This window comes from Streptomyces sp. OZ13 (genome assembly GCF_052068155.1).
GTDB lineage: Bacteria > Actinomycetota > Actinomycetes > Streptomycetales > Streptomycetaceae > Streptomyces.
Genome location: NZ_JBQHCZ010000019.1, coordinates 109,417 through 155,497, shown reverse-complemented (window position 1 = coordinate 155,497; position 46,081 = coordinate 109,417). Strand labels below are relative to the sequence as shown.

Here is a 46,081-nt window from a genome sequence, read left to right as displayed (position 1 = left end):
GGAGAGTAGGACGCCGCCGAACAATCATTGTGGGAAAGCCCCGCACCTCTGGTGCGGGGCTTTCCTGCGTTCAAGGGCAATTCCCGTTCAGGGGCACCGCCCTGGATCTTCAGGACGGGTTCACCAGCCTGGTGTCGTACGCCAGGATGACCGCCTGGACGCGGTCCCTCGCGCCGGTCTTCGACAGGATGCGGCTCACATGGGTCTTCACCGTTGACTCGGCCAGGTGGAACCGGCTCGCGATCTCCGTGTTCGTCCAGCCCTGGCCGATCACCGTAAGAATCTCGCGCTCCCGTTCCGTCAGCCGTGCCAGACGCGCGTCCGGTACCGGCTCGCCGGTACCGACGGCCGTGGTCTCCGGCAGGTGCTGCACGTACGTGTCCAGGAGCCGGCGGGTGAGGCTCGGAGCGACCACCGCGTCTCCGGCGGCCACGGCACGAATGCCGGAGAGGAGCTCCTCCGGCATCGCGTCCTTGATGAGGAAGCCGCTCGCGCCCGCGCGCAGGCCCTTGTAGGCGTACTCGTCCAGGTCGAACGTCGTGACGATGAGGACCCGAGTGCGGGCGCCCGAGGCGACGATGCGCCGCGTCGCCTCGATCCCGTCGAGACCCGGCATGCGGATGTCCATCAGGACGACGTCGGGGTGGAGTTCCGCGGCCTGACGTACTGCATCGGCGCCGTTTCCGGCCTCGCCCACCACCGTCATGTCGTCCTGGCTCTCCAGCAGCATCCGGAAGCCGAAACGCTGCATGGGCTGGTCGTCGACGATGAGCACTGTCGTCACTGATCGGGTTCCTTCGGAAGGTGGAGACGTACGCGCCAGCCCCCCGGGGGCCGGTGCAGCGGACCGGCCTCAAGTGTGCCGTCGTACAGGGCTGTTCGCTCCCGCATACCGGCCAGCCCGCGGCCCGTGCTCCCGGGTGTGGCACCGCCGCCGACCCCGGTGTCCGTGACCGTGACGGTGACTGCGTCCGCCGCGTACCGCACGGCGACGGTGGCTGTCGCCTTGGGGCCACCGTGCTTCAGGGAGTTGGTGAGGGCCTCCTGCACGACCCGGTAGACCGTCAGCTGGCGCCCCGCGGGCAGTGGGCCCGGGTCGCCGTCGACCGTGAGGTCCACCGACAGACCCGCTGCCCGTACGCCGTCGACCAGCCGTTCCAGGTCGGCCAGGGCGGGCTGTGGGGTGAGGTCCGCGGGGGGTGGGGCATCCGGGTCCTCGCGCAGGACGTCCAGAAGCCGCCGCAGCTCCGTCAGGGCCTGGCGGCTGGTGGTGCCGATGGCCTGGAGGGCCTGGGCCGCGCGCTCAGGGGAACCCGCGGCGGCGTAGGCGCCGCCGTCCGCGAGACCGGTGATGACCGACAGGTTGTGGCCGATGATGTCATGCATCTCCCGGGCGATTCGGGTGCGTTCCGCGGCTGCCGCGAGCTGCGCCTGCTGGTCGCGCTCCACCTCGAGCTGCCTGGCGCGCTCCACCAGGGAGGCCGTGAACTCCTGCCGCGAACGGACGGCGAGTCCCAACAGGGCGACGAGCGCGAAGCTGTAGAACATCGGCACGAACTGCTGGTCCCAACTGCCCACCGGGTAGGCCGTGGCACCGACCGCCAGTGGGACGAGCACGGTGCCGAACGACCACACCAGGGTGCGCAACGGCAGTCGCAGCGCGATGTTGCAGACGGCGATCATCTGAAGGAACGACGCCTGAAGATGCGCGCCGCTCGCCGCGTTGGCCAGGGAGAACGGCAGCATCACCAGGAGCACGGCGAGCGGATGGCCGCGCCTCCACAGCAGCGGCACGGAGAAGCCCAGGCTCATGGTGAGCACCAGCCACGACGGCACATCGTCGTTGAAGGCGACGTTGCGCCAGCCGCCCGCCGCGTCCACCAGCGCGGCGAACACGAACACCGCGGTGAGGTGGAGGTCCCAGACCAGCGGGCGGCGGCGGTCGAAGGCGCGCAGTCGTTCGGTGAGGCGCTGGAGCCGGCGGGTGAGCGGCTGGGCGCCGGTCGACCAGCCCTGTGGAGCGGGGGCGGCCTGCGGGGGGCGCTTCTGCTGGGCCATGCGCATGCTCACATCCTCGTACACCGGCCGGCCCGGCCTCAGACGTCCCGGCGCTTGATCAGGACGGCGGCCGCCGCGAGGGTCGCGGCCGCCCACAGGGTCAGGGCCAGCAGTGCGCCGCCCGGTGAGGCCGCTCCTGGGATCGCCTCCGACGAGAGGAGGGACTCGAAGGCCTTCGTGGGGAAGTACTCCACGGCATCGGCCACGACGTCGTACGGGAGCATGGAGATCACCTCGGGCAGCACCATCATGCCGCCGATGAACGCGCCGATCGCTCCGGGCACCGACCGCACGAGCGCACCCAGTCCGAGGGCGATCAGCCCCAGCAGGGTGAGTCCGGCCGAGCTGCCCACGAGGGCGCGCACGACTCCCGGGTCCCCGAGCGAGGCCTCCTGGTCGGTGCCGGCGAAGAAGAGCTGCGCCGTCGGGAAGGTGACGAACGCGGTGGTGAGCGTGACGGCGAAGGTGACGGCGGCGAAGACGGCCGCCTTGGACCAGAGCACCGGGAGCCTGCGGGGCACCGTGGTCATCGAGGCACGGATCATGCCGGTCGAGTACTCGCCCGCGGTGACGAGGATGCCGAGGACGGCGAACGCGATCTGTGCGAACTGGACGCCGATGAGGGTGAGTACGACCACGTCCACGTCACCGTCGCCACCGCCCGTCTCGTAGGTGGCGCCCATGAGGAGGCCGATGCCGAACGTCAGCAGCCCGGCCGACATCAGGGTGATCCAGGTCGAGCGCAGCGTCCACAGCTTGTGCCACTCGGAGCGCAGCACACGGGTGGGGGTCAGTTCGTACGTGCTCATGCTGCTGCTCCTTCGAGCGGGACGGCCTGGTACTCGACCGCCTCGTGCGTGAGGTCCATGAAGGCCTGTTCCAGCGATGCGGTGACAGGGGTCAGTTCGAACAGGGGGATCCCGTGGGCGGCGGCGGTACGGCCGATGCTCCTGTTGTCCGTGCCGCGTACGAGCAGCTCGTCGGGGCCTGCCCGTTCCACGTCGATGCCCGGTCCGCCGAGGACGCCGGCGAGGGAGGACGCTTCCGGTGAGACCACCTTCACGGCGGACGCGCCGGCGTCCCGCACGAACGCTTCCACCGTCGTGTCGGCGAGCAGCCTGCCGCGGCCGATGATGACGAGGTGGTCGGCGGTGAGGGCCATCTCGCTCATCAGGTGCGAGGAGACGAGGACCGTACGGCCCTCCGCGGCGAGGGACTTCAGGAGTGTTCTGATCCAGAGGACGCCGTCGGGGTCGAGTCCGTTGACGGGTTCGTCGAGGATCAGGGTGGCCGGGTCGCCGAGGAGGGCTGCGGCGATCCCGAGACGCTGGCCCATGCCGAGGCTGAAGCCCTTGACCCGCCGCCCTGCGACATCGGTCAGGCCGGTCATGCCGATGACCTCTTCGACGCGGGAGGTCGGGATGCCGTGGGTGTGGGCGAGCGCGAGAAGGTGGTTCCTGGCGGTGCGCCCGGGGTGGATGGAGCGGGCCTCCAGCAGGGCTCCGACCTGGGTGAGGGGCGCCGGGTGGGTCGCGTAGGGGCGACCGCCGACGGTTGAGTGCCCGCGGGTGGGGGCGTCGAGGCCGAGGAGGAGGCGCATGGTGGTGGACTTGCCGGCGCCGTTCGGTCCGAGGAAGCCGGTGACGGAGCCCGGCCTGACGCTGAAGGTGAGGTCCTGGACGACGGTCTTGTCGCCGTAGCGTTTGGTGAGTCCGACGGCTTCGATGCCGTGTGATTCGGTCATGTCACCGACGCTATGGAGCGGGAGAGGGCCGGTCGTCCGACCGCGGGCGGGAGCCCGGGGAGCGGCGTAGTACCTGGGTACGACCGGGAAACGGCATTGCTCAGGGGCGCAGGGCAGGGCCAGTATCGGGGGATGGAACATGTGATCCGGCGCGTGCGCGCCGAGGAGTGGGCGCAGGCCCGCGACCTGCGGCTGGCCGCCCTTCAGGACCCTCTTGCCCCGATAGCGTTCTACGAGTCGTACGAGCAGGCCATCGGACAGCCCGACTCGTTCTGGCAGGAGCGCACTTCGTCGGCCGCCGCCGGGTTGGACGTCGTCCAGTTCGTGGCCGAGGCGCCGGACGGCCGGTGGGACGGCACGGTGTCCGTGCTGGTGGAATCCAAGGGCAGCGCGCGTATCGGCAAGCCGGCGCCGGTCGACCAGACCCATGTGGTGGGGGTGTTCGTACGGGCGGAGGCGCGCGGCAGCGGGCTCGCGGCGGAGTTGTTCCGTGCCGCGCTGGACTGGTCGTGGGCGCTGGACTCGCCGCGGGTGGACCGGGTGCGGCTGCTGTTCCACGAGGACAACGAGCGGGCCGCGGCCCTGTACCGCAAGGTCGGGTTCGTGCCGAGCGACGACCTTGCGCCCGTGCCCGAGGACCCGCCGGCCCGGGAGTACGAGATCCGGCGATAGCGGGGGCGGAGGTCAGAGTGCGGGGAGCGCGTCCTGCCAGCGTGCGCGGGCCTGTTCGGGGGAGCGGAGCAGGGCGAGCGTCGGCAGTCCCTGGTCCTGGCCGGTGGCCAGAAGTTCTGGGAGGCGGGGGAGCGGGGCGACGGCCGCAACGTCGTCGAGCACGAGCGTCATTGGTGGGTCGAGCCGACCGTCGGATGACCGTGCGGCCATGCGGCGGCCGTGCTCGACCACGTCTGCGGCGAGCGCCGTCAACAGAGGCATCGCGCCAGGGTGGGTGCGAGGATCCTCGATCGGTTCACCCACCACATAGAGCGTGCCCGCTTCGTTCACGAATGATTCCAGGGCGAGCGAATCCGTTCGATTCGGTGTGCACGCCTCACGGATGTGGACGGAGGACAGCGCGGACAGTGCACGAATGGCCAACTGCTGTGCCACTTCGCGCCGTTCCGGGTGGGCGGTGAGCGCCGACTCGAGGAGCCCGGCGAGTCCCGCCGTCGCTTTGGGGTGGGTGCGGAGGATGCGTACCGGCTCGTGGGCGCCGGTGCCCTGGGCCCAGCGGTGGACCTGGCGGAACGGGCGGCCGTCCACGGCGGCGGCGTGGAGCCAGCAACGCAGGAGCGTCTCTGCCGTGTCCGCCATGGTGGCGTCGATGAGTGCCCGGGGGCGTACGGGCGCCAGCACGGCGGTCGCGCGGGCCGCCGCTGTCCTGTCGTCCTCGCAGTGCGTCGTGGGGGACCAGTGCAGCCGGTCGGGGGTGTCGCACAGGTGCCCGGGGTCGTAGACCAGTACGGGGCCGAGCTTGGCCCGCGCGTCCTTGGTGTCGGCCCACACCGTGGGGTCGGAGGTGACGACGAGCGCCGGGCCCTCGGCGTCGAGGAGGGCCTGCACGGCGGCGGGGCGGCGGACGGTGCGGTCGCCGTACAGCACGCGTGGTGTACGGGCGCGCGGGGCCGGGACGGTGGGGATCGGGACCGCCGCGGGCGCTTCCACGGGCGCGACGGGAGCGGCCTCGGCAGCGGGCGCCGCTTCAGCCATGACCTGTGCGTGTATGGGGGCCTCCTGGTGCGGCCGCTGCTCCCGCGAGGGCTGCTCCCGGAGCCGGCTGCGCTCCTCGCGTGCCGCCGCCCGGACGGTGCGCCAGCGTGCGACGGTGCCGAGTGTGAACACCGTGAGCACGATCAGCACCATCAACTGGCCGATGAGCAGGCCCCAGAAAAGTCCGTAGCCCGAGAGCTGCGCCGGTGGCGTGGTGGGCCAGGCGCCGGCCAGGTCGTGCGGGGCGGCGGCGAGTTCCCGCATGGCGGTGGGCGTGTTGCCGAACGTGACGCCCGCCGGCCAGGCGCCGTGGGCGAACAGACCGGCGAGTCCCGTCGCCGACCAGACGAGCAGCGTCAGGCCGAGAAGGAAGGCCAGCAGCCCGACCAACAGGCCGTCCGGGACGCCCCCTTGGCGCTCTCCTGGCCGGCCGCCGCCCTGTCCCTGACGCCCCTCGTGCATCTCATGCCACCGTCGACTCGGACGACTCGTCCAACCGTTGCTGTTCGATGAGCCGCGCGCGCTGCTCCGCCTCCCATTCCGCGGCCTGGACATGCTCCGGCACGGAAGGGGCCGAGGACTCCGTCATGGCCCGGTCGGTGAAGACGAGGGGCCTCTCCGCCTCCGTCACGAGGTGTTTGACCACTTGGACGTTGCCGTTGACGTCCCACACGGCGATACCCGGAGTCAGTGTCGGGATGATCTCGACGGCCCAACGTGGCAGGCCGAGTACCCGCCCGGTGGCCCGCGCCTCGTCGGCCTTCTGGGCGTAGATCGTCCGGGTGGACGCCATCTTGAGGATCGCGGCGGCCTCCTTGGCCGCCGCGCCGTCCACGACGTCGCTCAGATGGTGGACCACCGCGACGAACGACAGACCGAGCCGGCGCCCGAACTTCAGCAGCCGCTGGAAGAGCTGCGCGACGAACGGGCTGTTGATGATGTGCCACGCCTCCTCCACCAGGAAGATGCGCTTCTTGCGGTCGGGCCGGATCCAGGTGTGCTCCAGCCACACACCGACGATCGCCATCAAGATGGGCATGGCGATGGAGTTGCGGTCGATGTGCGACAGGTCGAAGACGATCAGCGGGGCGTCGAGGTCGATGCCGACGGTGGTCGGTCCGTCGAACATGCCGCGCAGGTCGCCGTCGACGAGCCGGTCCAGGACCAGTGCCACGTCGAGGCCCCAGGCGCGTACGTCGTCTATGTCGACGTTCATCGCCTCCGCGGACTCCGGTTCGGGATGCCGAAGCTGCTCCACGATGTCGGTGAGGACCGGCTGCCGGTCGGTGATGCTGGCGTTGACATACGCGTGGGCGACCTTGAGCGCGAAGCCTGCGCGCTCGTCGAGGCCGTGCCCCATCGCGACCTCGATGATGGTGCGCAACAGCGCCAGCTGGCCGGTCGTGGTGATCGACGGGTCGAGCGGATTGAGGCGGATACCGCCGTCGAGCGCCGTCATCGGGTCGAGCCGGATGGGGGTTATCCCCAGCTCCTGCGCGATGAGGTTCCACTCGCCGACGCCGTCCTCGCCCTGCGCGTCGAGCACGACCACCTGCCGGTCGCGGAAACGCAACTGCCGTAGTACGTACGTCTTCTCGAGCGCCGACTTGCCGTTGCCGGACTCGCCGAGCACCAGCCAGTGCGGGGCGGGCAGCTGCTGCCCGTACAGCTGGAACGGGTCGTAGATGTAGCCCTTGCCGCTGTAGACCTCGCGGCCGATGATCACACCCGAGTCGCCGAGGCCCGGCGCGGCGGTGGGCAGGTAGACGGCCTGTGCCTGGCCCGTCGAGGTACGGACGGGAAGACGGGTGGTCTCCACCTTCCCGAAGAGGAAGGAGGTGAAGGAATCCGTGAGGACGGACAGCGGATCTCGCATGGCGGACTGCCCTCTCGGTCAGCGTCGGATGCCGGTCGCGAACGGCAGGGTGTTCACAAAGGCCCTGTGATGCTCGCGGTCGCACCACTCCAGCTTCAGGTACGACTTGCCGGCGGAGGCCCGGATCGTGCGCTTGTCCCTGGCCAGGGCCTCGGGCGAACGCGACGACACAGTGATGTACCCGACGAGGTTGACCCCCGCCGCACCGCTCGCGAGATCTTCACCCCGCTGGTCGAGCCGGCCGTGCGCGGCGATGTCGCGCGGGTCGACGGTCCGGTTCATCTTGGCGGCCCGGCTGGCGTCCGCCTCGTCGTTGGTCTTCTCGGTGAGCATCCGCTCGATGGCGACCTCGGTGGGCTCCAGGTCCATGGTGACCGCGACCGTACGGATCACGTCGGGGGTGTGGACGAGCAGCGGGGCAAGGAAGTTGACGCCGACAGGGGTCATCGGCCACTCCTTCACCCACGCGGTGGAGTGGCACCACGGGGCGCGGGTCGACGATTCGCGGGTCTTCGCCTGGAGGTAGGTGGGCTCGACTGCGTCCAGCTCGGCCGGCCAGGCGTTCCGTTTCGTCATTGCCTGGATGTGGTCGATGGGGTGGTCCGGGTCGTACATGGAGTGCACGAGCGAGGCGAGCCGGGACTGTCCCAGGGGCTGCCGTACGCGGATGTCGGCCTCGGCGAGCCGGGCGCAGATGTCGGTGAGTTCACGCGCCATGACGACGGCCAGACCGGCGTCCTTGTCGAGCCGCTTCGCGCCCGAGGCATGGCGAACGGCACGGGCCATGGCGTGCGCCTCCGCGGCAAGGTCGCGGGAGTAGTGCATGCACGCCACCAGATAGGCGCGGTGCTGCTCACTGGACGTCGACACCATCGACTGAAGCTGCTCGTACGACTGCTGGAGCCAGCCGGGCGCCGCCGCGTTGCCGCGCTGGGCGACGTCCTTGGCGTGCGCGTCCGGGTCGGCGGGGAGGGTACGGGCGAGCATCTGAAGCCGGGTCACGAAGCCGTCGCCGTTGGCGACATGCTTCAGCAGCGTGCCGAAGCGGTCGACGAGGGCCTCCTGGTCCTCGCTGTCCCGCAGGCCGACGCCCGGGCCCTCGATCTCGATCGCGGCCGTGACGGTGCGGCGGTCGGCGTGCAGCAGCACGGCGATCTCGTCGGGGCCGAAGGGTGCGGCCAGCCAGTTGATCCGCCCGATGCCGGGCGGCGGGCCCACCTCGACCTCCCGCCCGTCGAGCCGGGTGCCGGCCTCGACGGCGCCGGACCGGTAGAGAGTGCCGCCGCTGCGCAGGGAACGCTTGTAGCTGCGGTTGATCTCGAACCATTTGTAGAAGGTGCGCTGCTTGTAGGGCACGTAGACGGCGGCGAGCGCCAGCATCGGGAAGCCCATCAGCAGGACGATGCGCAGGGACAGGACCGGGACCAGCAGCCCGCTCATCATGCCGAGGAACGCGCCGGCGATGATCAGCGCGATCTCGCCGGTCTCGCGGTTCTTGCCGATGACCGCGTTCGGCCGGGCACGGCCGATGAGGTACGTGCGGCGGGGCGTGATCGGTTGGGACTGGGTCGTCAACGCCGGCCACCTCCTGTGCTGTTGCGATTGCTGTGCGGGGTACCGCCGGTCGGGCTGTTACGGGGCGCGGGCGCGGCGCTGCCGCCGGCCGCGGGAGTACGGCTGCCGTGGGCCGCCATGCCGCCGGAAGCGGGATTGGCGGGACGGGGGGTGCTGCCGCCGCTGTCGCCACCGGTGTTGCCACGGGAACTGTGGGTCTTGATGCCCTGGGAGACGAGGGCGGCAGGCGAGCTGATGACGGCCGCCGCCTTGCCCTCGGCGCCGTTCTGGATGCGATTGTTGCGGGAGGCGGCGATCTCGTCGCCGAACCCGGGGACGAAACGGTAGATCATCGCGGAGGCGAAGATGGCGAGCAGGATGATCGCCAGCCCGGACACGACGGCGGAGAACGAGTCCGGCCCGTCGTCGGCGGAGAGCGCGCCCGCGAGGCCCAGCACGATCACGATCACCGGCTTGACCAGGATGATCGCGATCATGATCCCGGCCCAGCGGCGGACGTGGCCCCACATGTTCTTGTCGACGAGGCCCGCGTAGACGACGACGCCGAGGAGCGCGCCGACGTAGAGCAGCACGGCCCGGATGAACAGCTCCAGGTAGAGCACCCCGGCTGCGAGGATCGTGACGAGCGAGACGACGATCAGCATGATCGGTCCGCCGCCGATGTCGTCGCCCTTGGCGAGGGCCTTGGAGAAGTTCCCGAAGAACATCTCCGTCTGCCCGGACGTGCTGCCTGAGACGACCTCGGTGACGCTGTCGGTGACCGAGACGAGTGTGTAGAGGATCAGCGGCGTGAACGCGGACGCGAGGACCGTCAGCCACAGGAACCCGATCGCCTCGGAGACGGCCGTCATGAACGGCACGCCCCGGATGGCCCGCTTGGCGACGGCCAGCAGCCACAGGAGGAGCGTGAGGATCGAGGCGGCGGCGAAGACGATGGCGTAGTGGGCGAGGAAGGTCAGGTTCGTGAAGTCGACGGTGGCCGTCGACTCGACGGCCTGCGACAGCTTCCCGATCGTCCACGACGCGGCGTCGGCGCAGCCGCGGGCGAGCGACGACAACGGATCGAGCGCGGCGGTGGGGTCGTCGACGGACGACCGACCGGGGGTGGCGGGGGCTTCGCCGTTCTCGCAGTAGTCGCGGGCGGGGCCGACGATAAGGTCGCACTTGCCCTGGTCGGAAGGCGAGGGCGTGGGAGCCGCAGTGGCCTCCGTCGCGGTCAGGACGGCCGCTGCCTGCACGGTGGCGAACGCCGTTGCCACCGTGAGTGCTGCGCGTCGCGGGCTACCGGGCATAGGTGAACCCTCCGTACTGCTCGACTGCCTTGGCGATTTCGTCGGCGCTGGAGGCTGTGCGATCCGCGTTCACCGGTGCTGGGCCGTCCTTCTGAGAGAAGTTCTCGACCTTCCAGTCCGCATCCGTCCACCGGAGCTGCAGCGTCATGGTGAACCAGTCGTTCGTCACCGGGTTGGTGGAGCTGACTCCAGCGGTTCCGAACACACCTGTGCACCAGACCTCGACGGTCGCGCTGGTGTCGTTGTACTTGGTGACCTTGGTCCCGACAGGCGCTGTGCGGGACACATATGTCATGCCCGGTGCGGCGTTGCCGTTCGCATCGAGACCGAGCTTGTCCAGAAAGGTCTCGTCGTAGGCTTGGTCGAGCTTTGACTCCAGCTCAGGGACCTTGGCGGCGACGAACAGTTGACGCACGATGGCGCGCCGCGGGTCGGGCTTGAGGATCTCGGCCGACACGAGCGCCACCGCGTAATTCGCCGCCGCGCTCTGCGCCCCCTGCTCGTCCTGCGCGTACCCCGTCGGGATGCCGCCCGCGTTGCCCTTCACCGGGCGGACGCCCGACGGGGCCGTCGGCTGGGCCTTGGGGGCCTTGCCGGCGGCCTCCGGCGGGGAGTCCGCGCTGCCGCCCTGGTTGGCGAAGGCGATCGCCGCGATCAGCAGCACCACCACACCCACCACCGTGATGAGCGACCGTGAGCTGCTGCGCCCCGTGCGCCGTGCGCCGCCGTAGACGTCCGTGTCGGTGCTGCCCGGGAGGCGGGTACGGGTCTGGCCCGAGCCGCCGAAGCCGTCGCTCGTACGGCCCGGCTCGCCGCCGTAGCCGTGATCGTCGCCGAGGCTCATCTGGCCCAGGCCCCCTCAACCAGTGGTGGACGAACTGCTTGCCGCGTCGGCGCGGTGTGGTGACTCGACATCAGGGAGACGCAACCTCGAACGGTGGGCCCGGGCGTGCCCGGAGAGGACTGACGGGTGCTAGACAGCCATCCCGTAGACGATGGTGAACAAGGTCCCCAGTGACCCGATGATGAAGACGCCGGTCAGACCGGCGACGATCAGGCCCTTGCCCTGTTCGGCGCTGAACGTGTCGCGCAGTGCCGTCGCGCCGATGCGTTGTTTGGCCGCTCCCCAGATCGCGATGCCGAGGCAGAGCAGGATGGCAATGGCCATCACGACCTCGATCATCACTCGAGCCTCGTTGCCCAGGCTCCCGAACGGCCCCCAGTTCGGGGCGATTCCGCCGATGATGGTGGTGATATCGCCCTTTTCGGCTGCCAGGATCATGTAACTCACCGCCCCAGATGGGTTGTTGGCCGCCCACGCCGGCTCGGCACAGGCTCAGGCTCTATCTTCGCTGATGAAACCGCCCGCGTATGCCGACTTGGAGGGTCTCTTTACCCGATCTCCGCACGTATGACCGAGCCGGCCCCCCTGACCTGCGGTGGCGCGGTTCGGATCGGTGCGAGTGGATGCATGGTTACTCTGTGTATCACGGAGGGTGACTTCGAGCAATGACTGTCGTTGTTCCACCTTTGGGGTGGTTCGTGCGGGCTACGACGACGGCGGCGCGGATCCCCGTCGGGATCCGCGCCGCCGCAGTGCTCACCGGGCCTCGGCCCCGGTTCAGCGGATGGCCACCATGTAGCCGAGCACGCCCAGTGCGATGGCGAGGAGTGCGATGAAGGTCACCGTCGCCACCGTGCCGCCCGCGTCACTGCTTCGGCGTTCTGTTCTTCCCCCGCGGGCGTCCTGTGTGGCGGGTGCGTCCGTCACGCTCGCAGCGTTCTTCACGTGTTGCTCCTGTGGTGCTGTGTTACCGGTCCCCGCCGTGGTCGCCGGAGGGGGGTCTGACCTCAGCCTTCTGGGCTGCGTCACACAGAGTAGCCGCAACTGGTCCAGACCAGTTTCGCGGGGTCCGGGGTGCCCTCGCGACGGCATCTGTGCCGGTTTCTACTCAACCCTGTTGCTCACAGGCCGAGTTGCCTACGCTTCGCCGGGTGACCGAAAACGCGCCCATGGCCGCTCGTATAGACACCACGCGCCCGCACACGGCGCGGATCTGGAACTACTGGACCGGTGGCAAGGACAATTATCCGGTCGACAGGGAGGTCGGCGACCAGATCCGGACCCTGCATCCGGGCATCGGGGACTACGCCCTGGCCGATCGAAAGTTCCTCGGTCGCGCCGTGCGGCATCTCGCCGGAACGGCTGGAATCCGTCAGTTCCTGGACATCGGGACGGGTCTGCCGAGCGCCGACAACACCCACCAGGTGGCCCAGAGCGTCGCCCCCGACGCGCGCATCGTCTACGTGGACAACGACCCGCTCGTCCTCGTACACGCCCGCGCCCTGCTGACCGGCACCTCGGAAGGCAGCACCGACTATCTCGACGCCGACCTGCGGGACATCGACACGATCCTGGAGCAGGCGGCCAAGACGCTCGACTTCTCCGAGCCCGTCGCGCTGATGCTGCTCGGCGTAGTGATCTTCATCGAGGACGACGAGGAGTCGTACGGGGTGGTGCGCCGGCTCATGGACGCACTGCCGTCCGGGAGCCACCTCGCGCTGTCGCACACGATCACCAGCCCGTCGATGCCGGACGTGGACGCGGCGGTCGCCTTCTGGAACGAGCACGGCACCCCGCGTCTCACCCAGCGCACGCCGGAGCAGGTGGAGCGCTACTTCGACGGCCTGGAGCTGCTTCCTCCCGGCGTGGTCTCCTGCAACCGCTGGCGCCCGGATCCCGCCGAGCCGCTCAGCCCGGAAGAGGTCGCGATGTACGGGGGCGTGGGGCGCAAGCCGTAGCCGGGGCCGCCGGGGCGGGCATGCCGCCCCGGCCCGGCCGGCTCCGGGCACGCGATGGTCACGGGCCGGCCGCCGCATCGTCGCAGTCCACGCTCGCTGTGTTTCTCGTCGAGCCCGAGGGAAACGAGACGGTACGGATCCTTGGCGATCTCTCGCACGGCTGCCGCGTCCTCGGAGAGTGTGGTCTCGAAGTTCGTGTCGGCCGCGCCCTGCCGGAGATGCATGCCTCCCGCGGCGCTCGTCGAAGACGGCGGACAGGGTGAGCCGGTGCGCCCGGGTGAGCGCCTCCACGGGAGGCGGGTGGACGCCTAGACTGACGCCGATGCGGACTACCGGGCGCTGAGGGGTGTTTGACGGTGCGTAAGGCGTGGCTGGTCGCCGGGCTCTCGATCGGGTTCTGCCTGTGCTTCGTCGCGCTGCTCGTCGTCGGCACGTACTCGGCGGCCTCCGGGCTCCTCGGTGGCTCCAAGAACGGGGCGGTGGGGCTGGCGAAGGGGGCCGTGCCGGCGAAGTACCAGTCGCTGGTGCAGCAGTGGGGGAACCTCTGCCCGGCCATCAACCCCGCGTTGCTCGCCGCCCAGCTCTACCAGGAGAGCGGCTGGAACCCGAGGGCGCAGAGCCACGCCGCCGCGCAGGGCATCGCCCAGTTCATCCCGGGCACGTGGGCCACCCATGGGATCGACGGGGACAAGGACGGGGACCGCGATGTGTGGGACCCGGAGGACGCGATCCCGTCGGCGGCCTCGTACGACTGCGAACTGGCCGGATATGTTCGCAAGGCGCCGGGTGATCCGACCGACAACATGCTCGCCGCGTACAACGCGGGCGCATACGCGGTGATCAAGTACGGCGGTGTGCCTCCGTACCGTGAGACGCAGAACTACGTGAAGGTCATCCGGACGCTCGAGCAGAGCTTCGCCAAGCCCGTCGGCCGGGTGGAGCCGTCGAAGCAGGCGGCCGGGGCCATCTACTTCGCGCAACAGAAGCTGGGCACCAAGTACCTGTGGGGCGGCAACGGAACGCCGGAGCAGGGTGGGCGTTTCGACTGCTCGGGCCTGACGCAGGCGGCCTACCGCACGGTGGGGATCGAGTTGCCGCGGGTGGCGAACGACCAGTACAACGCCGGGCCGCACCCCTCGCGGGACGAGTTGCTGCCGGGCGATCTGGTCTTCTTCTCGGACGACCTGACCAACTCGAGGGCGATCCGGCACGTGGGGCTGTACGTCGGCGGCGGGTACATGATCAACGCCCCGTACACCGGTGCGGTGATCCGGTTCGACAAGATCGACACCCCGGACTACTTCGGCGCGACACGCGTCACCGAGGACGGCGCGCGCGCCCTGCCCACGGATCTGCCGAAGGCTCCTGAGGCATGAGCGGAAGCGTCCGAGTGGCTGGAACACGACGGTGGTGCCAGGGCTCTGAGCTGCGACGACGTGTCACTCTTCGATAACGTCATGGTGATCGTTCGGTGGAGAGTGGAACGCGACCGCCGATCACGTCGTTCCCTGGGCAGGGAAGGCCGCACTGACCATGCAGCAGACACCGCACTGACCACGGGGGTTGATCCAGGACGGCGCACAGGCAGGTGCGCCGGCAGGCACAAGGCAAGGGGCCGCAGCAGATGGCTGGACTCGCAGCAGACGGTGTGAACCCGGATGTCGGCCTGCTCTACGACATCAACGGCCTCGCCAAGGACGCGCCCACCTGGCTCGACCGCACCATGGAGTTCGTCGGCGAGTACGGGATCATGCTCGCCCTCGTGCTGGTCGGCCTCTGGTGCTGGTGGAGCGTGCGCCGGCGCGGCAGCGCGGAGGACTCGGTCTCGGCGGTCGCCGGGCTGATCTGGGCACCGCTCGCCGCCGGTATCGCCCTCCTCGTCAACATCCCCATCCGGGGCTTCGTGGAACGGCCCCGGCCGTTCCTTTCGCACGAGGGTCTCGAGGTCCTCGTCGCAGGGAAGACCGACTACTCGTTCGTGAGCGACCACGCCACGATGGCGATGGCGATCGCCGCCGGGCTGTTCGTGGCGAACCGCAGGTTCGGTGTCGCCGCGCTGGGGCTGGCCTTCGCCGAGGGCTTCTGCCGTGTCTACATGGGCGTGCACTACCCGACCGACGTCATCGGCGGATTCGCCCTCGGTACGGCGGTGGCGCTGCTGCTCGCCCCGCCGGCGCTCGCGCTGCTCACGCCGCTGGTGTCGGCCATCGCGGGCTCACGCCACTTCGGGTGGCTCGTGCGGTCCAAGAGGGCCTCGGCGGGCGGTTCACTGCGGCCCGAGTCGCTGGACATCCCGGAGCCGAGGGCCGAGGGCAAGGGCGAGAACGGCCTCGCGGCCTGAACCTCCGGCGTCGCCCTCCGGGCCGGAGGCCGCTGAGTCGCTGACTGCGGAGCCGGCCGACCGCGTGGTGGGGCGTGCGGGCCGGCGCCCCGGCCTCTCCCGGGCGTGCGGGCCGTCGTCCCTCGGGGCGCAGCCCGCCTGCCGGATGCTTCCGCGCCTCTGGCAGGCCGGGTGGCCTCGTGCGAAGTGCGCGACGGTGTGATCGCCCAGGTGCGGGTGGTCGCGAACCCGGTCTAACTTGTTTTCGCGGGGCGGCAGTTCGCCGCCATGGCCCCCGGCGTGTGACCCGCTGGTGAGCGCGGTCCCAAGGGGCTGTCACATTTTCGGGTGCTCGTCGGTTCTCAACGGATGACGGGCGTTCCACCAGGGAGCGCGCGCCCGGCGAAGGGATGAGAACTGCGATGACGACGATCCTGGTGACCGGCGGCACCGGAACGCTCGGCCGGCTCGTCACCGAGCGGCTGCGTGCGGACGGTGCCGAGGTGCAGGTGCTGAGCAGGCACTCCCGGCCGTACGCCGTGGACCTGCGCGAGGGCACAGGGCTGGCTGCGGCCGTGGCGGGAGTGGACACCGTCGTGCACTGCGCGAGCTCGCCGCGCGGCGGCGACGAGCAGGCGGCACGTCATCTGATCGAGGCGGCACGCGGGGCCGGGGTGCGGCATCTGGTGTACATCTCGATCGTCGGCGTCGACCGCGTGCCGCTCGGCTACTACCGGACCAAGCTCGCCGTGGAGAAGCTGGTCGAGGAGTCGGGGCTCGGCTGGACCGTGCTGCGCACGACACAGTTCCACGACTTGGTGCTGCGGCTCCTCCAGGGCTTGGCGAAGCTGCCGGTCATGGTGCTCCCGGCGGGGGTCGCCGACCAGCCGATCGAGGTGGCGGAGGTCGCCGCCCGGCTGGCCGAGCTCGCAGGCGGGGAGCCCGCGGGGCGCGTGCCGGACATGGGCGGCCCCCAGGTCCGTCCGTTTCCCGAGCTGGCCCGGGCCTACCTGCGCGCGAGCGGACGGCGCCGTCCGCTGCTGAACGTGCGTCTGGCCGGCAAGGCCTATCAAGGGTTCCGGGCGGGCGGGCATCTGACGCCGGAGCAGGCCCTGGGCAAGGTGACGTTCGAGGAGTTCCTGGCGAGGCGTTCTCCTGCGCGCCGCTGACGTCCGGGTGGGGCGCGTACCCGGCCGGCCCGGGAGCGTGGCCCCCACGAGTCCGGCAGCCTCCGCTTCGGGCCGCGGGCCGGTCCGGTGGAACCGCCGGCACGCAGGTCCGGGTCAGAGCGCCTGCGGGTAGTCGAACAGGCGGTCCGGGTCGTACCGCTTCTTCAGCCGGGTGAGCCGGTCGAGGGCGGGTCCGTAGTAGGCCCGGCGCCAGTCGGACAGGGTCGGATCGGCGTAGTTCTGGTACGCCGCTCCCGACGCGTAGCGCCGCATCGACGCATGGGTGTCCCGCAGCCAGGACTGCTGCGTGGCGCCGCCGGTGCCGGGCCGCCAGGCGGCGATGTACTGGGCCAGCATCCGTGACCGGCGGTGCACGAAAGACGTCGCCAGCGGATCCACCCGGTTCACCGCGCCGCCGAGGGCGGTGAGGGCGATCGAACCGCCGCCGCCCGCGTCGGCCGGGAGACGGGTGAAGGCCTCCGCCGCCCCGATCAGCGCGCGCAGACCGCCGGCCGCGATGTCCCGGTCGTAGAAGTCGGAGGCCGAGGCGTACGTCTCGCGGGGCAGCGCGCCCTGCCGGTCACGGCCCGGGGTGCTGCCCGGCAGCCGGCACTGTTCCTCGCTGAGGGAGAGGCAGTTCGCGTAGCCGAGCATGGCGTCCCGGTAGCTGCGGGGGCGCAGTGCGACGGAGGAGGGTGCCGAGCCGGCCGCGCCGGCGAGCCGGTCGACCGCGTTCTGCAGATCGCTCTCCGCTCCGAGTGTGAAGGCGACGACGGACAGGGTGGGCCTGGAGCCGCCCGGGCCCGCGGACAGATGGAGCGAGGACCAGATCTCGTCGGGCTGGTCGGGGCCCCAGCGCTGCCAGGCGGCGAGCACCCGTTCCGCTTTCGGCCATGGCCAGTTGAGGTACGCCGTGACGGTGTCAGGGGTGGGGCTGGTGCGGAAACGCAGCCGTGTCACCACCCCGAAGTTGCCGCTCCCGGCGCCGCGCAGTGCCCAGAAGAGGTCCTTGTTCTCGTCGGCGTTCGCGGTCAGCGTTCTGCCGTCGGCGGTGACGACCGTCGCCTCGGTGAGGCTGTCGCAGGTCAGCCCGTAGGCGCGGGAGGTGACACCGTGGCCGCCGCCGAGTGCGAGACCGGAGACGCCGACTGTGGGGCAGGAACCGGCGGGGACGGTGCGGCCGTGCCGGGCCAGTGTGTTGTAGACGTCGATGAGTTTGGCGCCGGCGCCCATCGAGCCGTCGGCCTCGACCCGGTCCAGCGACGACACGTCGATGACGAGGCGTCCGGTGCCCGAGGACCAGCCGCCGTAGGAATGGCCGCCGTTGCGGATGGACACCGGTGTGCCGTGCGCCCGCGCGTAGGCGAGGCACTCCTTCACGTCCTCCTCGCCCGCCACATAGGCGACGGCCGCCGGCTTCAGCGAGTCGAAGCGCGTGTTGTACAGCTGCCGGGCGCTCGCGTAGGCCGCGTCCCCGGGACGGATCAGCTGCCCGTCGAGGCCGCGGGCGAGGGCGGCCCAGTCCGCGGCGGCGGTCCTGGTGGCCGACGACGAGGGGGCGGGCGGGGTGGGTCCGGAGGAGGTGGTGCCCGGCGCGGTGCGGGCCTCCTTTTCCGTGCAGCCCGTAGCGGCGGCCGCGGTGAGGGCGACAGCGGTGGTCAGCAGCGCACGCCGGTCCATGGAACCTCCTGGGGAACGAGACGGCTCCCGGCGCCGGCAGGTTCCCGGGCCGACGGCCCGGTCAGGACGTGGGGGTCAGTACGTGGGACCGGGCGTCGGTACGGGCCCGGTCCCGGGACCGTCTGGCCGGTCCCGACCAGCCGCAGGTGCAGCGCGCCACGGCGAAGGAGCCGCGCTCGACGGTGGTGGTCGTATGCGTCGCCGGGTCGCCGGCCGAGGGGTCCTGCTGGGGCACGGGTCAACGGTACTGCGGCCCCGGCGCCGCAAAGCCTCCGGGACCGGCGTGACGACGTGCCGGGGCGGTCGTTATGCGAATGGGTCGTTCCCCGGCCCCTCGGGCGGAGGGCAAGGGGGACCCGTACAAGCAGCGGTCCGGTGTTGGGGGTTGGCAGGCAATGGTGGTGCAGCACAAGCGCAGGGGCGGAGCGGTCGCCGTCCTGGCAGCCATGGCCGTGGCGGCGGCCGGGGGGTGCTCGGACCCAGGCGCTGCCGCGGAGGACGGCAACGGAGCTGCCCCGGGCAGGTCCGGCGGCACGGCGGACGAGGTGCGCAGAGCCGCTGACGCGCTGACAGGGGCCGGGAGCTCCAAGGCGCGTACGTCGATGGAGATGGCTTCGGGCGGCACCCGGGTCACCATCCGGGGCGAGGGCGTATACGACTTCGTCCGGGGCATGGGCAGGCTGAAGGTCGTACTGCCGCCGGACGCCGCCGGCGAGGACGAGCACAAGCCCATCACCGAACTGCTGACGTCCGGCGCCCTGTACATGAAGAACCGGGGCGCGGGTGTGCCCGCGGACAAATGGGTCAGGGTGGACACGACCACCCTGGACGACGGGAATCTGGTCACGGGCGGAGCGACCGACCCGCTCACCGCTGCCGAACTGCTCCGTGGCGCGGACCGGGTGACATACGTCGGCGATGCGGAGATCGCCGGCCAGAAGGTACGGCACTTCAAGGGCGTCACCGACATCGAGCGGGCGGCGCGGGTCGCGGAACCTCATGCGAAAGCGTCACTGACCGCAGCGGCGAAAGGGTTCGCCAGGGACGTGGTGCCGTTCGATGCCTACCTCGACGAGGCGGGCAGGCTCCGGAAGGTGCGGCACCGCTTCGCGTTCGTCAATGAGGGCCGTACGGTCGACGTCACGTCGACCACGGTCCTCTTCGACTTCGGGGCGCGGGTGGTCGTCCAGCTCCCGGACGAGAAGGACATCTACTCCGGAAAGGTCGAGGCCTGAGCGTGCCGGACGGGCCCGTCCGCGCGGAGGAGGCCAGGGGTGCCTGGGCCGGGAGAGTCAGAACCTAAATGGTCCGGACGTGCCATGCGCAGCGCGTGCACCGCTCCCTACGCTAGGAAACCGACATCGGCCGGAAGAGGTGATTGCACGTGGCCCCGCCCAGTACGACCACCGTCCAGGACGACCACGTGGCCCTCGCCGAGATCGAGCTGTGCGGCGAGCTGATGATCGCCGCGTCGGCCGCCGCGGAGGAGCGACTCAGCGCGGACCGTATCGACGAGGTCCTGATGGTGGCGGCCGAGCGGGCCGCCTGCCGGTGAGAGAGCGCCCCGGCGCTGATCCGACCGGCACCGGCACCGGCACCGGCCGGTCCGACCGGTGCCGCACGCGGCGGGGACCGCAAAGATCAAGCCACGCGCGGCCGTCCGGTCAGGTCCGCAGCAGACGGGCGATGGCCTTCGTCGCTTCCTCCACCTTGGCGTCCACCTCGGCGCCGCCCTTCACCGCCGCGTCCGCGACACAGTGCCGCAGGTGCTCCTCGAGCAGCTGAAGCGCGAAGGACTGCAGTGCCTTGGTCGAAGCCGAGACCTGAGTGAGTATGTCGATGCAGTACACGTCCTCGTCGACCATCCGCTGCAGCCCGCGGATCTGGCCCTCGATACGGCGCAGCCGCTTCAGGTGTTCGTCCTTCTGCTTGTGGTACCCGTGCACGCCGCGGTCGTGGTCGGTCTCCTGCTCCGTGACCGGAAGGCCGGCCGCCTCGGTGGTCGTCATCGTGTCCTCCCGTTGTCCCGAAAGGGGGCGTATACCCCTCGTGGGTATATGGTAACGAATCGCGTGGAATCCGGTGGGGGTCCGTGCAGATCGCCTTGTTCTGATGGGCGACACTGGGATACTGCCGGTTAGCCGTGGCCGGATGATGCGCCTAGCATCAGCCTGACCGAATCCAAGCACCCCGAGGACCCCACGTGCGATTTCGTCTGACCCCCAGGGAGACGAGCTTCTACGACATGTTCTCCGCCTCCGCGGACAACATCGTCACGGGCTCGAAGCTCCTGATGGAACTGCTCGGGGCGGAATCCTCCGCCAGGGCCGAGATCGCGGAACGGATGCGGGCCGCCGAGCATGCCGGGGACGACGCCACCCACGCGATTTTCCACCAGCTGAACTCCTCGTTCATCACGCCCTTCGACCGCGAGGACATCTACAACCTCGCGTCGTCCCTCGACGACATCATGGACTTCATGGAGGAGGCCGTCGACCTGGTCGTCCTCTACAACGTCGAAGAGCTGCCCAAGGGCGTCGAGCAGCAGATCGAGGTCCTGGCACGGGCGGCGGAGCTGACGGCCGAGGCCATGCCGCACCTGCGCACGATGGAGAACCTCACCGAGTACTGGATCGAGGTCAACCGGCTGGAGAACCAGGCGGACCAGATCCACCGCAAGCTGCTCGCCCACCTCTTCAACGGCAAGTACGACGCCATCGAGGTCCTCAAGCTCAAGCAGATCGTCGACGTGCTCGAAGAGGCCGCGGACGCGTTCGAGCACGTGGCGAACACGGTGGAGACCATCGCGGTCAAGGAGTCCTGAACCACGTGGACACCTTTGCCCTGGTCGTGACCATCGGGGTCGCGCTCTTCTTCACGTACACCAACGGCTTCCACGACTCCGCGAACGCGATCGCGACATCGGTCTCCACGAGGGCACTGACGCCGCGCGTGGCACTGGCGATGGCCGCGGTGATGAACCTCGCGGGCGCCTTCCTCGGACAGGGCGTCGCCAAGACCGTCAGCGAAGGACTCATCGAGACGCCCGTCGGCTCACGCGGCATGGGCATCCTGTTCGCGGCGCTGGTCGGCGCGATCGTCTGGAACCTGATCACCTGGTACTTCGGCCTGCCCTCCTCCTCGTCGCACGCGCTGTTCGGCGGCATGGTCGGCGCGGCGCTCGCCGGCGGGACCGAGGTGATCTGGACCGGGGTGCTCGAGAAGGTCGTCATCCCGATGTTCGTCTCGCCGATCGTCGGTATGGCCGTCGGCTACCTGGTGATGGTCGGCATCATGTGGATGTTCCGCAGCGCCAACCCGCACAAGGCCAAGCGCGGCTTCCGGATCGCGCAGACGGTGTCCGCGGCGGGCATGGCGCTCGGCCACGGCCTTCAGGACGCGCAGAAGACGATGGGCATCGTCGTGATGGCCCTCGTCATCGCCGACGTCGAGAACCAGGGCGACCCGATCCCAGCCTGGGTCAAGATCGCCTGTGCGGTGATGCTGTCGCTCGGTACGTACGCCGGTGGCTGGCGCATCATGCGGACGCTCGGCCGCAAGATCATCGAGCTGGACCCGCCGCAGGGTTTCGCGGCGGAGACCACGGGCGCGTCGATCATGTTCGGCTCGGCGTTCCTGTTCCACGCGCCGATCTCGACGACGCATGTGATCACGTCGGCGATCATGGGCGTCGGCGCGACGAAGCGGGTGAACGCGGTGCGGTGGGGTGTCGCGAAGAACATCATCCTGGGGTGGTTCATCACGATGCCGGCGGCGGCGATGGTGGCGGCGGCCAGCTATGGCGTGGTGTACCTGATCTTCGGCTGACGGTGCGTGGGTGCGGGCGTGAGCCTGTCCCCTACCCGCCCCTTCCCGAACCCGGGGCTCCGCCCCGGACCCCGCGCCTTCCCCGGACCGGGCTCCGTGCGGGACCACGCGCCTTCCCCGGACCGGGCTCCGCGCCTTTCCGAACCGGGCTCCGCCCGGGGCCGGCACCGCGCTTCGCGCGGTGTCTCGGGGGCTCCGCCCCCGCACCCCCGCGCCTCAAACGCCGGCGGGGCTGGAGTCGCCCCGGGCCGGCACTTCCCAGGAAGGCCGGAGCGTCTTCGCCGACGGGCTGAGGTGCCGCGCAGCGGCATTTTCAGCCCGTCCGGCGTTTGAGGACACCGCGCGGAGCGCGCTACGGGTCCGGGCGGAGCCCGGTTTCGGGAAGGGGCGGGTAGGGGACAAGCCCGCCGCAGGCGCCGCCGCACCACGCGCCCTCGACCCAGCAGTGCGGTCCGGACCGGCACCCGAATCGGTCCGGCCCCAAGCCCGAACCCGCACCCGCCCGGTCTGGACGCCCCTCCCCCTCTCCGGACCGGACCGGCCCCGCACCCCCCGGCCGGGTCCGGCCCCGCACCCCCCCCCGCACGTTCCGGCCCGGCACCGGGTCCGGAGACGGCCCCCCGCGCGGTCCGGACCTGTACCCGGACCGGCCTCGCACCCGGGCTCGGCGTGGCCCGGACCGCTCCCGGCCCCCGCCCGGTCCGGACCCGCACCCCCCGCCCGGTCCGGCCCCGCACCGGGTCCGGAGCCTGACGCCCCGCACGTTCCCGCCCCGGGCGCGGTGGTGGTGGAGGAAGTGGTGGGGCCCGCCCCCTGGGAGAGGGGCGGGCCCTTCGTCTTGGGGTGGCACCGCCATGCAGCACCCCAGGACGTCTGCTCCCCGGTGGTCCGGGGCGTCTGTCAGCCGAAGCGGCCGGAGATGTAGTCCTCGGTCGCCTGGACGGACGGGTTGGCGAAGATCCGCTCGGTGTCGTCGATCTCGATCAGCTTGCCGGGCTGGCCGACCGCCGAGAGGTTGAAGAACGCCGTGCGGTCCGAGACGCGAGCCGCCTGCTGCATGTTGTGCGTCACGATGACGATCGTGAAGCGCTCCTTCAGCTCGCCGATCAGGTCCTCGATCGCGAGCGTCGAGATCGGGTCGAGCGCCGAGCAGGGCTCGTCCATCAGCAGCACGTCCGGCTCGACCGCGATCGCGCGGGCGATGCACAGGCGCTGCTGCTGGCCGCCGGAGAGGCCGGAGCCGGGCTTGTTGAGCCGGTCCTTGACCTCGTTCCAGAGGTTCGCGCCCCGCAGGGAGCGCTCGACGATGTCCGCCAGCTGGTTCTTCTTGTAGGTGCCGTTCAGCCGCAGGCCCGCCGCGACGTTGTCGAAGATCGACATCGTGGGGAACGGGTTGGGCCGCTGGAAGACCATGCCGACCGTGCGGCGCACGGCGACCGGGTCGACGTCCTTGGCGTACAGGTTCTCGTCGTCCAGCAGCACCTTGCCCTCGACGCGGCCACCGGGGGTGACCTCGTGCATGCGGTTCAGGGTGCGCAGGAAGGTTGACTTTCCGCAGCCGGACGGGCCGATGAAGGCGGTCACGGAGCGGGGCTCCACGGTCATGGAGATGTCGTCGATCGCCTTGTGGGAGCCGTAGTAGGCGGTCAGGCCCGATACGTCGATTCGCTTGGCCATGGTGGTTCTACTTTCCGGTCTTCGGGGCCTTCCAGCGGGCGATGCCGCGGGCCACCAGGTTGAGGATCATGACGAAGGCGATCAGAACCAGGGCGGCGCCCCAGGCGCGCGCGATCGAGGCGTCGGTGCCGACGGCGTACTGCTCGTACACGTACAGCGGCAGGGAGGACTGGGCGCCTTCGAAGGGGTTCGGGTTGATCAGCTTCGTGCCGAACACGAGGAGCAGTACCGGGGCGGTCTCACCGGTGACACGCGCGACGGCGAGCATCACGCCGGTGGTGATGCCACCGATGGCGGTGGGCAGGACCACCTTCAGGATGGTCCGCCACTTCGGTACGCCCAGGGCGAGTGAGGCTTCGCGCAGCTCGTTCGGGACCAGCTTCAGCATTTCCTCGGTGGAGCGGACGACCACCGGCATCATCAGGATGGCGAGGGCGAGACCGCCGGCGAAGCCGGAGGGGCCGAAGCCGAGCATCAGGTTCCAGGTGGCGAGGACGAACAGGCCCGCGACGATGGAGGGGATGCCGGTCATGACGTCGACGAAGAAGGTGACGGCCTTGGCCAGCTTCCCGCGCCCGTACTCGACGAGGTAGATCGCGGTGAGCAGGCCGATCGGGGCGGCGATGACCGCGGCGATGAGGACCTGCTCGACGGTGCCGAGCAGGGCGTGGTAGATGCCGCCGCCGGGCTCGGCGTCGAGGACGCCGTTCATGGAGTGGCCGAGGAAGTAGCCGTCGACCACCTCCAGGCCCTTGGTGATCGTGACCCAGGCCAGCGAGAACAGCGGTACGACGGCGAGCACGAAGCACACCCAGACGAGGCTGGTGGCGACGCGGTCCTTGGCCTGGCGGGAGTTCTCGACCTTCGTGGTGATCACGTAGGTGGCGAGGACGAAGACGAGGGCGGCGAGCATGCCCCACTGGACGCGGCTGTGCCAGCCGGCCGCCAGGCCGATGCCGCAGCCCGCGGCGATCGAGCCGGCCGCGATGGCCGCCGGGGCCCAGCGCGGGAGGCGGGCGTGGGAGAGCGGACCGGTGCGTACGGTGGCCACCGGACGCTTGTCCTGGACGAGCTGGCTCATGCGTTGGCCCCCGAGTACTCCTTGCGGCGGGCGATGATCGCGCGGGCCGCTCCGTTGACCACCAGGGTGATCACGAACAGGACGAGGCCGGAGGCGATCAGGGCGTCGCGGCCGAATTCGTCCGCCTCGTTGAACTTGGCGGCGATGTTCTGGGCGAAGGTGCCGCCGCCCGGGTCGAGCAGGTGCCCGGAGATGATGAAGCTCGGCGACAGGACGACGGCGACGGCCATCGTCTCGCCGAGGGCACGTCCGAGGCCCAGCATGGAGGCGCTGATGATGCCGGAGCGGCCGAAGGGCAGCACCGACATCCGGATGACCTCCCAGCGGGTGGCGCCGAGCGCCAGGGCGGCCTCTTCGTGCATCTTCGGCACCTGGAGGAAGACCTCGCGGGTGACGTTGGTGATGATCGGCAGGATCATGATCGCGAGCAGGATGCCCACGGTGAACAGGTTGCGGGCGACGCCTTCGCCGGTCTTCTCGAAGATGTACGTCCAGCCGAAATACTCGTTGAGCCAGCTGTTCAGGCCGTCGAGGTAGGGGACCAGGAAGATGGCGCCCCAGAGGCCGTAGATGATGCTGGGCACCGCGGCGAGCAGGTCGACGACGTACGCGAGGGGCGTGGCGATCTTCCGCGGCGCGTAGTGCGAGATGAACAGCGCGATGCCGATGGCGACCGGCACGGCTATGACCATCGCGATGACCGAGCTGACGACGGTGCCGAAGGCCAGTACGGCGATGCCGAAGACCGGCGGGTCACCGGCCGGGTTCCACTCGGACGTGGTCAGGAAGTTGGCGTCGTCCTTCGAGATGGCGATGCCCGCGCGGTACGCGAGGAATCCCGCGATCGCGGCCATGATGACCAGGAGGGAGATGCCTGCTCCCCGGGACAGGCCCAGGAATATGCGGTCACCGGGACGGGGCTTGCCGCGGGTGGTGCCCGTTTGCTGCGGGGCACGGGGCGGTGGGGCTGATGTGGTGGTTGCTGTATCCATCGGGGTCTCCGGTCTGCGGAGCGGTGAGGCTCCAGGCGGCGGTGCACCGGAAGCCGGGGCCGGTCCGTCTCGGCGGACCGGCCCCGGCCGGACATCAGGACAGGGTGGGGACGATCTCGCGGACCTTGGTCGCGATCTCGGCGGGCAGCGGCGCGTAGCCGGCGTCCGTGAGGACCTTCTGGCCCTCGTCGCTCGCGGTGTAGTTCAGGAACGCCTTCAGGGTCGGCAGGGTCTCCGCCTTGTTGCCCTTGTCGCAGGCGATCTCGTACGTCACGAGGATGATCGGGTAGGCGCCCTCGGCCTTGGTCTTGTAGTCGAGGGAGAGGGCCAGGTCCTTGCCGGTGCCCTTGACCTTGGCGGCGGCGATGGCCTTGGAGGCGTTCTCGCTCGTGGCCTCGACCGGGGCGGCGGCACCGGTGTCCAGCTTGACGGTGGAGATCGACTGCGAGGTCGCGTACGACAGCTCGAAGTAGCCGATCGAGCCCTGCGTCTGCTTCACCTGGGCGGCGACACCGGAGGAGCCGTTGGCGGCCTGGCCACCGGGGGCCAGCCACGACTTCGACTTGGGGTCGTGCTTCCAGTCGGCCGGGGCGGCCTCGCTGAGGTACTTGTGCAGGTTCTGCGTGGTGCCCGACTCGTCGGAGCGGTGGAAGGCCTGGATGGAGGAGCTCGGCAGCTTCGCGTCGGGGTTGAGCTTGGCGATGGCCGGGTCGTTCCACTTGGTGATCTTCGAGTCGAAGATCTTCGCGATGGTCGCGGAGTCGAGGACGAGGTTGTCCACGCCCTCCAGGTTGTAGCCGATCGCGACGGGGCCGCCGACCATCGGGAGGTTGATCCCCTGGCCGCCCTTGCAGACCTTCTTCGACTCCTCGACCTCTTCCGGCTTCAGCGCGGAGTCGGAGCCGGCGAAGGCGACCTGGCCCTGGGTGAACTTGGTGATTCCGCCACCGGAGCCGATGGGCTGGTAGTTGACCTCGACACCGGAACAGGCGGCCTGGAAGTTCTTCACCCACAGGTCCATGGCGTTCTTCTGCGCGCTCGAGCCGGCCGCGAGGATCTGGCCCTTGGCGTCTTCGCACTTGATGTTCGACGCGGCGTTGGTCTTGTCGCCGCCGTCAGGGCCGGTGGCCGTGTTGTTGTCCGAGCCACACGCCGTGAGGACCAGGGCGCCGGAGATCGCGAGGGCGCCGAGCGCGGTGGCGCGAAGCCCGTTCTTGCGCTGAAGCTTCACTTTCTGGTGTTCCTTCCAGTTGCCGCCGTCCGTGGCGGCGTGCGTCGGGGTGGGGGGACCGGCGCCGTGCCGGTCACCGTCTGAGGCCGAAATTAGGCAGATGAGATGAAGCAACCGACTGGCGAGAGTGAACGCAAGGTGAACCGTGCCCGGCGACCCGGTGCCCGTTCGAATGCTCACTCGTCTGCGTGTCTGGTGCATACACGGTGCTCCCGGGTGCTCACGCTGTGTGCAGCGTCTGGAGGAGCGCGTCGACCAGTGAGCGGTCGCGGGGCTGGGTGAGCCGGGTCTGCGCGGCGGCGGGCGGCAGCCACACGATGCGGTCGACCTCGTCGCCGGCGGCGAAGGAACCGCTGGTCGCCTCGGCGGCCCAGTAGGAGACCTGCTTGGGCCGGCCGTTCGCGAGGTAGCGGACGGTGGGGAGGCGGGCGCCGGGGACGCAGCGGTGGCCGGTCTCCTCCAGGACCTCGCGCAGGGCCGCGGCGAGGGTGTCCTCGCCGTGCTTGAGCTTGCCCTTCGGGTGGGACCAGTCGTCGTACTTGGGCCGGTGGACAAGGCAGATCTCGATGCCGCCGTCCCGGTGCGGGGAGCGGCGCCAGAGCACGCACCCCGCGGCGAGCACGGTGGCCCCGCCGTTCATGGTGCCGTGACCGCCGTGGTGGCGTGCCGCCATTCCTGCTGGAAGGCGAACCTGGCCGCCTCGACCTCGTGCCGCTGGTCGGCGTGGAGCACGCCGAGGGCGTACGCGGTGGCCGGGGCGATGCGCGGGGTGCGGGCCGCGGCGGCCGCCGCCGAGGCCGCTTCCGCCGCGTCGCGGTGCCGGTCGAGCAGGATGCCCGCATGGCACAGGGCGGGGTCGGTGCCGGGGTGCAGCACCTCCTGCGCGTAGCGGTGCAGCCGCAGCAGTCTGCGGACCTCGTGCCAGGGGGCGTCCTGCGCCTCACCGGCGGAGGCCGCGGCGAGGCCGCTGAAGAGTGCCTCCGCGTTGTACGGGTGGGCCGCCCTGCGCAGCGGCAGCTCGGCGACCGCAGCCAGCAGGCGTCGCTCGGCGGCCTCCGCGGGCAGCGCCAGGGTCTCGGCGGCCGGACCGGCGGCCGCGGGGCCGAGCGGGAGCTCGGAGGCCAGTAAAGCGACGGCGTCGGCGACCGCGTGGAAGCGTGCGGAGCCGAGCGCCTGGAGTGCGCCGGAGTGGGCGCGGGTCCGTGCGAGGGTGAGCTGCCGCTCCAGCAGCGCCGCGGCCCGGGCGGCCCCCACGGCGAGCGCGCCGTTGCCGGAGGGGGAGCCGGCCGTACGTCCGGCGCGGTCCGTTGCCGCTGTGGTCACCGTGGCCCGGACGCCTCGGGAGGCCGGACCTTCACCCGCTGCCGGCGGCGCGGCGTGGCCGTCCGCGAGCGGGACCGGTGCCGTTTCGTCCGTGCCGTCCCCGTCGGCGGGGGCGCCCGATGCCCCGTTGGCCGCGTCGTCGGCGTGCGCGGTGCCCGTCGGGGCCTCCGCGGCGGCAGGGCCGGAGCCGGCCGGTCCGTGGGGACGGGACTCGGCCCCGCCCGAACCGTTGTGTGCGGCGGAGCCGTGCAGCGGCAGGCTCTCGCCGCGGGCCGGCGGCAGCGGGGCCGTGCCCGAAAGGCGGGACAGGGCGTCCAGCAGGCGGGACAGGCGTGAGGTGCACGCGTGCTCCTGGGCCAGGGTCGTGGACAGCCACGCCAGCTCCGTGCGCAGGCCGTCCGCCCAGGCCGGGTCGAGCAGCGGACGGAAGGTGTGGAGCGTCCCGCTGATGCGGCGGGACGCGGCCCGGAGCGAGCGGGCCGCGTCCGCGACGGCCGCCGTCTCCGCGCCGCTCTCACCGTGCCGACGCAGACTGCGCAGGAAGTCGGCGGCCTGGGCGTGGAGGTAGTGGGCCACCGCCTCGCCCGCCGTGCCCGCGACGACGGTGTCCGGCCGGGAAAGTTCAGGGCTGTGCACGCCGGCGCCTCCGGGCGTCTATGAGCATCTCCTGTACGTGCCGCAGCGGCTGGCCGTCGGAGTCCGTCCCATGCCGGGTCCACGCGCCGTCCGGGCCGAGGTGCCAGGAGGCGGTGGTGTCCGACATGCCGGTCTCGAAGAGCCTGGTGAGGGCCGCGCGGTGGGCCGGGTCGGTGACCCGTACCAGCGCCTCGATGCGGCGATCGAGGTTCCTGTGCATCATGTCGGCGCTGCCGAACCACACTTCGGGCTCGCCGCCGTTGCCGAAGGCGAAGACCCGGGAGTGCTCCAGGAAGCGGCCGAGGATCGAGCGGACCCGGATGTTCTCCGAGAGGCCTGTCACGCCGGGGCGTATCGCGCAGATGCCGCGCACCCAGATGTCCACCGGCACGCCTGCCATCGCCGCCCGGTAGCAGGCGTCGATGATCGCCTCGTCCACCATCGAGTTGACCTTGATGCGGACGTAGGCGGGGCGTCCCGCGCGGTGGTGGACGATCTCCTTGTTGATCCGTGAGATCAGGCCGTCGCGCAGCGACTTCGGCGCGACCAGCAGCCTGCGGTACGTCTCGCGGCGCGAGTAGCCGGACAGCCGGTTGAACAGGTCGGAGAGGTCCGCGCCGACCTGCGGGTCGGCGGTCAGCAGCCCCAGGTCCTCGTAGAGCCGGGCCGTCTTCGGGTGGTAGTTGCCGGTGCCGACGTGCGAGTAGCGCCGCAGCGTCTCGCCCTCCTGCCGGACCACGAGCGACAGCTTGCAGTGGGTCTTCAGGCCGACGAGCCCGTAGACGACGTGGCAGCCGGACTCCTCGAGCTTGCGCGCCCACTTGATGTTGGCCTGCTCGTCGAAGCGGGCCTTGATCTCGACGAGGACGAGGACCTGCTTGCCGGATTCGGCGGCGTCGATCAGCGCGTCCACTATCGGGGAGTCGCCGGACGTGCGGTACAGCGTCTGCTTGATCGCGAGGACGTCGGGGTCGCCCGCGGCCTGCTCCAGGAAGGCCTGGACGGACGTCGAGAAGGAGTCGTACGGATGGTGCAGCAGCACGTCCCGTTCGCGCAGCGCCATGAAGATGTCGGGCGCGGACGCCGACTCGACCTCGGCCAGGTCGCGGTGGGTGCCCGCGATGAACTTGGGGAACTTCAGTTCCGGCCGGTCCAGCGCAGAGATGCCGAAGAGTCCCGTGAGGTCCAGCGGTCCGGGCAGCGGGTACACCTCGGCGTCGGACACCTTCAGCTCGCGCACCAGCAGGTCGAGCACGTACGGGTCGATCGACTCCTCGACCTCGAGGCGCACCGGCGGACCGAAGCGGCGCCGCATGAGCTCCTTCTCCAGCGCCTGAAGGAGGTTCTCCGCGTCGTCCTCCTCGACCTCCAGGTCCTCGTTCCGGGTGACCCGGAACATGTGGTGGGCGAGGACCTCCATCCCCGGGAACAGCTCCTCGAGGTGCGCCGCGATGACGTCCTCCAGGGGCACGTACCGCTGGGGCGAGGCCTCCAGGAAGCGGGACAGCAGCGGCGGGACCTTGACCCGGGCGAAGTGGCGGTGCCCGCTGACGGGGTTGCGCACCACGACGGCGAGGTTGAGGGAGAGGCCCGAGATGTACGGGAAGGGGTGCGCGGGGTCCACGGCCAGCGGGGTCAGGACGGGGAAGATCTGCTGCCGGAAGAGCGTGAAGAGGCGGGCCTGCTCCTTCTCCGTCAGGTCGGGCCAGCGGATCAGGTGGATGCCCTCGTCGGCCAGGGCGGGGGCGACGTCCTGCTGGTAGCAGGCGGCGTGCCGGGCCATGAGTTCGCGCGAGCGGGTCCAGATCAGGTCGAGGACCTCGCGGGGCTGGAGGCCCGAGGCCGAACGCGTGGCGACGCCCGTCGCGATCCGGCGCTTCAGGCCGGCGACGCGGACCATGAAGAACTCGTCCAGGTTGGACGCGAAGATCGCGAGGAAGTTGGCGCGTTCCAGCAGCGGTGTGGCCGGGTCCTCCGCGAGCTCGAGGACCCGCTCGTTGAACGCGAGCCAGCTGCGCTCGCGGTCGAGGAACCGCCCCTGGGGCAGCTCCGTGCCGAGCGTCGACTCCGGGTCCTCCTGGTACGAATCGAGGTCGGCGTCGAGGTCGGGCTCGAGATCGGAGACCGTGGCGGCGACGGTGTGCGGCCGGTGCGCGGCTATGGACGCGACGGACGGCTGGGGGTGCTGGACCGGGACCTCGGCGGGCTGCTGGCTCATGGGCCCATTGTTCCGCGCGAGAGGCGTCGACGGCGCGTCGGAGAGGGCCGGGGCGAGACGTTTTCTCCCGTTGGGGGAGGCGGGCACAGCGGGCTGCATTGGGTGAGGGTCGCAAGGGCGTCTGAATGCCCGGTAACAAGGACATGACGTGAGGGAAAGCGCAGTACGGCCCCCGGGGGTCGCTCCCCGGGGGCCGTACTGCCCGGCGGGCGGGTCAGGCGTGGCGGCGGCGGAAGACCCGGAAGGCCGCGTAGGCCGCCGCGGCGGCAAGGGCGAGGACGATGCCGGTCTCGACGAGCTGGAGCGGCCACAGGTGCGACGCCGGATGATAGTCCCACCAGCGGCCGACGATGTCGTGCTCGGCGAAGCAGCGTGCGGGGTCGGGGACGTAGCAGATGTCGTCGTGGAGGCGTTCGCCGGACGCGGTCAGCGGTCCGGTGTCGGTCACGAGCCAACCCTCCCGCGAGGAGAACATGCCGGGGCCGCTTCTCAGGGCGCTGCTGGTCGGCCACAGTGCGCCCCACTGGGACGACATGGCGAGCATGACCGTTCCGGTCGTGATGCCCGCGACGGACATCGCGATCAGGGTGCGGCGCACCAGCAGGCCGGCGAGGGCGCCGACGGCGACCGCGAGGAGCCCGTAGGCGAGCAGGGCCGGCCCGAGGACGAGGAAGACCTGCCGGTCGTGCCAGGCCAGCCGGTGGTCCCAGGCGACGGGGCCGGACAGGATCCGGAAGAGGACGGTCAGGCCCACGGTGGTGACCGCGACGGCCGCCGCGGGTACCGCGACTTTCGCGGCGAGCCAGCGGACGGGGGGCACCGACTGTGCCCAGACCAGCTTGTGGGTCCCGCTCTCCAGCTCCCGGCCGATCATCGGTCCCGCCACGAGGGCGGCGACGAGCAGCGGCAGCAGCAGGGCGGCGTTCGTGAGGAAGTCGGCAACGGCGGAGAGCCCGCCCTGGTAGGCGAAGCGTGTGAAGAGGCCGCCGCCGGTGTCGTCGTACGAGCTCGTCCCGTACGCGATCCGCAGCCCGGCCGTGACGGCCGCCGCGGCAGCCAGCAGCGCGGCCGCGGTGCTCAGGATGCGGCGGTGCTGGTGGACGACGACCCAGGTGATGCCCCGCAGCCGTGGGCGGGACGTGGTGAGCGCGCTCATGCGGCCGCCACCTCCGCGCTCGGGGTCAGCAGCGCCGGGGCGTCGGGGCTGCGCAGATGTGCCATGAGCAGTTCCTCCAGGGACGGCCTCGCGGCCTGCCAGCCGCCGCCGACCGCGCGGGACCCCCGTACCAGCGCGGTCAGCTGACGGCCCGTCGTCCGTGATTCGACGACGGTGTGGTCGGGCAGGTCGGCGACCGGCCCGGTGAGCAGGGTGTGGGCGGCGATCAGGTCCTCCGTCTCGCCGGCGAGGCGCACCCGGCCGCCGTCGACGAGGAGCACGTAGTCGCAGGTGGTCTCCAGCTCGGACAGGATGTGCGAGGAGATCACGATGGTGGTGCCGTGGTCGGCGGCCTCCGTCATCAGGGCGGCCATCAGCCGGTGCCGTGCCAGCGGGTCGAGGTCGGCCATCGGCTCGTCCAACAGCATCAGTTCGGGGCGCTTGCCCAGCGCGAGGGCGAGGGCGACGCGGGTGCGCTGTCCGCCGGAGAGGCCCCGGATCCGGGCGCGGGGGTCGAGACCGCCCTCCTCGACGATCCTTTCCGCGACGGTCGCGTCCCACCGGCCCGGGTTGAGCTCCCGTCCCAGCCGCAGTGTCTCGCGGACCGTCAACTGCGGGTACAGCGGCTTGTCCTGGGCGACGTAGGCGAGGCGTGCGCGTACGTCGGAGGGTGTGCCGCCGAGGACCCGAAGCGCCCCGTCGCCCGGCCGGAGCAGACCCGCCGCGAGGGCGAGCAGCGTGGACTTGCCGGCTCCGTTGGGTCCGGCGAGGGCGCACACGCGGCCGACCGGTATGCGGAACGAGCAGTCGTGCAGGGCCCGGCGGCCCCGCTTCCCGTAGGCCAGGCCGAGGCCCGTTGCCTCGATCGCGGTCGCCGTCATGCGCCGTCCCCCTTGTGGTCGTCCTGTGTGCGCTCCTCCAGCACGGAGGTGATCAGCGCCGTGATGTCGTCCGGCTCGAGCCCGGCGTCGCGCGCCCGGTCGACCCAGTCGGCGAGTTCGGCCCGCAGCGGGGTGTCGGCGGCCTGGCCGCCGAGGGTGCGGGTGATGAACGTGCCGAGGCCCCGGCGGGCCTCGACGAGCCCTTCGCGCTCCAGTTCGCGGTAGGCCTTGAGCACGGTGTTCGGGTTGATCGCGGTGGCCTCGACGACCTCGCGGGCCGTCGGCAGCCGGTCGCCGGGTTCCAGCAGGCCGAGCCGCAGGGCCTGTTTGGTCTGCTGGACGATCTGGAGGTAGGTGGCGACCCCGCTGTGCCGGTCGATCCGGAACTCGACCATGTCGCTGCACCACCCTTTCACTAGTTGAGTAGTGGAATAGTGATGCAGGAAAGGGGCGGTGTCAACGGACACCGCCCCTTGTCCGCCCGAGTGCCGCCCGGAAGGCCGCCCCGAGCCGCTGTCAGGACTCCGTGCGGTACATCAGGTCGACCTCGTGGGTGGCGAAGCCGAGCTGCTCGTACACGCGCAGCGCCGCGGGGTTGTCGGCGTCGACGTAGAGCATCGCGGTCGGCATGCCCTGCGCGGCGAGGTGCCGCAGGCCGGTGGCGGTGAGGGCCTTGCCCAGGCCGCCGCCCTGGGCGTCGGGGCGGATGCCGACCACGTACACCTCGCCGAGCTGCTCCTCGGCGTGGATCTTCGTCCAGTGGAAGCCGACGATCTCTCCGTCCCGCTCGGCCAGGAAGAAGCCCTTCGGGTCGAACCACGGCTCGGCCTTGCGGTCGTCGAGGTCCCGCTGGGTCAGGGAGCCCTGCTCCGGGTGGTGGGCGAAGGCGGCGGCGTTCACGGCCAGCCACGCGGCGTCGTCCTCGCCGGGCCGGAAGGTCCGCACGGTGACGCCGGCCGGGTAGACCGGTTCGGGGATGTCCCGCAGGTCCAACGGGCGGCGGAGTTGGCGCAGTTCGCGGAAGAGGGCGAGGCCGAGCACCTGGGCGAGGTGCCGTGCGGCCGACTTGCCGCCGTGCGCCCACATCCGCAGCCGCCGGCCGGAGGCGTCCAGGAGCGTCGTGCCCAGCGCCCGTCCGTGCCCGCGGCCCCGGTGGCCGGGGTGGACGACGAGTTCGGCCGCCGGGGCCTCGACGGGGTCGGTGTCCTCCAGCTGGGCGTAGCCGACGAGCTGGTCGCCGACGGTGAGCAGGAAGTGGCGTACGCCTTCCCGCCGCCCGCCGCGCAGCTGCAGCCGGCCCTGCTCGGAGACGGCCTGCATCCCGTCGTTCCGCGCGGCCGCTGTGAGCAGGCCCAGCACGGCCTCCGCCTGCTCGGAGGTGAGCTCGTCGAGGGACTGGATCTGCCGGCCGGGCTCCGGAATCACTGCGTCGATCGTCATGCTTCGAGGGTACGGCGGAGGGGGCGCCGGTCGGCGGCTCGAGAGGCCGGGGGCCGAAGTGGCTGCCACGTGTGCGGAGATATATCCGTCATGCGGGTGATGGTGCGGTAATCACCCGTTGACGAAAGACGGCAACCAGGTCGTAACCCACATCCCCCTGTCGCGCTACGCGCGTTGACTCTAGGCTGCCGCTCGCACCCTCACACCACGCTGGACTGACAAGGGGACAGATGTCAGCGACACCTCCCAACCATCGCGCGGCCAAGCGGAACCGCCGCGTGCTCGCGGCCGCCGCCGGTCTCGCGACCGTCGGCGCGCTCATCGCCGCCATGCCGGCCGGCGCCGCCTCCGGCGAGCGTGCCGACCACCGGCCGCACCATGGCCGCACCGTCGATGTGCAGCTGCTCTCCTTCAACGACCTGCACGGCAACCTGGAGCCGCCGGCCGGCTCCGCCGGCAACGTCTCCGAGATCCAGCACGACGGCACGGTCAAGTCCATCCCGGCCGGCGGCGTCGAGTACCTGGCGACGTCGCTGCGCACGGCGCGCCAGGGCAACCCGTACTCCGTCACCGCCGCCGCCGGTGACCTGGTGGGCGCGAGCCCGCTGCTGTCCGGTCTCTTCCACGACGAGCCGACGGTCGAGGCGCTCAACAAGCTCGACCTCGATGTGACGGGCGTGGGCAACCACGAGTTCGACGAAGGCGCCGTCGAGCTCGCCCGCCTGCAGAACGGCGGCTGCCACCCGACGGACGGCTGCTACGAGGAGGGCAAGGAGTTCGAGGGCGCGGACTTCCCCTACCTGGCGGCCAACGTCACCAAGGAGTCCACGGGCAGGCCGATCCTCAAGCCGTACACGGTCTGGGAGAAGGACGGCGTCAAGATCGGTTTCATCGGGGTGACGCTGGAAGGCACGCCGGACATCGTCAGCGCCAACGGCATCAAGGGCCTGGCGTTTCACGACGAGGTCGAGACGATCAACAAGTACGCCCGTGAGCTCGACCGCAAGGGCGTGAAGTCGATCGTCGCGCTCATCCACGAGGGCGGCTCTCCGGCGTCGACGTCGTACAACTACGACTGCGACTCGCCGGGTGCGGGCGACGGCATCTCCGGCCCGATCGCGGACATCGCCAAGAACATCACCCCCCGGGTCGACGCGCTGGTCACCGGCCACACCCACCAGGCGTACGTGTGCACGATCCCGGACCCGTCCGGCAAGCCGCGCATGGTCACGTCGGCGTCCTCGTACGGCAAGCTCTACACGGACACGACGCTCACCTACGACCGTCGCACCAAGGACATCGTGCGGACGTCCGTGCAGTCGGCGAACCACGTGGTCAGCCGTGACCAGGCCAAGGCCCAGGACATGACCGACCTGATCACCCGCTGGAACAAGCTGGCCGCGCCGATCGCGAGCCGGCCGCAAGGCTTCATCTCCGCCGACATCAACGGCCGTGGCGCCACCACCCCGGAGAAGCCGCTCGGCGACCTCATCGCGGACGCGCAGCTCGCGGGCCTCGCCCCGGCGGACAAGGGCGGGGCGCAGCTGGCCCTGATGAACCCGGGCGGTATCCGCTCGGACCTGGTGTACAAGGCGTCGGGCAGCGAGGGCGACGGTGTCGTGACGTACGGCGAGGCCTTCACGGTCCAGCCGTTCACCAACATGATGAACGTCGTCGACCTGACGGGCGCCCAGCTGATCACCACGCTCCAGCAGCAGGTCAGCGGCCCGAACGAGGCCTCCCCGAAGATCCTCCAGGTCTCGCAGGGCTTCACGTACACCCTGGACCTGACGAAGACCGGCGCCGACCGGATCGTCGTGGACTCGGTGAAGCTGAACGGCGAGGCGATCGTCCCGTCGAAGACCTACCGCGTCGCGATGAACGAGTTCCTCGCGGGCGGCGGTGACGGCTTCTCCGTCCTGAAGGAGCACACCAACAAGCTGGTGGGCGCCTCCGACCTGGACGTCTTCAACGCCTACCTGGCGGCGAACTCCTCGGCCTCGGCGCCGATCGCGCCGCCGAAGGCCGACCGGATCACGGTCGTTCAGTAGCACCGTCCGGCGATGGGGGCGGCAGGCGCGAAGCCTGCCGCCCCCTTGTCGTTACCGGACGGTACGGGACACTGGTGCCTCTGACGTGAACGCGTCATACTCCGTCGCCATGGACCGACGGAGATTCCTCGCAGGCGCTGCCGCACTGTCGGCAACCGCCCTCATCGGCGCCCCCCACGCCACAGCCGCGCCCCGCCGCACCCTGTCCGCACAGGACTGGATGGCCGGCCCGGCCGACTCGACCCCGCTGCAAAGACTCACGATCCCGGGCACCCACGACTCCGGTGCGCGCTTCGGCGGGCTGTGGAGCGAATGCCAGAACACCACCATCGCCGAGCAGCTCAACAGCGGTATCCGCTTCCTCGACGTACGGTGCCGGGTCACCGGCGGCTCGTTCGCCATCCACCACGGCCCGTCCTACCAGAACATGATGTTCGGTGATGTCCTCGTCGCCTGCCGCGACTTCCTCGCCGCGCACCCGTCGGAGACGGTGCTGATGCGGGTCAAGCAGGAGTACTCCGAGGACAGCGACGCCACCTTCCGCGCGATCTTCGACGACTACCTCGACCGCCGCGGCTGGCGCCCGCTCTTCCGGATCGGCGACGGCATCCCGGTGCTGGGCGAGGCGCGCGGGCGCGTCGTGCTCCTCGGCGACAACGGCGGGCTGCCCGGCGTGCGTTACGCGGACGGCACGTGGTTCGACATCCAGGACGACTGGAACGCCCTGCCCGACCCCAAGTACACGAAGATCGAGGCGCACTTCCGCAAGGCGGTGCAGCAGCCGGGCAAACTGTTCGTCAACTACGTGAGCACATCCGCGTATCTGCCTCCCCGCTGGAACTCCGACAACCTCAACCCGCGCGTCCACCGCTTCATCGACGGCGCGGAGGCGAGCGGCTGGCGGGGCCTCGGCATCGTGCCGCTGGACTTCCCGAACACCCGGGCGGGGCTGGTGGATTCGCTCATCCGCCACAACGGCTGAGGCGCCGGCGACCGGCTGCGCGCATCTCGCGGGCCGGCCACCGGCGAGCGCGGTCTGCGGGACGGGCGGGGGCGGCGGGCCCGGTACGGCTGCCAAGACCGCGGGCACCCGGCCGTGACGGGCCGCGAGGCCCCGCGGGTCATCGGCAGGGGGTGAGCGCCAGCTCCGGCCCGTCGAACGCCGCCCGCGCCCGCCGGTCGTGGGTGACCAGCACCAGCGTCCCCGCGTACTGCGCCAGTGCCGCCTCGATCTCCTCCACGAGCACGGGGGAGAGGTGGTTTGTGGGCTCGTCGAGGAGCAGCAGATCGACGGGGCCGGCGAGCAACCGGGCCAGTTCGAGCCTGCGCCGCTGGCCCACCGAGAGGGTGCGGACCGGCTTGGACAGGTCGGCGGACCGGAACAGCCCTGTCGCGAGCAGGGCTTCCGCCCGCTCCTCGCCGTACGCCTCCAGGACGGTGCGGCCGTCCGGCACGGGCGCGGTGGTCTGGCGCAGCAGGCCCACCTGCTCGGGGCGCTCGACCGTGCCCGTCGCCGGGACCAGTTCCCCGGCCAGGACCTTCAGGAGCGTGGACTTCCCGGCCCCGTTCGGACCGGTGACCAGCAGCCGTCCGCCCGGTTCGATGTGCAGTGCGTCCAGGGAGAGCCGCCCCGGCACGCGCACGTCCGCCAGGTCGACACCGCGGGCCGCCGCGCCCTCGATGCGGGCCGAGAACCGCAGCGGCCGCGGAGGCGGCGGCACCGGGTTCTCCGTCAGGCGCTGCAGCCGTTCCCGGGCGTCCCGGACGCGGCTCGCCGCGCCGTGCGTCCGCGAGCGGGCGCGGAAGGCGCCGGCGCCGCTGAAGCCGCGCGGCATCTTGCGCGGAATGGCGGCCAGCGCCCCGATGTTGGTGTCGGCCAGCCTCGACCGCCGGGCAACCTCGTCGCGCCACTCCTCGTACTCCCGTGCCCAGCGCGCCCGGGCCGCGGCCTTGGCGGTGAGGTAGCCGGCGTAACCGTCGCCGTAGCGGTGCACGGTCTTCCGGTCGTCGTCCACCTCGAGCACCGTGGCGGTCACCCGGTCGAGGAACGTGCGGTCGTGGGTGACGACGACGACCGTGCCGCGGTGGGCGCGCAGCCGCTCCTCGAGCCATACGACGGCCGTGTCGTCGAGGTCGTTGGTCGGCTCGTCGAGCAGCAGCAGCTCGGGGGAGGAGGCGAGGGTCGCGGCGAGTGCGAGCCGCGAGCGCTGACCGCCGGAGAGCGTGCCGAGCGGCCGGTCCAGGGCCAGGGCCGCCCGTTCGCCGAGCCGGTGCAGGGCGACCTGGACCCGGCGGTCGGCGTCGTGCCCGCCGCGCGCCTCGAACTCGGCGACCAGCCGTGCGTACCGCTCGTGGCCGGCCTCGCCGGTGGTCGCCAGCCCGGATTCCGTGACGCGGATCCGCCGCTGGAGGGACCGGAGGTCGGCGAGGGCCAAGTCGATCGCGTCGGCGACGAGGCAGGTGTCCGGCAGGTCGAGGGTCTGGGCGAGGTGTCCGATGCCGCCGGGTGCGGTGACGGCCACGGTGCCGTTGTCGGGCTGCTCCGCTCCGGCGAGCAGCCGCAGCAGTGTCGACTTCCCTGAGCCGTTCTCGCCGACGACACCGGCCTTCTCGCCGGGGCGCAGGGTGAAGGAGACGCGGTCGAGGACGACATGGTCGTCGTAGCGCTTGGTGACGTCGGTGACGACGAACTGGGCGGCGGTGGCGGTGGCTGGGAACAAGGGCGCTTCCTTCGATGGACGACAAGAGCGTGAGACGAGACGGTTCGTCTCGATGAGAGAGTAGTGCGTGCGCCCTTCTCTGGCAAGACGTTCCGTCTCGCGAGATGTTCAGGGGGTGGGCGGAGGTGGACCCGCCGCCCCCGGCAGACGGATCACCGCGCGGGTGCCGCCGCCGGCGGCCGGTCCCAGGGCGATGTCGCCCCCCGCCTGCCGGACCGTACGCGCCACGATCGACAGGCCCAGCCCCGAACCGGGCAGCGCCCGCGCCGAGGGGGAGCGCCAGAACCTTTCGAAGACGTGCGGCAGTTCCTCCGGCGGGATGCCCGGCCCGTGGTCGCGGACCGTCAGCTCACCGCCGCTCAGGCCCACCTCGACCTCGGCCTCCGGGGGCGAGAACTTCACGGCGTTGTCCAGCACGTTGACCAGCGCCCGCTCCAGCGCGGCCTGGTCCGCCCGTACGTACCAGGGCTCCAGCCGGGCCGTGAACGTCAGCTCCGGGCCGCGCAGCCGCGCGCGGTCGAGGGCCGCCTGCGTGATCTCGTGCAGGGCCACCACCTGCACCTTGCCGCTCGCGCCCACGTCGGGCCGGGACAGCTCCTGGAGGTCGCCGATGAGCGCCGCCAGTTCGGTCATCTGCGCCTTGACCGAGGCGAGCAGCGCCCTGCGGTCGTCGGGCGGGATGGCACGGCCGGTCTCCTCGCTCCTGGCGAGCAGCTCGATGTTGGTGCGCAGGGACGTCAGCGGGGTGCGCAGCTCGTGGCCGGCGTCCGCGATCAGCTGCTGCTGGAGGTCGCGGGAGGACGCCAGCGCCGCGGTCATCGCGTTGAACGACCTGGACAGCCGGGCGATCTCGTCGTCCCCCTCGACCGGGATGCGGACGCTCAGGTCCTCGGTGCGGGCCACGTGCTCGACCGCGCCCGTCAGTTCGTCCACCGGCCGCAGCCCGGTCCTGGCAACCCAGGCGCCGGCCGCGCCGGCGCCCAGCACACCGGCGCCGGCGACCAGTGCCAGCACCAGCGTCAGATTGCCGAGCGTGTCGTCGACCTCGCTGAGGGGACGGGCGACGATCACCGCGCCCGCGTAGCCCTCGATGGGATAGGTGAAGACGCGGTACTCGGAGCCGTCGGACGCCGTGGCGTTGTGGAACGAGGAGTCGGACCGGCCGCCGGCGACGTCGATGTCGGCGTCCGTCACGTCGACCGACTCGTCACCGAGGACCACACAGCTGTTCCCCTCGCGGTCCAGCAGCTGGATCGTCGATTTGAAGAGGTCGGTGTCGGGACGGGCGGGGGCCGCCTTGCGGCACTGACCGGCGGGGTCGACGAAGGCGAGCACCTGGCGCGGCGCCATCCGGTTGGTGCTGAGCGCGTTGTCGAGCGAGTCGACCAGTGCGCTGCGCACCACCAGCCAGCACACGCTGGCCGCGGCGGCGACGGCCACCGCCACCGCCGTCGCCACCAGCAGCGCCAGACGGGAGCGCAGGGGAAGCGCGCGGAACCTGTTCGTCATTCCGGGCCGCCGGTCCGCAGCGCGTACCCCACGCCGCGCACCGTGTGGACCAGGCGCGGCTCGCCGGCCGCCTCCGTCTTGCGCCGCAGGTACATGACGTACACGTCCAGGGAGTTGGAGCTCGGCTCGAAGTCGAAGCCCCACACGGACTTGAGGATCTGCTCACGGGTGAGCACCTGGCGCGGATGCGCCAGGAACAGCTCCAGCAGCGTGAACTCGGTCCGGGTCAGCTCGACCCGGCGGGTGCCGCGGGTGACCTCCCGGGTCGCGAGGTCCATCCGCAGGTCGGCGAAGGACAGCACGTCCTCCTCCGCGCCTCCCGGTCCGGCCGTGGCGTACGAACTGCGCCGCAGCAGCGCGCGGATACGGGCGAACAGCTCGTCCAGCTCGAACGGCTTGACCAGGTAGTCGTCCGCGCCGGCGTCGAGGCCGGTGACCCGGTCGCCGACGGTGTCGCGGGCCGTGAGCATCAGGATGGGCACGGTCGATCCCGCGGCCCGCAGCCGGCGGGCCGCGGTCAGACCGTCCATCCGGGGCATCTGGATGTCGAGGACGATCAGGTCGGGTGCGTACGCCTCCGCGCGGGCGAGGGCGTCGATGCCGTCGGCGGCGACCTCGGTGACGTACCCCTCGAACGCGAGCGAGCGCTGGAGCGCCTCACGCACTGCGGGCTCGTCGTCGACGATCAGGATGCGCTCACCTTCAGTCATGGACCAAGCCTCGCACGCGATCAGTTGCCGTCGCCGGAGCGGAGGGCGTCCAGGTCGGCCTTGACGGTGTCGATCGGGATCGCGAAGCCGAGTCCGACGCTGCCCGCGGTGGACCCGGTCGCGGAACTGGGTGAGTACATGGCCGAGTTGATGCCGATGATCTCGCCGTTCATGTTGATCAGCGCGCCGCCGGAGTTGCCGGGGTTGAGGGAGGCGTCGGTCTGGATCGCCTTGTAGGTGGTCGTCGAGTCGCCGGTGTCGCCGTTGAACTGCCGCCCGCCGAACTCGAAGGGCCAGCCCTGCCGCGGGTCCTGCTGCTGCGGCTGCTCCTCGTCCTTGGCCACGGTCACGTCCCTGTCGAGCGCGGAGACGATGCCGCTCGTCACCGTGCCGGTCAGGCCCTCCGGTGAGCCGATCGCCACGACCTCGTCGCCGACCTTGACCTTGCTCGAGTCGCCGAGCGAGGCGGCCTTCAGACCGGACGCGTCCTGGAGCTTGATGAGGGCGAGGTCCTTGCCGGGATCGGTGCCGAGGACGTCCGCCTCGTACGTCTTGCCGTTGCTGAGCTGCACCTTGATCGTCGAAGCGCCGGAGATGACGTGGTTGTTGGTGACGATCTCGCCGTCCTCGGTGATGATCACGCCGGAGCCGGTGGACTGCCCGGTGTTCGAGTTCGCGCTGATCTCCACGATGCTCGGGGAGACCGCCTGCGCGACGCCGGCGACCGTGCCCTTGCTGCTCTGCGAGACATTCGTGCCGGTCACCGCGCCGGAGCCGACGCTTCCGGTGCCCCCGGTGAGCTCCCCGACGAGGACGGAGGCCCCGCCGCCGAAGGCCGCCGCGACGACGGCCACGGCGACGAGCAGCGCGACGGGACGCTTCGCCCGGGCCCGCGGCGCCGGCACGGGCGCGTAAGCGGCCGCCTGTGCGGGAGCGGGTGTGTGCGGTCCCGGGGTGTGCCCGGCCGTGGCGTCGCCGGGGTGGTAGGGCGGGACCGGCGGGTATCCGCCGCCCGCCCCCTGCGCGAGGGGAGCACCGTACGGCTGCTGGTGGTGGGCATCGTCGCCGCTTCGGCGGTAGTGGTCGCTCATGGCATCGACTGTCGTCGGCCCGGATGAGAGCCGTCTGAGACAGCGCTGAGAAGCCCGACAGAACCGTGTATGCCCCATATAAGGCCGCCGGCCGAGCGGCGGGCGGCCGAGTTGGTCGACGGCGACCGGAACGGCGCCTGATGAAGCGGCACCCGGACCGGGGGAGCGTCCCCGGTCCGGTGCCGTTCGGCCGCTACGGCTCGCCGCACCCGCAGGAGCGGCGGATCACCAGGCCCGACGGGAACTGCTTGACCCGTTCGCGCCGCGAACCCGCCAGCCTCAGGCCGTCGTCGAGGACCAGGTCGATCGCCGCGCGGGCCATCGCCGGACGGTCGGAGGAGATCGTCGTGAGGGGCGGGTCCGTCAGGGCCGCCTCCTTGACGTCGTCGAAGCCGGCCACCGCGAGCTCGGCGGGCACGTCGATCCGCAGCTCACGGGCGGCCCGCAGGACGCCGAAGGCCTGGTCGTCGGTCGAGCAGAAGATCGCCGGCGGGCGGTCCGGCCCGGCAAGCAGCTTCAGCGCGACCTGGTAGGCGTCGTAACGGTTGTACGGGGCCTGGAAGAGCCGCCCCTCCGTCGTGCGCCCGGACTCCTGCATGGCCCGGCGCCAGCCCTCGACGTGGTCGGCGACAGGGTCGCCGACCGACGGGGTCGACTCGACGCCGCCGAGACAGGCGACGTACTCGTGCCCGTGCTCGAGCAGGTGCCGGGTCGCGAGCTGTGCGCCGCCGATGTCGTCCGTGACGACGGCGACGTCGTCGATCGCCTCCGGCCGCTCGTGGAGCAGGACGACCCGTGCGTCCCACGCCTCGATCTCGGCGGCCGCGCGCTCGCTCATGCCCTGGCTGACCAGGATCAGACCGGAGACGCGCATGCCGAGGAAGGCCCGCAGATAGTGGACCTCACGCTCGTCGCGGTAGTCGGAGTTGCCGACGAGCACCATTTTCCCGCGTTCGGCGGCGGCCTGTTCGACCGCGTGTGCCATCTCGGCGAAGAAAGGCTGCCGGGCGTCGGGCACGATCATGCCTATGAGGTCGGTCCGCCGGGACGCCATCGCCTGCGCGACCCGGTCGGGCCGGTACCCCAGCTCCTTGATCGCTGCGAGTACCCGCTCGCGCGTGGCCGGGGCGACCGGCCGGGGTCCGTTGTTGATGACGTAGCTGACGACCGCGGTCGAAGTCCCCGCCAGTCGTGCCACATCGTCCCGCGTCACCTTGGCCACGCGCGAAGTCTACGCGTGGTGACCTACCTCTGGGCAGGGCGTACGGCCGGTTCCTCCACCTCGGCGCCGTCCTCCGTACGGGCTACTGCCTTGGCGGCCTTCGCCTTGGCCTCCTCGGCCGCCCGTTCGACCTTCTCCGGGGCGACGAACCGGTAGCCCACGTTCCGGACGGTGCCGATGAGCGACTCGTGCTCGGGGCCGAGCTTGGCACGCAGCCGCCGCACATGGACGTCGACCGTGCGCGTACCGCCGAAGTAGTCGTAGCCCCAGACCTCCTGGAGCAGCTGCGCCCGGGTGAAGACCCGGCCGGGGTGCTGTGCGAGGTATTTGAGCAGTTCGAATTCCTTGAAAGTCAGGTCGAGGACCCGGCCCTTCAGTTTGGCGCTGTACGTCGCCTCGTCCACCGACAGATCACCGTTGCGGATCTCCATCGGGGAGTCGTCGGAGGTGATCTGCTGCCGGCCGGTGGCGAGCCGCAGGCGTGCCTCGACCTCGGCCGGTCCGGCCGTGTCCAGCAGCACGTCGTCGATGCCCCAGTCGGCGGTGACGGCCGCGAGGCCGCCCTCGGTCACGACGAGGACGAGCGGACAGCCGGGCCCGGTGGACCGCAGCAGCTGGCACAGCGACCGCACCTGCGGCAGGTCACGGCGGCCGTCGACGAGGATCACGTCGGCACCGGGGGTGTCGACGAGGGCCGGCCCTTCCGCCGGTGCCACCCGTACGTTGTGCAGAAGCAGTCCGAGGGCGGGGAGCACCTCCGTCGACGGCTGGAGGGCATTGGTGAGGAGCAGAAGGGAGCTCATCGTGTCCCACCTGCCCTGATCGTCGTGCGTTCGGCGTGCTGGGGTCGCTCGTCGGTTCGCTCGTCCATGACGTCGGTTCCTCCTCGGTCCCTGCGAGGACGTGCACTGCTTCGTACGCGGCTCTCTCGCGCCCGAGAGCCTTTGTGAGGCTTTGTTCACCAGCCTGTAACAATGGCCGGAAAACACAAAAGGACCCGGGGGCTGCATTGCCCGGATCCTCTCGCAGCAGAATAGCCCACATGAGTTCTGGGCGAGAGGGCCGATTTCACACTGTGGACGTGTCAAGGATCTCTCGGCGCCCTCAGGGCGCCACTCTTCTGACATCCGACGGTGTCCGGATCGAAGCCCGCTACGAGCCTTGTGCGAGCGGCCCGACCGGCACCGCCGTCGTCGTCGCGCACGGTTTCACCGGCTCGGTCGACCGGCCCGCGGTGCGCCGCGCGGCACGGACCTTCTCCCGGTACGCGGGGGTGGTGACCTTCTCCTTCCGCGGCCACGGCCGCTCCGGCGGGCGTTCCACCGTCGGCGACCGCGAGGTGCTGGATCTTGCCGCCGCCGTGGAGTGGGCCCGGTCGCTCGGGCACACCCGGGTGGTGACCGTCGGCTTCTCCATGGGCGGCTCGGTGGTGCTGCGGCACGCGGCGCTGTACGGCGCCCGGATGCACGAGGGGCGCACGGAGGCACGCACGGACGCGGTCGTCTCGGTGAGCGCCCCCGCCCGCTGGTACTACCGCGGCACGGCGCCGATGCGGCGGCTGCACTGGGTGGTCACGCGTCCGGCCGGCCGGATCGTCGGGCGGTACGGGTTCCGCACCCGTATCCACCACCGGGACTGGGACCCGGTGCCGCTCTCCCCGGTCGAGTCCGTGCCGCTGATCGCGCCGACGCCGCTGCTCGTCGTGCACGGCGACCGCGACCCGTACTTCCCGCTCGACCACCCCCGGATGCTGGCCGCTGCGGCGGACGGGGCGGCCGAGCTGTGGCTCGAGCCGGGCATGGGGCACGCGGAGAACGCGGCGGACGAGGCGCTGCTGCGCCGCCTGGGGGAATGGCTCACCGGCCGATAGCCCATCATGGTGAGCGGTGCGCACAGAGACGAAAGGAGTGCCGCTATGGCAGCGGGAACCATCCGCTACTGGGCCGCGGCCAAGGCGGCGGCCGGCATCGCGGAGGAGCCCTACGCGGCGGAGACGCTCGCGGAGGCCCTGGAGGCGGTACGGGTCAGGCACCCCGGGGAGCTGACGCGCGTACTGCTGCGCTGCTCGTTCCTTGTCGACGGTGACCCCGTC

44 protein-coding genes (1 of these 44 cut by a window edge) are annotated in these 46,081 nt (G+C 71.0%); 13 read left to right on the top strand and 31 right to left on the bottom strand.

What is annotated here, in order from left to right:
- Positions 1-109: 109 nt before the first annotated feature.
- Genes ACTMTU_RS31610 through ACTMTU_RS31595 form a run of 4 tightly spaced genes read right to left on the bottom strand, consistent with a single transcriptional unit; the run spans position 110 to position 3,802 of the window.
- A complete protein-coding gene (locus ACTMTU_RS31610; protein WP_441266845.1) occupies positions 110-784 on the bottom strand; it encodes a response regulator in 675 nt (224 codons plus the stop codon).
- The gene (locus ACTMTU_RS31605; RefSeq protein ID WP_441266844.1) at positions 781-2,064 is read right to left on the bottom strand and encodes a sensor histidine kinase; all 1,284 of its coding nucleotides are present in this window, start codon (positions 2,062-2,064) and stop codon (positions 781-783) included. Before ACTMTU_RS31605 ends, ACTMTU_RS31610 begins: the two co-directional genes overlap by 4 nt.
- 32 nt (positions 2,065-2,096) lie before the next feature.
- Positions 2,097-2,867, bottom strand: coding sequence for an ABC transporter permease (locus tag ACTMTU_RS31600; RefSeq protein WP_441266843.1), 771 nt, complete (start codon positions 2,865-2,867; stop codon positions 2,097-2,099).
- The gene (locus ACTMTU_RS31595; RefSeq protein ID WP_441266842.1) at positions 2,864-3,802 is read right to left on the bottom strand and encodes an ABC transporter ATP-binding protein; all 939 of its coding nucleotides are present in this window, start codon (positions 3,800-3,802) and stop codon (positions 2,864-2,866) included. The genes ACTMTU_RS31600 and ACTMTU_RS31595 overlap by 4 nt, the downstream gene beginning before the upstream one ends.
- Positions 3,803-3,934: 132 nt before the next feature.
- Here ACTMTU_RS31595 and ACTMTU_RS31590 point away from each other — a divergent pair, with 132 nt between their 5' ends.
- The gene (locus tag ACTMTU_RS31590; RefSeq protein WP_441266841.1) at positions 3,935-4,474 is read left to right on the top strand and encodes a GNAT family N-acetyltransferase; all 540 of its coding nucleotides are present in this window, start codon (positions 3,935-3,937) and stop codon (positions 4,472-4,474) included.
- A gap of 12 nt (positions 4,475-4,486) precedes the next feature.
- Here ACTMTU_RS31590 and ACTMTU_RS31585 read toward each other — a convergent pair whose 3' ends face one another.
- The 7 genes from ACTMTU_RS31585 to ACTMTU_RS31555 form a co-directional block, all read right to left on the bottom strand.
- The gene (locus tag ACTMTU_RS31585; RefSeq protein WP_441266840.1) at positions 4,487-5,971 is read right to left on the bottom strand and encodes a type VI secretion protein; all 1,485 of its coding nucleotides are present in this window, start codon (positions 5,969-5,971) and stop codon (positions 4,487-4,489) included.
- Position 5,972: 1 nt separating this feature from the next.
- The gene (locus ACTMTU_RS31580) at positions 5,973-7,385 is read right to left on the bottom strand and encodes an ATP-binding protein (protein ID WP_441266839.1); all 1,413 of its coding nucleotides are present in this window, start codon (positions 7,383-7,385) and stop codon (positions 5,973-5,975) included.
- An 18-nt stretch (positions 7,386-7,403) separates the two neighbouring features.
- Complete coding sequence (locus ACTMTU_RS31575; RefSeq protein ID WP_189468459.1) at positions 7,404-8,960, bottom strand: SCO6880 family protein; 1,557 nt, start codon at positions 8,958-8,960, stop codon at positions 7,404-7,406.
- A complete protein-coding gene (locus ACTMTU_RS31570) occupies positions 8,957-10,252 on the bottom strand; it encodes a hypothetical protein (RefSeq protein WP_441266838.1) in 1,296 nt (431 codons plus the stop codon). The genes ACTMTU_RS31575 and ACTMTU_RS31570 overlap by 4 nt, the downstream gene beginning before the upstream one ends.
- The gene (locus tag ACTMTU_RS31565; RefSeq protein ID WP_441266837.1) at positions 10,242-11,096 is read right to left on the bottom strand and encodes a hypothetical protein; all 855 of its coding nucleotides are present in this window, start codon (positions 11,094-11,096) and stop codon (positions 10,242-10,244) included. The genes ACTMTU_RS31570 and ACTMTU_RS31565 overlap by 11 nt, the downstream gene beginning before the upstream one ends.
- A gap of 129 nt (positions 11,097-11,225) precedes the next feature.
- A complete protein-coding gene (locus ACTMTU_RS31560) occupies positions 11,226-11,534 on the bottom strand; it encodes a hypothetical protein (RefSeq protein ID WP_005315450.1) in 309 nt (102 codons plus the stop codon).
- Positions 11,535-11,873: 339 nt separating this feature from the next.
- Positions 11,874-12,041 (bottom strand): hypothetical protein, encoded by a 168-nt coding sequence (locus tag ACTMTU_RS31555; RefSeq protein WP_441266836.1) that lies wholly within the window; start codon positions 12,039-12,041, stop codon positions 11,874-11,876.
- Between the two features lie 224 nt (positions 12,042-12,265).
- On the opposite strand from ACTMTU_RS31555, the gene ACTMTU_RS31550 reads away from it, so the two are divergent.
- The 4 genes from ACTMTU_RS31550 to ACTMTU_RS31535 all read left to right on the top strand — a co-directional run bounded on the left by ACTMTU_RS31550 (position 12,266) and on the right by ACTMTU_RS31535 (position 16,543).
- Positions 12,266-13,054, top strand: a complete 789-nt coding sequence (locus ACTMTU_RS31550) for an SAM-dependent methyltransferase (protein ID WP_441266850.1) — start codon at positions 12,266-12,268, stop codon at positions 13,052-13,054.
- A 356-nt stretch (positions 13,055-13,410) separates the two neighbouring features.
- Positions 13,411-14,430 carry a C40 family peptidase gene (locus ACTMTU_RS31545; RefSeq protein WP_441266849.1) on the top strand — a complete coding sequence of 340 codons (1,020 nt, stop codon included), beginning with the start codon at positions 13,411-13,413 and terminating at the stop codon, positions 14,428-14,430.
- A gap of 248 nt (positions 14,431-14,678) precedes the next feature.
- Positions 14,679-15,395, top strand: coding sequence for a phosphatase PAP2 family protein (locus ACTMTU_RS31540; RefSeq protein WP_441266835.1), 717 nt, complete (start codon positions 14,679-14,681; stop codon positions 15,393-15,395).
- A 401-nt stretch (positions 15,396-15,796) separates the two neighbouring features.
- On the top strand, positions 15,797-16,543 hold the full coding sequence (locus tag ACTMTU_RS31535) for an SDR family oxidoreductase (protein WP_441266834.1): 747 nt from the start codon (positions 15,797-15,799) through the stop codon (positions 16,541-16,543).
- Positions 16,544-16,657: 114 nt separating this feature from the next.
- Here the strand turns inward: ACTMTU_RS31535 and ACTMTU_RS31530 are convergent, their stop codons facing one another.
- Positions 16,658-18,223 carry an FAD-binding oxidoreductase gene (locus tag ACTMTU_RS31530; protein ID WP_441266833.1) on the bottom strand — a complete coding sequence of 522 codons (1,566 nt, stop codon included), beginning with the start codon at positions 18,221-18,223 and terminating at the stop codon, positions 16,658-16,660.
- 61 nt (positions 18,224-18,284) lie between these two features.
- A complete protein-coding gene (locus ACTMTU_RS31525) occupies positions 18,285-18,458 on the bottom strand; it encodes a hypothetical protein (protein WP_441266832.1) in 174 nt (57 codons plus the stop codon).
- Between the two features lie 160 nt (positions 18,459-18,618).
- Here ACTMTU_RS31525 and ACTMTU_RS31520 point away from each other — a divergent pair, with 160 nt between their 5' ends.
- Together ACTMTU_RS31520 and ACTMTU_RS31515 are read left to right on the top strand one after the other, a co-directional pair.
- A complete protein-coding gene (locus ACTMTU_RS31520; RefSeq protein ID WP_441266831.1) occupies positions 18,619-19,458 on the top strand; it encodes a hypothetical protein in 840 nt (279 codons plus the stop codon).
- Positions 19,459-19,607: 149 nt separating this feature from the next.
- Positions 19,608-19,778: a hypothetical protein gene (locus tag ACTMTU_RS31515; protein WP_167306773.1), complete on the top strand. Its 171-nt coding sequence runs from the start codon at positions 19,608-19,610 to the stop codon at positions 19,776-19,778.
- A 109-nt stretch (positions 19,779-19,887) separates the two neighbouring features.
- Here the strand turns inward: ACTMTU_RS31515 and ACTMTU_RS31510 are convergent, their stop codons facing one another.
- Entirely contained in the window at positions 19,888-20,232 is a 345-nt protein-coding gene (locus tag ACTMTU_RS31510) for a metal-sensitive transcriptional regulator (protein ID WP_005315479.1), read from the bottom strand.
- A 194-nt stretch (positions 20,233-20,426) separates the two neighbouring features.
- On the opposite strand from ACTMTU_RS31510, the gene ACTMTU_RS31505 reads away from it, so the two are divergent.
- Both ACTMTU_RS31505 and ACTMTU_RS31500 read left to right on the top strand, forming a co-directional pair.
- Positions 20,427-21,047 (top strand): DUF47 domain-containing protein, encoded by a 621-nt coding sequence (locus ACTMTU_RS31505; protein ID WP_344357841.1) that lies wholly within the window; start codon positions 20,427-20,429, stop codon positions 21,045-21,047.
- Positions 21,048-21,052: 5 nt separating this feature from the next.
- A complete protein-coding gene (locus ACTMTU_RS31500) occupies positions 21,053-22,051 on the top strand; it encodes an anion permease (protein WP_441266830.1) in 999 nt (332 codons plus the stop codon).
- A gap of 900 nt (positions 22,052-22,951) precedes the next feature.
- On the opposite strand, the gene pstB is transcribed toward ACTMTU_RS31500, so the two are convergent.
- The 11 genes from pstB to mshD all read right to left on the bottom strand — a co-directional run bounded on the left by pstB (position 22,952) and on the right by mshD (position 34,686).
- Positions 22,952-23,728 (bottom strand): phosphate ABC transporter ATP-binding protein PstB, encoded by a 777-nt coding sequence (pstB, locus tag ACTMTU_RS31495; RefSeq protein WP_441266829.1) that lies wholly within the window; start codon positions 23,726-23,728, stop codon positions 22,952-22,954.
- Positions 23,729-23,735: 7 nt separating this feature from the next.
- Complete coding sequence (gene pstA, locus ACTMTU_RS31490; protein WP_441266828.1) at positions 23,736-24,809, bottom strand: phosphate ABC transporter permease PstA; 1,074 nt, start codon at positions 24,807-24,809, stop codon at positions 23,736-23,738.
- A complete protein-coding gene (gene pstC, locus ACTMTU_RS31485) occupies positions 24,806-25,801 on the bottom strand; it encodes a phosphate ABC transporter permease subunit PstC (RefSeq protein WP_441266827.1) in 996 nt (331 codons plus the stop codon). The genes pstA and pstC overlap by 4 nt, the downstream gene beginning before the upstream one ends.
- A 94-nt stretch (positions 25,802-25,895) precedes the next feature.
- The gene (pstS, locus tag ACTMTU_RS31480; RefSeq protein ID WP_441266826.1) at positions 25,896-27,032 is read right to left on the bottom strand and encodes a phosphate ABC transporter substrate-binding protein PstS; all 1,137 of its coding nucleotides are present in this window, start codon (positions 27,030-27,032) and stop codon (positions 25,896-25,898) included.
- A gap of 220 nt (positions 27,033-27,252) precedes the next feature.
- Positions 27,253-27,672: an NUDIX hydrolase gene (locus tag ACTMTU_RS31475; protein ID WP_441266825.1), complete on the bottom strand. Its 420-nt coding sequence runs from the start codon at positions 27,670-27,672 to the stop codon at positions 27,253-27,255.
- On the bottom strand, positions 27,669-28,991 hold the full coding sequence (locus tag ACTMTU_RS31470; RefSeq protein WP_441266824.1) for a CHAD domain-containing protein: 1,323 nt from the start codon (positions 28,989-28,991) through the stop codon (positions 27,669-27,671). Before ACTMTU_RS31470 ends, ACTMTU_RS31475 begins: the two co-directional genes overlap by 4 nt.
- Entirely contained in the window at positions 28,978-31,209 is a 2,232-nt protein-coding gene (locus ACTMTU_RS31465; RefSeq protein ID WP_441266823.1) for an RNA degradosome polyphosphate kinase, read from the bottom strand. Before ACTMTU_RS31465 ends, ACTMTU_RS31470 begins: the two co-directional genes overlap by 14 nt.
- A 214-nt stretch (positions 31,210-31,423) precedes the next feature.
- Positions 31,424-32,365, bottom strand: coding sequence for an ABC transporter permease (locus tag ACTMTU_RS31460; protein WP_441266822.1), 942 nt, complete (start codon positions 32,363-32,365; stop codon positions 31,424-31,426).
- Positions 32,362-33,246 carry an ABC transporter ATP-binding protein gene (locus tag ACTMTU_RS31455; RefSeq protein WP_441266821.1) on the bottom strand — a complete coding sequence of 295 codons (885 nt, stop codon included), beginning with the start codon at positions 33,244-33,246 and terminating at the stop codon, positions 32,362-32,364. The genes ACTMTU_RS31460 and ACTMTU_RS31455 overlap by 4 nt, the downstream gene beginning before the upstream one ends.
- Positions 33,243-33,641, bottom strand: coding sequence for a GntR family transcriptional regulator (locus tag ACTMTU_RS31450; RefSeq protein WP_441266820.1), 399 nt, complete (start codon positions 33,639-33,641; stop codon positions 33,243-33,245). The genes ACTMTU_RS31455 and ACTMTU_RS31450 overlap by 4 nt, the downstream gene beginning before the upstream one ends.
- Before the next feature lie 121 nt (positions 33,642-33,762).
- Positions 33,763-34,686: a mycothiol synthase gene (gene mshD / locus ACTMTU_RS31445; RefSeq protein ID WP_441266819.1), complete on the bottom strand. Its 924-nt coding sequence runs from the start codon at positions 34,684-34,686 to the stop codon at positions 33,763-33,765.
- A 230-nt stretch (positions 34,687-34,916) separates the two neighbouring features.
- Between mshD and ACTMTU_RS31440 the strand changes: the two genes are divergently transcribed.
- Together ACTMTU_RS31440 and ACTMTU_RS31435 are read left to right on the top strand one after the other, a co-directional pair.
- On the top strand, positions 34,917-36,737 hold the full coding sequence (locus tag ACTMTU_RS31440; RefSeq protein WP_441266818.1) for a bifunctional metallophosphatase/5'-nucleotidase: 1,821 nt from the start codon (positions 34,917-34,919) through the stop codon (positions 36,735-36,737).
- A 109-nt stretch (positions 36,738-36,846) separates the two neighbouring features.
- Positions 36,847-37,719 carry a phosphatidylinositol-specific phospholipase C gene (locus tag ACTMTU_RS31435; RefSeq protein ID WP_441266817.1) on the top strand — a complete coding sequence of 291 codons (873 nt, stop codon included), beginning with the start codon at positions 36,847-36,849 and terminating at the stop codon, positions 37,717-37,719.
- A gap of 139 nt (positions 37,720-37,858) precedes the next feature.
- Here ACTMTU_RS31435 and abc-f read toward each other — a convergent pair whose 3' ends face one another.
- From abc-f to ACTMTU_RS31405, 6 genes are all read right to left on the bottom strand, one after another.
- Positions 37,859-39,457: a ribosomal protection-like ABC-F family protein gene (gene abc-f, locus ACTMTU_RS31430; RefSeq protein ID WP_441266816.1), complete on the bottom strand. Its 1,599-nt coding sequence runs from the start codon at positions 39,455-39,457 to the stop codon at positions 37,859-37,861.
- Positions 39,458-39,565: 108 nt separating this feature from the next.
- Positions 39,566-40,966, bottom strand: a complete 1,401-nt coding sequence (locus ACTMTU_RS31425; protein ID WP_441266815.1) for a HAMP domain-containing sensor histidine kinase — start codon at positions 40,964-40,966, stop codon at positions 39,566-39,568.
- On the bottom strand, positions 40,963-41,676 hold the full coding sequence (locus tag ACTMTU_RS31420) for a response regulator transcription factor (RefSeq protein ID WP_441266814.1): 714 nt from the start codon (positions 41,674-41,676) through the stop codon (positions 40,963-40,965). Before ACTMTU_RS31420 ends, ACTMTU_RS31425 begins: the two co-directional genes overlap by 4 nt.
- Before the next feature lie 20 nt (positions 41,677-41,696).
- Positions 41,697-42,767 (bottom strand): S1C family serine protease, encoded by a 1,071-nt coding sequence (locus ACTMTU_RS31415; protein ID WP_441266813.1) that lies wholly within the window; start codon positions 42,765-42,767, stop codon positions 41,697-41,699.
- 193 nt (positions 42,768-42,960) lie between these two features.
- Positions 42,961-43,989, bottom strand: coding sequence for a LacI family DNA-binding transcriptional regulator (locus ACTMTU_RS31410; protein WP_189468519.1), 1,029 nt, complete (start codon positions 43,987-43,989; stop codon positions 42,961-42,963).
- A 23-nt stretch (positions 43,990-44,012) separates the two neighbouring features.
- Positions 44,013-44,792, bottom strand: coding sequence for a winged helix-turn-helix transcriptional regulator (locus ACTMTU_RS31405; RefSeq protein ID WP_441266812.1), 780 nt, complete (start codon positions 44,790-44,792; stop codon positions 44,013-44,015).
- Positions 44,793-45,031: 239 nt separating this feature from the next.
- Between ACTMTU_RS31405 and ACTMTU_RS31400 the strand changes: the two genes are divergently transcribed.
- Positions 45,032-45,859, top strand: a complete 828-nt coding sequence (locus ACTMTU_RS31400; RefSeq protein ID WP_441266811.1) for an alpha/beta hydrolase — start codon at positions 45,032-45,034, stop codon at positions 45,857-45,859.
- A gap of 45 nt (positions 45,860-45,904) precedes the next feature.
- A protein-coding gene (locus ACTMTU_RS31395) for a MoaD/ThiS family protein (protein ID WP_441266810.1) crosses the window boundary here: on the top strand, positions 45,905-46,081 show its 5' portion. It continues 78 nt past the right edge of the window; the window shows 177 of its 255 coding nt (coding positions 1-177); it begins with the start codon at positions 45,905-45,907; its stop codon lies off the right edge, out of view.

Bases quoted from the DNA above. Each gene is read 5' to 3' on its own strand.
- ACTMTU_RS31605 (WP_441266844.1), bottom strand. From the start codon at position 2,064: ATGCGCATGGCCCAGCAGAAGCGCCCCCCGCAGGCCGCCCCCGCTCCA.
- ACTMTU_RS31600 (WP_441266843.1), bottom strand. From the start codon at position 2,867: ATGAGCACGTACGAACTGACCCCCACCCGTGTGCTGCGCTCCGAGTGG.
- ACTMTU_RS31595 (WP_441266842.1), bottom strand. From the start codon at position 3,802: ATGACCGAATCACACGGCATCGAAGCCGTCGGACTCACCAAACGCTAC.
- ACTMTU_RS31590 (WP_441266841.1), top strand. From the start codon at position 3,935: ATGGAACATGTGATCCGGCGCGTGCGCGCCGAGGAGTGGGCGCAGGCC.
- ACTMTU_RS31585 (WP_441266840.1), bottom strand. From the start codon at position 5,971: ATGCACGAGGGGCGTCAGGGACAGGGCGGCGGCCGGCCAGGAGAGCGC.
- ACTMTU_RS31580 (WP_441266839.1), bottom strand. From the start codon at position 7,385: ATGCGAGATCCGCTGTCCGTCCTCACGGATTCCTTCACCTCCTTCCTC.
- ACTMTU_RS31570 (WP_441266838.1), bottom strand. From the start codon at position 10,252: ATGCCCGGTAGCCCGCGACGCGCAGCACTCACGGTGGCAACGGCGTTC.
- ACTMTU_RS31565 (WP_441266837.1), bottom strand. From the start codon at position 11,096: ATGAGCCTCGGCGACGATCACGGCTACGGCGGCGAGCCGGGCCGTACG.
- ACTMTU_RS31560 (WP_005315450.1), bottom strand. From the start codon at position 11,534: ATGATCCTGGCAGCCGAAAAGGGCGATATCACCACCATCATCGGCGGA.
- ACTMTU_RS31550 (WP_441266850.1), top strand. From the start codon at position 12,266: ATGGCCGCTCGTATAGACACCACGCGCCCGCACACGGCGCGGATCTGG.
- ACTMTU_RS31540 (WP_441266835.1), top strand. From the start codon at position 14,679: ATGGCTGGACTCGCAGCAGACGGTGTGAACCCGGATGTCGGCCTGCTC.
- ACTMTU_RS31535 (WP_441266834.1), top strand. From the start codon at position 15,797: ATGACGACGATCCTGGTGACCGGCGGCACCGGAACGCTCGGCCGGCTC.
- ACTMTU_RS31530 (WP_441266833.1), bottom strand. From the start codon at position 18,223: ATGGACCGGCGTGCGCTGCTGACCACCGCTGTCGCCCTCACCGCGGCC.
- ACTMTU_RS31520 (WP_441266831.1), top strand. From the start codon at position 18,619: ATGGTGGTGCAGCACAAGCGCAGGGGCGGAGCGGTCGCCGTCCTGGCA.
- ACTMTU_RS31510 (WP_005315479.1), bottom strand. From the start codon at position 20,232: ATGACGACCACCGAGGCGGCCGGCCTTCCGGTCACGGAGCAGGAGACC.
- pstB (WP_441266829.1), bottom strand. From the start codon at position 23,728: ATGGCCAAGCGAATCGACGTATCGGGCCTGACCGCCTACTACGGCTCC.
- pstA (WP_441266828.1), bottom strand. From the start codon at position 24,809: ATGAGCCAGCTCGTCCAGGACAAGCGTCCGGTGGCCACCGTACGCACC.
- pstC (WP_441266827.1), bottom strand. From the start codon at position 25,801: ATGGATACAGCAACCACCACATCAGCCCCACCGCCCCGTGCCCCGCAG.
- ACTMTU_RS31475 (WP_441266825.1), bottom strand. From the start codon at position 27,672: ATGAACGGCGGGGCCACCGTGCTCGCCGCGGGGTGCGTGCTCTGGCGC.
- ACTMTU_RS31465 (WP_441266823.1), bottom strand. From the start codon at position 31,209: ATGAGCCAGCAGCCCGCCGAGGTCCCGGTCCAGCACCCCCAGCCGTCC.
- ACTMTU_RS31460 (WP_441266822.1), bottom strand. From the start codon at position 32,365: ATGAGCGCGCTCACCACGTCCCGCCCACGGCTGCGGGGCATCACCTGG.
- ACTMTU_RS31455 (WP_441266821.1), bottom strand. From the start codon at position 33,246: ATGACGGCGACCGCGATCGAGGCAACGGGCCTCGGCCTGGCCTACGGG.
- ACTMTU_RS31450 (WP_441266820.1), bottom strand. From the start codon at position 33,641: ATGGTCGAGTTCCGGATCGACCGGCACAGCGGGGTCGCCACCTACCTC.
- mshD (WP_441266819.1), bottom strand. From the start codon at position 34,686: ATGACGATCGACGCAGTGATTCCGGAGCCCGGCCGGCAGATCCAGTCC.
- ACTMTU_RS31440 (WP_441266818.1), top strand. From the start codon at position 34,917: ATGTCAGCGACACCTCCCAACCATCGCGCGGCCAAGCGGAACCGCCGC.
- ACTMTU_RS31435 (WP_441266817.1), top strand. From the start codon at position 36,847: ATGGACCGACGGAGATTCCTCGCAGGCGCTGCCGCACTGTCGGCAACC.
- ACTMTU_RS31425 (WP_441266815.1), bottom strand. From the start codon at position 40,966: ATGACGAACAGGTTCCGCGCGCTTCCCCTGCGCTCCCGTCTGGCGCTG.
- ACTMTU_RS31420 (WP_441266814.1), bottom strand. From the start codon at position 41,676: ATGACTGAAGGTGAGCGCATCCTGATCGTCGACGACGAGCCCGCAGTG.
- ACTMTU_RS31415 (WP_441266813.1), bottom strand. From the start codon at position 42,767: ATGAGCGACCACTACCGCCGAAGCGGCGACGATGCCCACCACCAGCAG.
- ACTMTU_RS31405 (WP_441266812.1), bottom strand. From the start codon at position 44,792: ATGAGCTCCCTTCTGCTCCTCACCAATGCCCTCCAGCCGTCGACGGAG.
- ACTMTU_RS31400 (WP_441266811.1), top strand. From the start codon at position 45,032: ATGAGTTCTGGGCGAGAGGGCCGATTTCACACTGTGGACGTGTCAAGG.